The sequence below is a fragment of the Amycolatopsis thermophila genome (assembly GCF_030814215.1).
GTDB lineage: Bacteria > Actinomycetota > Actinomycetes > Mycobacteriales > Pseudonocardiaceae > Amycolatopsis_E > Amycolatopsis_E thermophila.
In genome coordinates, this window is sequence record NZ_JAUSUT010000001.1 from 1,754,926 (window position 1) to 1,810,013 (window position 55,088).

The window sequence follows — 55,088 nt, forward strand, 5'->3', positions numbered from 1 at the left end:
GCGCGTCGCGTTCGACCGCCCCGAGGTTCGTAACGCCTTCCGCCCGCACACCGTCGACGAGCTGTACCGCGCGCTCGACCACGCGCGGATGAGCTCCGACGTCGGCTGTGTCCTGCTGACGGGGAACGGTCCCTCGCCCAAGGACGGTGGGTGGGCGTTTTGCTCCGGTGGTGACCAGCGTATTCGCGGTCGGTCCGGGTATCAGTACGCGAGCGGCGAGACCTCCGACACGGTCGACCCCGCGCGGGCCGGCCGGCTGCACATCCTCGAGGTCCAGCGGCTGATCCGGTTCATGCCGAAGGTCGTGATCGCGGTGGTCCCCGGCTGGGCCGCCGGCGGCGGGCACTCGTTGCACGTGGTGTGCGACCTCACGCTCGCCTCGGCCGAGCACGCCCGGTTCAAGCAGACCGACGCCGACGTGGGGTCGTTCGACGGCGGGTTCGGGTCGGCCTACCTGGCGCGCGAGGTGGGGCAGAAGTTCGCGCGGGAGATCTTCTTCCTCGGGCGCGAGTACACCGCCGAGCAGATGCACCGGATGGGGGCGGTCAACGAGGTCGTCCCGCACGCCGAGCTGGAGGCCGAGGCGCTGCGGTGGGGCTGGGAGATCCTCGGCAAGTCGCCCACGGCGCAGCGGATGCTGAAGTACTCGTTCAACCTGATCGACGACGGGCTCGTCGGACAGCAGGTCTTCGCGGGCGAAACCACCCGGCTGGCCTACATGCAGGACGAGGCCGTCGAGGGACGGGACGCGTTCCTGCAGAAGCGCGACCCCGACTGGTCGGCCTTCCCCTACTACTACTGAGGTCGAACGTGCGCGAGGTCTGGCTACGGGGTCCGGGGTCGGTGGACGAGCTGGCCGGGGCGTTGGCCGCGGCGCTCGACGGGGGTGACGCGGTGCTCCCCCTGGACGGCGGTGATCCGAAGGCACCCGCGTTGCTCGCGGGGATGCGGCCGGACGAGCCGGTGGAGCCGGGGACGGCGGTGATCATCGCCACCTCCGGGTCGACCGGCGAACCCAAGGGCGTCCTGCTGTCCGCCGAGGCGCTCCGGGCGTCCGCGGAGGCCACCCACGCCCGGCTCGGCGGGCCGGGCCGGTGGCTGCTCGCGACCCCGGCGAACTACATCGGCGGCCTGCAGGTGCTGGTCCGCTCGATGCTCGCCGGGCAGCCGTTCGCCGCCCTGCCGCCCGGGCCGTTCCGGGCCGAGCGCTTCGCCGAGGCCGCCCGCCCCGTGCTCGCCGGCGACGGGCCGCGCTACACCGCGATGGTGCCGACCCAGCTCACCCGCCTGCTCGACGCCGGCGGCCCCGGCCTGGCCGCGGCCAAGGCGTTCGACGCGATCATCCTCGGCGCCGCGGCCACCACCCCCGCGCTGCGCGCCCGGGCCGCGGAGGCCGGTGTCCGTATCGTCCCGTCCTACGGGATGAGCGAGACGGCCAGCGGATGCGTCTACGACGGCGTGCCGCTCGACGGCGTCGACGTGCGCATCGCCGACGACGGCCGCGTCCTCATCGCCGGTCCCGTCCTCACCCACGGCTACCGGCTGCGGCCCGACCTCACCGCGGACGCCTTCGACGGCGGGTGGTTCCGCACCGGCGACCGGGGACAGCTCCACGGCGGGCGCCTCGAGGTCCTCGGCCGCATGGACGACGTGATCAACACCGGCGGCGTCAAGGTGTCCGCGGCGACGGTGGAACGCCTGATCACGGCCCTGCCCGGGGTGCGCGAGTCGTGCGTCGTCGGGCTGCCGGACGCCGAGTGGGGCCAGATCGTGGCGGCGGCGGTCATCCCCGACGGCCAGGCGCCGAGCGTGGAGCGGTTGCGCGCCGCGGTCCGCGCCGAAGCGGGCGCGGCGGCCGTGCCGAAGCGGGTCGAGTTCGTTACCACACTCCCCCTGCGCGGGCCCGGCAAAATTGACCGGACGGCGGTCGCGGAGCAGATTTTTCCCCCGGTTGGTTGACATCGGGCGCGGTCCGTTTTTCAGTAAGCCAATGAGATCACTGAAACGTTTCCTGGTCGCGGCCGTCGGAGCCGCCTTCGCCGTCCTCGCCGTGGCCGGCACCGCGGCGGCCGATCCACCGCAACCCGACTCCGGCACCTTGACCTGGTCCGTCCCGGTCGACGGGGAGTAGGCCCGCTCGACGAGAATGCAGTCATGGCGACTGTGACGGAATGGATCGAGGGTGCCCGGCCCCGGACGCTGCCCAACGCGGTGGCACCGGTGGTGGCGGGCGTGGGGGCGACGATCCAGCTGGGGGCCTTCTCCTGGTGGCAGTCCGTGCTGGCGCTCCTCGTCGCCCTCGCGCTGATCATCGGGGTCAACTTCGCGAACGACTACTCCGACGGCATCCGCGGCACGGACACCGACCGGGTCGGCCCGCTCCGACTGGTCGGGTCCGGTGCCGCGGCGCCGAAGCTCGTGCTGGCCGCGGCCCTGACCTGCTTCGGCACGGCCGGGGTGGTCGGGCTGGTGCTGGTGGCGGTCACCGGGCGGTGGTGGCTGCTCGCCATGGGCGCCGCGTGCATCCTCGGCGCGTGGTTCTACACCGGCGGCCGCAAGCCCTACGGGTACGCCGGGCTCGGCGAGGTCGCGGTGTTCATCTTCTTCGGGCTGGCCGCCGTACTGGGGACGGTGTACGTGCAGGCCGGTTCGGTCAGCTGGGAGGCCCTGGGCTCGGCGGTGGCCGTCGGGTGCTTCTCGATGGCGGTGCTGGTGGCGAACAACCTGCGGGACATCCCGACCGACCGGGTGGCGGGGAAGGTGACCCTCGCGGTCCGGCTGGGCGACGCCGGTACGCGGCGGTTCTACCTGGCGTTGATCGCGGTGCCGTACGTGGTGACGCTGCTGCTGGCGATCGGGCACCCGTGGCCGTTGATCGCACTGGTCACGGCGCCGCTGTTCGTGACGCCGGTGCGGGCGATCACGAGCGGCGGCACGGGGCCGCGGTTGATCCCGGTGCTGAAGGACACCGGGCTGGCGATGCTGGCCTGGTCGGTGCTGACCGCGGTGGGGCTCGCGGTCAGCTGATCCACTTGCCGCTGGCCAGGAACCGCTCCATCCGCGCGGTGTGGGGGGCCAGGTCGAAGCCCTGCTCGGCGATCCACTCGTCGTTGTAGTAGGTGTGCGCGTAGCGTTCGCCGCCGTCGCAGATGAGCGTCACCACACTGCCCACCTGGCCCGCCTCGAGCATGCCCGCGATGATCTCGAACGCCGCGTACAGCGCCGTGCCGGTCGAGCCGCCGGCCCAGTGCCCCGTGCGCTCCCGCAGCAACCTGATCGCCGCCAGGGACGCCGCGTCCGGAACCTGGATCATGTGGTCGATCACGGTCGGCACGAAGGACGGTTCCACGCGTGGCCGTCCGATGCCCTCGATGCGCGACGGCATCCCCGTCGTGTAGTCCATCGCGCCGGTCTCCCACGCCCCGAAGAACGACGAGTTCTCCGGGTCCGCCACCGCGATCTTCGTGGTGTGCCGCCGGTACCGCACGTACCGGCCGAAGGTCGCGCTCGTCCCGCCGGTGCCCGCGCCCACCACGATCCACGACGGCACCGGATGCCGCTCGGCGCGCATCTGGGCGAACACGGACTCCGCGATGTTGTTGTTGCCGCGCCAGTCGGTGGCCCGCTCGGCGTAGGTGAACTGGTCGAGGTAGTGCCCACCGCACTCGGCCGCGAGCCGTTCGGCCTCCGAGTACATCGCGGACGGGATGTCGACGAAGTGACACCGGCCGCCGTAGAACTCGATCAGCTCGATCTTCTCCCGGCTCGTCCTGCGCGGCACCACCGTCACGAAGTCCAGGCCGAGCATCCGGGCGAAGTACGCCTCGGACACCGCGGTCGACCCGCTGGACGCCTCGATCAACGTCGTGTCCGGGCCGATCTGTCCGTTGACCAGCGCGTACAGCAGCAGCGATCGCGCCAGCCGGTGCTTGAGCGAACCGGTGGGGTGCACCGACTCGTCCTTCAGGTACAGGTCGACGCCCCATTCCGGCGGCAGCGGGAAGCAGTGCAGGTGGGTGTCGGCGCTGCGGTTGGCGTCGGCTTCGATGAGGCGGATCGCCTCGCGCACCCACGCCCTATTCGCCGGCGGCATCCTCGCCCCGCAACCGGGCACGCAGCTTCGCCCGCTCCCGTGCCCGGTTCTCGTTGCGCGCCGCGAGACCGGCGGTGACCCGCGCGTTCAGCTTGCGGAACGCGAGCAGCCCGACCGGCAGGCCGACCACGACACCGACGGCCAAGGCGACCAGCAGCGGCACCTTGAACAGGACGAGCACGGCCGCCACGACGACGATGAGCCCGAACCGCGCGAGCAGGTACAGCGTCAGGTCGCGGCCCAGGTGGGTACGGGTCTCGCTCACGTCTGCCGAGCCTACGCGCCCGCCGGGGGCGGATCTTCGAGCACCGTGTTGTTCGGCCTGCCCTCGAACCGGGTGGACAGCACCACGGTGGTCCGCGTCCGGGCGACGCCGCCGATCCGCCGCAGCCGGCCGAGCGTGTGCTCCAGCTCGTCCACCGTCGGCACCCGGACCTTGACCACGAACGCCTCGTCCCCGGCCACCGCGTAACAGCTCTCGACCTCGGGCAACGCGCCCAGCTCCTCGGCCACGTCGTTGTCGTCGGCGGTGTCGGTGGGCTGGATGCCGACCAGCGCGGTGACGCCGAGCCCGACCGTGCTCGGGTTCACCGTCGCGTGGTAGCCGGTGATCACGCCGGCCGCCTCGAGCTTGCCGACGCGCTCGTGCACGGACGACGCGGACAGGCCGACCGTTCTGCCCAGCTCCGCGTAGGTGGCGCGGCCGTTGAGCCGCAGCGCGGCGATGATCTTGCGGTCCAGGGCATCCACGGGACCAGCCTAGGTGGCCGCTCCCCCGTCCCGGCATCCGCTGGCCGGGAGGATGCTTAGCGTACGCAAGCTGGGCGTTTTGTCCATTACTTACCCTTTACTCTTCGACAACCGTTCGAGTACCTGGCGGGTGAGATGACACGATTGCGGCGTTGAAAAACCGGGGCTTCGACCTCCGGTTTAGCAGTGTGGTCGTGAAGGAGGCGGAAAATGACCGCGAGCACGGGAGGGCGCCTGCTGACGCCCGGCGAAGTCGCCGCGTTGTTCCGGGTGGACCCGAAGACCGTGACCCGGTGGGCGACTGCGGGCCGCATCGGCTCGATCCGCACCCCGGGCGGACACCGGCGCTTCCGGGAGTCCGAGGTCAACGCCCTGCTGGCCGAGCTCACCACGGACGCGAGCGAGCCGTCCCGCGTCTGAGGCGAGCAGCATGACCCCGCGGACCGGCAAGGACGCCGGAACCCGCGGGGCTTCGGCGCGCTCAGGGAGAACTCACGCCCGAGGGGTTACCCTCGGTGCAGCAGTTCCGCGCCAACGCACTCGGAAGGGAGCGGGGATGATCTACCTGCTCGCAGCGATCGGAGCGCTCACCATCGCTGTCCTGTTGTGGCGAGCGTTCGGCCCCGAACGCGTGGGGGTGTCCTCGCGAGCGACGGTCCCGCCGGACGACGATCCCGAGTTCCTGCGCAAGATCGGCGAGCAGAAGCCCCCGAAGTCCGACGACGACTGACCGCACCGCTGTGCGGGCCGGCCCGGGATTTCGTTACCGCTTACCCGGGAACGCGTCCGCCATCGTGGCGGCGAGTTCCAGCAACGCCATCCGCGTCTCCGGTGTCAGACGCTCCAGCTCGATCTCCGCGCCCTCTTCCAGGTGCGGGTCGAACGGGATCCGGCACACCGCCCGGGTCCGTGCCGCGAAGTGCGCGGCCAGCTTGTCCAGGTCGACCGAACCCGCCTTGGGGCGCACCGAGTTGATCACGGTCACCGACCGTTTCACCAGGTCGCCGTAGCCGTGTGCGTCCAGCCAGTCGAGCGTCGCCGACGCGCTGCGCGACCCGTCCACCGAGCCCGAGGACACCACGACCAGCGCGTCGGCCGCGTCCAGCACGCCCTTCATCGCCGAGTGCATCAGGCCGGTGCCGCAGTCGGTGAGCACGATGTTGTAGAAGTGCTCCAGCAGGTTCACCGTGCGCAGGTAGTCGGCCTCGGAGAACGCCTCCGACACCGCCGGGTCCTGCTCACTGGCGAGGATCTCCAGCCGGCTCGACCCCTGTGACGTGTAGGCCCGCACGTCGCTGTAGCGCGTGATCTTGTCCGCGTCCCGCAGCAGGTGCCGCACCGTCGCGGTGGTCTCGATCGGGATCTTCTGCGACAGCGTGCCGCGGTCGGGGTTGGCGTCCACCGCGATCACGCGGTCACCCCGCAGCGCCCCGAACGTCGAGCCGAGCGTGGTGGTGATCGTCGTCTTGCCGACCCCGCCCTTGAGGCTCAGCATCGCGATCCGGAAGCACCCGCGCAGCGGCTGGTTGACGCGCGCGACCAGCTCGCGCTGGCGCTGCTCGGCGGGGCTCTCCCCCGGGTTGATCAGCTTGCCGGAGGCGAGGTAGACGGCCTTGCGCCAGCCGGACTGCGGCACGCGCTTAGGCGGCCGCACCGGGCTCTCGGCGGCGGTGTGGCGTGGCCGCGAGGGCTGCGGCAGGGGCGGGTACGGGTACTGCGGCTGCCCGTACTGCTGCTGCATCGGGGGCAGGTTCGGGTCGTAGCCGGGCTGCTGCGGCCACGGGCGGCGGGGTGGGACCGGGTGCGAGGTGGAGTCGGTGCGTTCGTCGGAGAAGTAGGACTCGGGCTCTCGCGGCTCGGTCATCAGCCGACCCCGGCGTAGGAATGCAGGCCCGTGGTGACCAGGTTGACGAAGAACAGGTTGAACACGGTGACCGCGAACCCGACGGTGTTGATGACCGCCGCGCGGGTGCCGCGCCAGCCCGCCGTCGCCCGCGAGTGCAGGTACGCCGCGTAGACGACCCACGCGATGAACGCGGTGGTCTCCTTGGGGTCCCAGCCCCAGAACCGGCCCCACGCGGCCTCGGCCCACACCGCGCCGCACAGGACGCCGAAGGTGAACAGCGGGAACGCGAAGACGGTGGTGCGGTAGGCGATGCGGTCGAGCACGTCGGCCGCGGGCAGCCGCGAGCCGAACCGGGCGAAGCGCTCCGGGTTGCGCTCGTGGGCCGTGCGGACCAGGTACAGGATGCTGGCCACGCCGGGCACCAGGAAGATGCCGGACGACGTCGCCGCCGCGGACACGTGGATGACCAGCCAGTACGACTGCAGCGCCGGCTGGACGGGGGCGGCCACGGTGTAGAGCATCGTGCCGCCGATGAACATCAGGATGACGACCGGCAGCAGCAGGAAACCGGACAGGTGCCGCGCCGGGAACTTGCGGATCACCACGAGCCACGTCACCACGGCGATGAACGTCACCGCCATGATGTATTCGTACATGTTGCCCCACGGCACGCGGTGCGTCGCCAGCCCGCGCAGCACCAGCGCGGCGAGGTGCAGCAGGACGCCCAGGACGGTCAGCGCGGCGCCCATCCGGCCGATGCGCTCGGCGCGGCCGCGGGTGGCGCGGGCCGCCGGAGTTTCAGCCGGAGGGGTGAGGCTCTCGACCGTGTCCGGACCACCGGCGCCCACCAGTTCGCGCGCCCGCTCCCGGGTGCGCTCGGCCGCACGGCGGCCCTTCGCGCCGAATGACTGTTCGATGAGGAAGAAGACCAGCGCCAGCACGTAGATGGCGGTTGCCGTCGTGTAGGACCAGTCGCTGTACTGGGACAACGTCTCGTTAACAGCAGCGCCCGGCATCTCCGCTTACCTCCGTTTGCCTGTGAGCAGCTCGTCCGCGATCCGGGTGAACTCCTCGCCGTAGCCCGCCTGGTCGGTGCGAGCGAGCCCGCCCACCTCGACCACGGTACCTGTCCCGGCCTCGCCGTCCGGGACGACCCGCACCCACAGCCTGCGGCGTTTGACGACCAACGACAACCCGAGCCCGAGCAGCATCGCGACGGCGAACCCGAGCACGTACGTCTGGGTGGGGTCGTGCGAGATCTGCAGCGACACGTAGCGCTGCACCCCGTCGAACCGCACCGCGGTGCCGTCGTCGAGGGTGATCGTCTGGCCGGCGGTCAGGTTCGACCGGGCGACCCGCGCCAGGCGCCCGTCGTCCACCATGGACTGGTCGATCGAGAAGATCGACTGGCTCTGACCGGAGTCGAGGCCGAGGTCGCCGCGCATCACGTCGACCGCGACCATCGGGTTGGTCATCTGCGGGCCGCCGCCGGTGAGCACGCCGCCGTGCAGCAGGCCGTCCGGCGCGAACAGGCCGGTGATCGCCAGCTGCTTGGTGCGCCGCTCGAACGGGTCGGTGATGCCCGGCGGGTCGAACTTGGTCGCACCCTCGTTCAGTGTCCCGGTGCCGTCGGTGGGCCGCCACTGGGTCGCCTGGGTGCGCTGGGTGCCGTCCGGCCAGGTGATGGTGAAGATCGGCGAGTAGCCGTTGCCCAGCAGGTAGACGCGGTCGCCCGCGGTGCGCAGCGGCGAGTTGACCTCGAGCAGGTAGTCGCGCCACGTGCCGGTCTCCAGGTCCGCGCCGGACTGGTACTGCACGTGCGACTTGTACTGGACGGGCTGGCCCGCCTCGGTGAACTCGGCGCTGAAGTCGTTGACCTTGACGCAGAACGGCTCCAGGTCGGTGCCGTCGACGCGCAGGCCCGGGGTGAACGAGTCGTAGGCGTAGATCCCGGAGTTGCAGAACTGGGACCCGTTGGCCTGGACGATCACCTGGCCCTCGTAGGTGTACATCTTGCCCAGCGCGAAGGCGATGATCAGGCCGAGCATCGCGAAGTGGAAGACCAGGTTGCCGGTCTCGCGCAGGTAGCCGCGCTCGGCGCTGATCGAGCGGGCCCCGTCGGCCTCCTCGCGCTCGACGGTGCGCCAGCCCTTGAGGCGGGTGCGCGCCGCGGCCAGGACCTCGTCGGCGTCGCGCGGCGTGGTCGCGCGGCTGAAGTGGGGCAGCCGGGACAGGTTGCGCGGGGTGAGCACCGGCTTGGCGCCCATCGCCTTGAAGTACTCGACGCTGCGCGGCAGCAGGCAGCCGACCAGCGAGATCATCAGCAGCAGGTAGATCGCCGAGAACCAGACGCTGGAGTAGACGTCGAAGAACTGCAGGCGGTCCAGCAGCGTGCCCCACCAGCCGTGGTCGGCGATGTACTGCGCGGTCTTCGGGGCGTTGAGCGTGCGCTGCGGCAGCAGGGCGCCGGGCAGCGCGGCGAGCGCGAGCAGGAACAGCAGGATCAGCGCGGTGCGCATCGCGGTGAGCCCGCGCCAGGTGTTGCGCAGGAGCGCCAGCACGCGCTGGGCCGGCGAGTTGCGGTACCGCTTGGGGTCCGGCGGGGCTTCGGTGGCGGTCACAGCGGCAGCACCGTGTCCGTGACGAAGGCGTTGCGGATCCAGCCGACCAGCTCGCCCCACAGGCCGGTGACCAGCAGCACGCCGACGACGAGCAGCAGCACGCCGCCGAAGATCTGGACGGCGCGGCCGTTGCGCCGCAGCCAGTCGGTGGCGCGCACGGCCCAGCGCGCGCCGAACGCGATCAGCAGGAACGGCACACCCAGGCCCAGGCAGTAGACCAGGACCAGCAGGAACCCGCGGGCGCCGCTGGAGCCGGTGCCCGCGGCCAGCGACAGCACACCGGACAGGGTCGGGCCGATGCACGGCGTCCAGCCGAGGGCGAACACGGCGCCCAGCAGCGGCGCGCCGAGCAGCCCGCCACGCGGGACCCGGTGCGAGCGGACGTCCCGCTGCAGCGCCGGGATCAGGCCGAGGAAGACCAGGGCCATCGCGATGGTGATCACGCCACCGACGCGCTGCAGCAGGTCCTGGTTGACCAGCAGGGCGTCGGCGAGCCAGACCAGGCTGCCCACGCCCGCGGCGAAGACGACGGTGAAGCCGAGCACGAAGAGGCCGGCCGCCGCGACGACGGCGTAGCGGCCCTTCTTGCGGCCCTCGTCCGCGGACACGGCGGGCGCGTCGGCACCGACGAGGGCGGCGAGGTAGGCGAGGTAACCCGGCACGAGCGGGACGACGCACGGCGAGGCGAACGAGATGGCGCCGGCGAGCAGGGCGACCCCGGCGGCGAGCAGCAGCGGCCCGGAGGTCGCCAGCTCGGTCACGGAGTTCACGGTTCGAGGGTAAGCAGTGAGTTCGGTGTGAGTTCACCGGGCTGGCCTCGGCCGATCGGCCGAGACGGCCGCGGCCCATCGTCCGAAGCGGACGCCGTGGGCGCCACCCTACCTTTCTCGGCATGACGATTCCGCTGCGTGTCCACGCGTTGCTGTCCGTGCTGGCCGGAGCGCCACCGGTGTGGGAGATCTCTCGTACCGAACTCGCCTGGCGGTCCCTGCCGTTCCTGCTCTGCTGCGCGCTCACGGCCGCCGCGCCGTGGGCCGCGCTGTACTCCAGGTGGTGGGCCGGAGTGCTGCCGGCCGCGGTGGGCGTGCTGGGCTCGGCGGCGCTCGCGCTCGCGATGGACCACCTGCCGGCCCGTCCCGAGGTGATGAACCTGCCGGTCGTGCAGGCGGCCGGGCTGCTCGCGGTGCTGGTGGTCGTGCTCCGCGACGCCGGCAGGTGGGGCGCCGCGCTCGGGGTGTCCGCGCTGACGCTGTCCGCCGCGGCCGCCGTCGCCGGGATCCAGCAGTGGGCGCGGCACACGCACGCCATCGACACGCCGCACCCGCCGACCGTCGCCGGCACCGCGTTCCTGCTGTTCGGCGGCGCGCTGGCGCTCGGCGTCTTCCTGCGCTCCGGCTACTCCGCGGCCAGCCGCTGGACCACCGGCAGCACGTCGGCGGCCAGGATGGACCTGAGGTAGACGGCGGCGACGCGTTGCTGCTTGTCCAGGATGATCGTCGACGGCACCGCGTTGCGCGGGTACCCGGACAGGCTCAGCAGGCTGCGGCCCGGCGGGTCGTAGATCGACGGGTAGGTCAGCTGCCGGTTGCGCACGAAGTCCTGCGGCGCCGACCGGTCGTCGTCGCGGACGTCGAGACCCAGCACCTGCACGCCCTGCGCCTGGGTCTGGGTGGCGAGCTTCTCCAGCTCCGGCGCCTCGGTGCGGCACGGCGCGCACCACTGGCCCCAGATGTTGATCACGACGACCTTGCCCGCGTAGTCGGCGACCGAGATCGTCTTGCCCTCGGTCATCAGGTCCTCGCCGGACAGCTTCGGGATCGGCTGCCGGTCGGCGCCCTCGTAGGTGATGTCGGTCTTGCCGCCGGGCGCGACGAACTGGAAGTTGCTGCCCTGCGACACCGCATCGCTGCCGGTGCTGCACCCGGCGAGCGCGAACGCACCCGCCAGCACCGCCGCCAGTAGTCGTTTCATGCCCCGGTCACCTTCGGGTCGGTGGCGCCGGCCGGCTCGCTGTAGACGATCTCGCGCAGCTCCTCGCCGTCGAACACCAGGCTCGTCAGCGACGCCAGCGAGCACTGGCGGCGGCGCGGGTCGTGCCACAGCGGCTTCGCTTCGAGGAACCGGCGCAGCGTCCAGATCGGCAGCTGGTGCGACACGCACAGCGCCTCGTGCCCCTCGGCCTTGCCCCGGGCCCGCTGCACCGCGGCGAACATCCGGTGCGCGATCTCCACGTACGGCTCGCCCCAGGACGGCAGGAACGGGTTGCGCAGCTTGCTCCAGTGCCGCGGCTGGCGCAGCGCGCCGTCGCCGACCGCGACGCGCTGGCCCTCGAACTGGTTGCCCGCCTCGATCAGCCGCTCGTCGGTCTGCACGTCGAGCCGGTGCGCCGCGGCGATCGGCGCCGCCGTCTCCTGCGCGCGCTGCAGCGGCGAGGCGACGACGTGCACGATGTCGTGCGCGGCGAGCGCCTCGGCGACGGTGAGGGCCTGGCGCTTCCCGCGCTCCGACAGGTGGAACCCGGGCAGGCGGCCGTAGAGGATCCCGTCCGGGTTGTGCACTTCGCCGTGCCGCAGCAGGTGCACGATCGTCGTCACTTCGCGGCCTCCGCGGCGGCCTTCGCGGCCGCGGGCAGCGCGGCCTCGATGGTCTCGAAGGCGGCGTCGTCCATCGCGGAGTTGACGAACCAGGCCTCGAACGGGCTCGGCGGCCCGTACACGCCGCGCTCCAGCAGCGCGTGGAAGAACGGCGGGAAACGCCAGGTGTCGGCGCTGGTGGCGTCGTGGTAGTTGCGCACCGGCTCCTCGCGGAAGAACACGCTGAGCAGGTTGCCGGCGTAGGCGACGTGGTGCGGGACGCTCGCCTTGGTCAGCGCCTCGGTGAACAGGGCGCCCAGGCGCTGGGAGTTGGCGTCGAGGCGGCGGTACACCTCGTCGTCGGCCGCGCGCAGGGTCGCCAGGCCGGTGGCGACGGCGACCGGGTTCCCGGACAGCGTGCCGGCCTGGTAGACCGGGCCGGTCGGCGCGAGGCGGGCCATCACGTCGGACCGGCCGCCGAACGCCGCGGCGGGCAGCCCGCCGGACATGACCTTGCCGAACGTGTAGAGGTCGCCGGGCACGCCCTCGACCCCGAACCAGCCGGAGCGGGACACCCGGAAGCCGGTCATGACCTCGTCCATGATCAGCAGCGCTCCGTGCTCGTGGGCGACGTCACGCAGCTGCGCGTTGAAGTCCGCCTCCGGCGCGACCGCGCCCATGTTGCCCGCGGCGGCCTCGGTGATGATCGCCGCGATCGAGTCCGGGTTGTCCGCGAAGGACCGCCGCACGGCGTCGATGTCGTTGTAGGGCAGCACGATCGTGTCCGCGGCCTGGGCACCGGTCACGCCGGGCGAGGTCGGCAGGCCGAGCGTGGCGACGCCGGAACCGGCCTGGGCGAGCAGCGCGTCGACGTGGCCGTGGTAGCAGCCGGCGAACTTGATGATCTTGGCGCGGCCGGTGAACCCGCGGGCGAGGCGGATCGCGCTCATCGTCGCCTCGGTCCCGGAGTTGACCAGCCGCACCTGGTGCACCGGGTCGACGCGGCCGATGATCTCCTCGGCCAGCTCGACCTCGCCGGTCGTCGGCGTGCCGAACGACAAACCGGAGCTCGCCGCCTCGCGCGCCGCCTCGACGACCGCGGGGTGGGCGTGCCCGAGGATCATCGGCCCCCACGAGGACACCAGGTCCACGTAGCGGTTGCCGTCCACGTCCCACAGGTGCGGACCCTCGGCCCGCACCATGAACCGCGGCGTGCCGCCCACCGAGTTGAACGCCCGCACCGGGGAGTTCACGCCGCCCGGTGTCGCAGCGGCGGCCCGGTCGAACCATGCCCTGGACTTGTCGACTCCTTGCGTCACAGACCCCAGTCTTGCAAAAGACCCGTCAGGCCTGGTTCAGGTGTCCGGCGAAGTAGCCGAAGTCGTCGGTGTCGCGGCTCTTGCGGCGGCGCTTGACGCGGGTCGCGAGCAGGACCTCGCGCACGGCGTCGACCAGCAGGATCCCGGCGACGAGACCCAGCCCGATCGCGCCGGACATCCAGCTGCCGACCCAGCGGGTGCTGGTCAGCACGGTGCCGTCGGTGAGCGTCACCACCACCGTCCGCACACCCTCGCCCCACAGCTGGAAGGCGCCCCACACGGCCACCACGGCCAGCACCACCTCGGCGAGCGCGACCAGCGCGCGCACGGGCTGGTTCAGCCGGGCCTGTTCAGTCACGTGAGCAGCCTCTCATGTCGCACGCGCCTCCTGCAGCGCGGTCCGCAGTGCGCCGACGTCCTTCGCCCAGGCCAGCACGACCGTGTCGTCGGTGAGGCGAAGGGGCAGCGCGTCGTACTTGTTCGGCACGGACCAGCCGCCGCCGAGGACGCGGGCACCGGTCGGGGCGCCGACGTCGGTGACCTCGGCGATCCGGTCCAGCGGCAGCTGCTCGCGGCCCTGGCACAGGGACGAGTCGGTGACCTCGACGGTCAGGAACCGCCGCCGCGCGTGGATCCACGGCGCGGTGATCGCCGCCAGTCCGAGGCCGACGAACACCCACGCGATCGCGTGGGTGGTGCCGGTGAACAGCTCGGCGAGGTAGCCGAGCACGGCGAACCCCGGCCCGTAGGCGAGGGCCCGCCAGCTCGCTCCGCGCTCGGTGTACCGGGTCACTGCTTGCGGCGACCGACCTTCGGGAAGAACGGCTGCACGGACGGGATGTACATCAGCGCCAGCGCGACGAGGCCGAGCAGCGTCGCGACCAGGGTGACGGTCGTGTAGAAACCCAGGACCAGCTGGAAGATCAGGGTGATCGCCATCAGGACCGTCAGGATGGTGCGGGCCGAGCGGGTGCCCTGGCGGGCCTTCCAGGCGAACAGCACGTACAGGGCCGCGAACGACACCGCACCGACCAGCAGGACCGCGAACAGCACGGTGAGCCCGTCGGCGATCCGCTCGGGGCTGATCTGCGGGTTGGTGTTCTCCCTGACCAGCCGGTCGATGGTGACCTGGCGGCCGAAGAACAACAGCGCGTACCCGATGACGAAGACCACGCCCGAGACGACCCACAGCCAGAACGACACCTGCACCGGCCGCGGCGGGGCGGGCCGGTCGACCTCGTCACCCGGCAGGCTCGGCGCCGGGGGCAGCCCCTGGGCGCGGCGCTCGTCGTCCGATTCGTTCGCTGCGGTCACCCATCAGAGACTACTGCGCCCCGAGCCGGCTTCGTCGACCCGCCGGGCGGCGGCGGCGCTCCCCAGCACGACACTCCCGGCGACTCCCCGCGGCAGCACGCCCGACTGGCCGCAGCGCGCGGGCAGTGCGCACCGGCGGCAGCTTCCAGCCCCCCGGCGAACGAACCCCGGTAGCGCGGCGGCGCCGGCTCCCCAGCACGGCACTCCCGCGAACGGCGGCCCGCCCTGAGCCACGGTCAGCCCCGACGCGGCGGCGACCCCGGCCACGGCAAGCCGCCGTGCGGCTCCCGGCGACGGCGAGCCTGACTGGCGGCAGCGCCCGGGCAGTGCGCACCCTCGGCAGCTCCCAGCTCCAGGCGAACGAGCCCGGAGCCCGGCGGAGCGCCGGGTCCCCCAACACGGCAATCCCGCGAACTGCAGCCCCTGAGCCGCGGTCAGCCCCGACGCAGTGGCGACCGCCGGCCACAGCAAGCCGGCCGTGCGGCGCCTCCCGGCGGCGGCAAGCCCGACCGCTAACGACGGCAAGCCGCCGTGCGGCGACTCCCCGCGGCGGCAAACCTCACTGGCCGCAGCGCCCCGGCAGTACACATCCGCAGCAGCTTCCAGCCCCATGCGAGCGAGCCCGAAGCCCGGCGGCGGCGATCGCCGGCCACGGCAAGCCGCCGTGCGGCGCCTCCCGGCGGCGGCGAGCCCGACCGCTAACCACCGCAAGCAGGTGTGTGCCGGCAGCGCGGGGGCAGTACGCACCCTCTGCAGCTTCCAGCCCCAGGCGAACGAGCCCGGGTAGCGCGGCAGCCAAGGCGGCTGCCGGCCGGGGCAGCCCGCGCGGGCTCCGGCCGCGGTCGGCTCCCGCCGCGGCGCGGGCTCAGTCCAGCCAGGCCGCCGCCTCGGTGGCCCAGTACGTGAGGATCATGTCGGCGCCCGCGCGGCGGATCGACGTCAGCACCTCGAGGATCGTCCGCTCGCGGTCCAGCCAGCCGTTCGCCGCGGCCGCTTCGACCATCGCGTACTCGCCGGAGATGTTGTACGCCGCCACCGGGATCGGCGACGCGTCCGCCGCCTGGCGGAGGATGTCCAGGTAGGACAGCGCGGGCTTGATCATGATCGCGTCGGCGCCCTCTTCGAGGTCCAGCTCGATCTCGCGCAGCGCCTCGCGCGCGTTGCCCGGGTCCTGCTGGTACGTCTTGCGGTCGCCCGTCAACTGCGAGTCCACCGCCTCCCGGAACGGGCCGTAGAACGCGCTCGCGTACTTCGCCGAGTAGGCCAGGATCCCGGTCTCCGCGTGCCCCGCCTCGTCCAGCGCCCGCCGGATCACGCCGACCTGGCCGTCCATCATGCCGCTCGGCCCGAGCATGTGCGCCCCGGCCTCGGCCTGGGCCACCGCCATGTCCGCGTACACCGACAGCGTCGCGTCGTTGTCGACCGCGCCACCCTCGTCCAGCACACCGCAGTGGCCGTGGTCGGTGAACTCGTCCAGACACGTGTCGGCCATCAGGACCGTCGAGTCGCCGAGCTCGGACCGCAGGTCGCGCAGGGCGACGTTCAGGATGCCGTTGTCGTCCACCGCACCCGAGCCCGTCGCGTCCCGCTCGGCGGGGATGCCGAACAGCATCAGGCCCCCGACCCCGGCCTGCACCGCCTCGACCGCCGCCTTGCGGAGCGTGTCCCGCGTGTGCTGCACGACGCCCGGCATGCTCGAGATGGGCCGCGGGGTCTCCGCCCCTTCGGCGACGAACATGGGCAGGATCAGCTGACGCGGCCGGAGCGTGGTCTCGCTGACCAGGCGACGCAGCGCCGCCGTGCTCCGCAACCGGCGGGGACGATGCTCGGGAAACACCCCACCGACGGTACTCCCGCCCCGGACAGCACTCAGGGCCGCCCGTGACATCTCACGGACGGCCCTGAGCAGCCGGGTCAGGAGGAGCGGCGGGTGCGCTTCGCCTTGCGCGGCGGCGGCAGGGCGCCCTCCGCGCGGAGCTTGGCGGCGTGCGCGGCCAGCGCGTCCACCAGGTGCGGCACATCGGCCACCTCGGGCTGGACGTCCACCCGCAGACCGAACTCCACCGCGGTCTCCGCGGTCTTCGGCCCGATGCACGCGACCAGCGTGCGGGTGTGCGGCTTGCCGGCGATGCCGACCAGGTTCCGCACGGTCGACGACGAGGTGAAGCAGACCGCGTCGAACCCACCGGTCTTGATCATCTCGCGGGTCTCGGCGGGCGGCGGCGCGGCCCGGACGGTCCGGTAGGCCGTGACGTCGTCGACCTCCCAGCCGCGCTCGACGAGCCCGGCCGACAGGGTCTCGGTGGCGATGTCGGCGCGCGGCAGCAGGACGCGGTTCACCGGGTCCAGCACGTCGTCGTAGGGCGGGAACTCGGCCAGCAGGCCCTCGCTGGACTGCTCGCCCTGCGGGACCATCTCCGGGTTGATGCCGAACGAGCGCACCCGCTGCGCGGTCGCCTCGCCGACGCAGGCGATCTTCACGCCGGAGAACGCGCGCGCGTCGAGCCCGAACTCCTCGAACTTCTCCCACACGGCCTTCACCGCGTTGGCCGAGGTGAACACGATCCACTGGTAGCGGCCGTCGACCAGGCCCTTGACCGCGCGCTCCATCTGGGCGGGGCTGCGCGGCGGCTCGACGGAGATCGTCGGCACCTCGTGCGAGGTGGCGCCGTGGCTGCGCAACCGGTCGGCCATCTCGCCGGCCTGCTCCTTGGTGCGCGGCACCAGGACCTTCCAGCCGTAGAGGGCCCGCGACTCCCACCAGGACAGCTTCGAGCGCTGCCCGGCCTGCTCGCCGATGGTCACCACGAGCGGGCCGACCAGCTCACCGGCGTCCTGCGACAGGCTCGCCAGAGTGGTGTCGACCGTGCGCTGGGTGTTGATGGTGCCGTTGGCGGTGACCGCGACCGGCGTGGTGCCGGCCAGGCCGTGCTCGGTCAGCGCGCCCGCGGCCTCGGCCAGCTGGGCCGACGTCGCGTGCAGCACGATCGGGCCCGGCGCCGCGGCGACCTTCACCCAGTCGACGTCACCGCGGACGTCGACGTCGGTGTAGCTGCCGCCGAGCGCGATGCCCGCGTAGGCGGGCACCGCCGACCCCGGGGTGACGCCCGGCACGACCTCGAAGACCGCGCTGGTCTTCGCGACGGCCTGCACCTCGGCCACGGCGGCGGCGCTGGTCAGCGGGTCGCCGCTGGACAGGCGCAGCACGAGGCGGCCGCCCTTGGCCTCGTTGGCGAGGTCCTTGGCGACCTCGGCCGGCTCGCCGACGGCGGGCCGGACCTCGGCGTCCGCGCTGGCGCCCGCGAGCACGCCGGCGGGCACGTCCGGGTCGGTCACCACGACCTCGGCCTTCGCCAGGAGCTCCTGGGCACGTACGGTCAGCAGTCCGGCGTCGCCGGGGCCGGAGCCCACGAAGGCGACGCGCCCAGCGGTTGTCCGCGCGGGGGTCATCGTGTCTTTCTCCTAGTAGTCGGCGCGAACGCGCCGTACCGTTCGAGGAACTTTCACCGTGATTCGCGGCCCGGGCCGGACAGCGCGCCGGCTCCGAGGTCGAGCAGCTCCGCGGCCAGGTCACGGCCGAGTTGCTCCGCTTCGCTCTTGCCGGCGACCGCCGAGGCGCGCAGCAGCTGCACGGACTCCTCGTCGAGTCCGGCGGCGGCGACCCCGCGCAGCGAGACGTTCTCGATGACCGAGCCGTCCGCGTCGAGGTCCTCCACCACCTCGGCGAGTGCGCCGACGGGCGCGCTGCAGCCGGCTTCGAGCGCGGCCAGCATGGCCCGCTCGGCCGTCACCGCGGCCCGTGTCGCTTCGTCGTCCACAATGGACCGAAGAAGGTGTTCGATGTCCACGTCGTCGACGCGGCACTCCACCGCCAGCGCGCCCTGTGCGGGCGCGGGCAGCATCTGGATCGGGTCCAGGGTCTCGGTGATCACGTCGGCCTGCCCGGTGCGGACCAGGCCCGCGCGGGCGAGCACGATGCCGTCCAGCTCGCCGTCGAAGACCTTGTTCAGCCGGGTGCCGATGTTGCCGCGGATCGGCACGACCTCCAGGCCGAGGCCGAGCGCGCGCAGCTGCGCCATCCGGCGCGGCGAGCCGGTGCCGACCCGCGATCCGGACGGCAGCTCACCCAGCGTCAGGCCGTCGCGGGCGATGAGGGCGTCCCGCGGGTCCTCCCGCGGTGGCACCGCGGCCAGGACGATGCCGTGCTGGGGAGCGGTGGGCAGGTCCTTGTACGAGTGCACGGCGACGTCGACCCGCTTGTCCAGCAGGGCCTCGCGCAGCGCGGAGGTGAACACGCCGACACCGATCTCCGTGATCGGCGCGCTGGAACGGTCGCCGGGCGTGGAGACGTGCACGACCTCCACCCGCTCGCCGGCCTTGCGCAGCGCGTCGGCGATGGTCTCGGTCTGCGCCAGGGCGAGCGCGCTGCTCCTCGTCCCGATCCGGATGGTCTTCGTCACTGGGTTTCACCGTCTGTCTGGAGGCGCTCGGTGGTCGGGCTGGACACCACGGCGGGCGAGGCCGGGTCGAGCCCGAACAGCTCGCGGAGCGCGCTGGCGTAGTCCGTGCCCTGGGTTTCCGCGGCGAGCTGCTTCACGCGCACCGTCGGCGCGTGCAGCAGCTTGTCCACGACCCGGCGCACGGTGCGGTTGACTTCGTCGCGGACCTCGGCGTCGAGATCGGGCAGCCGGTTGGACAGCCGCAGCAGTTCGGCGTCGACGACCTCGGCGGCCCGCTTGCGCAGCGCGGTGACGGTCGGGGTGACCGCGGCGCTGCGCTGCGCGGCGAGGTACTCGCGCACCTCGTCGAGCACGATGCCGTTGGCGCGGGCGATCTGCTTGGCGCTGCCCGCCGAGCCGAGCGAGTCCATCCGCTTCCGGACGGTCTCCAGGTCGACCAGGCGCACGCCGGGCAGGGTGTCCACGTCGGGGTGGACGTCACGCGGCAGGCCGAGGTCGCACACGACCACCGGCCGCCCGCCGCGGGCGAGCAGGTGCTCGGGGGTGACCACGACGTCCTGGGCACCGGTGCAGGCGACCACGACGTCGGCGTCGGCGAGGACGGCGGTCAGCTCGCCCATGCCGGCGGCCACCGCGGGCACGCCCTGCTCGGTGACGTTGGCCGCGAGCCGCTCGGCGTTGGCCAGGGTCCGGTTGACGACCGTGATCCGGCCGATGCCGCCCTTGCGCAGCTGGCTCGCCGACAACGCGCCCATCGAGCCGGCCCCGACGATCACCGCGTGCTGGCCGGCCAGGTCGGGCGCCTCGCCGAGGGCCTCGGACACCACGGACGCGCCGAGGTGGTCCAGCCCGGTCTCGGTGTGCACCCGCTTGCCGACGCGCAGGGTCGTCTGGATCAGCTCGTGCAGCGTGCGGCCGACCGTGCCGGCCTCGCGCGCGGCCGCGTAGTAGTTGCGGATCTGGCCGAGGATCTGGGTCTCGCCCACGACCATCGAGTCCAGGCCGGAGGCGACGGAGAAGATGTGCTCGACCGCGGCACCGGCGTAGTGCACGTACAGGTTGTCGTAGAGGTCGGCGGCGGCGCAGCCGGCCTGCCGGGCCAGGACCTCGGACACGTCGGCGAGGCCGCCGTGGAAGGCCTCGACCACGGCGTAGACCTCGATGCGGTTGCAGGTCGAGACGACCATGACCTCGTTCACGTGCGCCGACTGCTGCAGCTCGTGCAGCACCTTGTCGAGCTCGGTCGCCGGAATCGCGACCTTCTCCAGCGTCCGCAGGTCAGCGGTGCGATACGACAGCCCGACGGCCAGGACACTCACTTACCGCACCACCATTCCGTTACCCACGTTCTCCGCTCGCCGTGCGACGTGGAACGACAGGATCTGCAGTTCCACCGCCAGGTCGACCTTGCGCACCTCGACATGGTCGGGCACCTGGAGGACCACCGGCGCGAAGTTCAGGATGCACTGCACCCCGCCCTGGACCAGCCGGTCGGCGACCGTCTGGGCGGCGGGCGGCGGCGTCGCGATGACGCCGATCGAAATCCCTCGCTCCGAGCACACCTCGGGGATGTCGTTGAGGTGTGACACCGGAATCCCGCCGACCGGCACGCCGATCAGGTCGGGGTCGATGTCGAACAGCGCCTCGACCGGGAAACCCCGGCCGGGGAAGCCTCCGTAGTTGGCCAACGCATGTCCGAGGTTACCGATTCCGACGACGGCCACCTTGTGCTGTCGCGTGAGTCCCAGCACTCGCTCGAGCTGGCCGACCAGCACCGCGACCTCGTAGCCGACCCCGCGGGTGCCGTAGGAGCCGAGGTAGGACAGGTCCTTGCGCAGCTTGGCGGAGTTCACGCCGGCGCTGGTGGCGAGCTCCTCGCTGGCCACGGTGGTCGCGCCCTGCTCGGCCATCGCGGAGAGCACGCGCAGGTAGACCGCGAGGCGGGCGACGGCGGCTTCCGGGATCGCGCGGACCCGGGCGACCTCTTCGGTGCCGTTCTCGGTGACCGCGGGCATTTCCGCGGTGGGGGCGTTGTCGGCGTCGGGGGTGGACAGCTTCCGGGCGACGGCCGCACCGTTTCGCCGGCCACGCTGTGACACCACGCCGGCCTCCTCGTTCCACGCCCTCGACAAGCTTTCGGATTACCCCTTGACCCGGGCCGCGAAGTCGGGTTCGATGCACGGCCACCGCGGAGGGTACCGGCAATACGGTAGCCACTTGTGAACGCACGCACAAAGTGGCTGGTCAGCGGCATGACCGAAAGCACACCTAGCGCGCCGCGAAGGTGATCGTGTGCCAGCCGGTGGCGCCGTCGGGCACCACGTCCGCGATCCGCTCGGTCTGGGTGTAGCCGCTGCGGTCCGTCGCGCGCACGCGCACGAGGTGGTTGCCCGGTGCCGCCGGGACCTCCGCCCACCACATGCGCCACGCGTCGACGGTGACTTCGGTGGACAGCTCCGCGGGCACCCACGGCCCCTGGTCCACGCTCACCTCGACCCGGTCGATCCCGGTGTGCTGCGCCCACGCGATGCCCGCGACGCGCACCTGACCGGCGGCCACCGTGCCGTGCGGGGCGTCGATCCGGGATTCCGTCTTGATCGGCGCCTGCTCGGCCCAGCCGCGTTCGAGCCAGTACGGCGTGCGCGCGTCCCACGTGGTGACCTCGAGTTCGCGCACCCACTTCGTCGCCGAGACGTACCCGTAGAGACCGGGCACGACCAGCCGCGCCGGGAACCCGTGCTCGATCGGCAGCGGCTCGCCGTTCATGCCGATCGCGAGCATCGCGCCGACGCCGCGATCGGTCATCGCGGACAGCGGGGTGCCCGCGGTCCAGCCGTCCTCGCTGGTGGAGAAGACCTGCTCGGCGCCGGGCTGCACGCCGGCCTCGTCGAGCAGGTCGGCCAGGTCGACGCCGATGAACCGCGCGGTCGAGATGTAGGGCCCGCCGACCGGGTTGGACACGCAGCACAGCGTGACGATCCGCTCGACCAGCGGCCGGTCCCGGATGTCGGACCAGGACCAGGTGATCTCGCGGTCGACCATGCCGTGGATCCGCAGCGACCAGTCCTCGGTGCGGACCTGCGGCACCACCAGCGCGGTGTCGATCCGGTAGAAGTCGGCGTTGGGCGTGAGGAACGGCGGGGTGCCGAACTTCGCGAAGTCCGCACCCGCGGGCACCGGCGGCGCGGTCCGCGCGGGGACGAGCGGGCCGACCGCCCGGCGCGAGCCCTCGGCGTCCTTGCTGGTGCCGATCAGCTGGCCGGCGACCCCGGCCACCCCGGCCCCGGCCACCGCGATCAGGAAGTTCCGGCGCGCCGGCGACTCGTGCCACCCGTCCAGCGCGCTGCGGTGCAGCCAGGCGAACACCGCGAGACCGGCGACCAGGCTGGCCACCGGCGCCAGCAATGCGACCTGCCCCAGGTCCGGCCGCGTGGCCACGGCGACGCCGCCGAGCACGCCGACCACGAAGACGAACACCAGGCCGGGCGCGGGACGGCGGCGCGAGGCCAGCCCGGCGCCGACCGCCAGCGCGAGCGCCACCACGGCCATGCCGGTCAGCAGCACGGCCTTGTCGGCGGTGCCGAACGCGTCGACCGCGAAGTCCTTGAGCCACTCCGGGGTCACGTCGATCGCCGCGTTGCCGACCGCGAAGAACGGGGAGGCGTTCGGGCCGACGAACGCGGCCACCAGGTGCCCCGCGCCGAGCGCCGCGACCAGGGCGATCACGCCGATCAGCCCGGCGACGGGCGCGGACAGCCGAGGGGGCTGGGCCGGGTTCGTGCTCACCCCACCAGTCTGGCCCGGTTCAGGTGAGCGCGGCGCGAAGCCGGTCCTCCTCCACCTTCCAGTAGCCGTGCTCGGCGCCGTCGACGAGGATCACCGGCACCCGGTCGCCGTACTCGGCCCGCCACTCGGGGTCGGTGTCGACGTCCTCGGCGCGCCACGGCACACCCAGCTCGGCGCAGATCCGCTCGACGTCCCGCTCCGCCGCGACGCACGCGGAGCAGCCCTGCCGGGTCATCACGGTCACTTCGTGGGCCATGGGGGAATCATCCCCGCAGCCGGACGCGGCGCAGCTTCCCGGTCGGCGAATGCGGCAGCCGCTCGGCGAACTCGACGGTGTGCGGCACCTTGTAGCCGGCCAGGTTCGCCGCGCAGTGCTCGACCACCTGCTGCTCGGACAGCGACGCCCCGGCGACCGGCACCACGACGGCCTTGACCGCCTCCCCGCTGCGCTCGTCGAGCACGCCGACCACGGCGGCCTCCGCCACCTCCGGCAGCTGCGCGATGACCTCCTCGACCTCGTGCGGGAACACGTTGAAGCCGTTGACGATGATCAGGTCGTTGGCGCGGTCGACCAGGTGCAGGTCGCCGTCGTTGTCCAGGAAACCCACGTCACCGGTGCGGAACCAGCCCTCGGCGTCCGGGCCGTGCGCGCCGTCCGGCCAGTAGCCGGAGAAGAGGTTCGCGCCGCGGACCGCGACCAGGCCGGTGCCGTCGCCGTCGTCGTCGAACACGTCGTCCGGGTCGTCCGGGTCCAGCGGCACCGGCTCGCCGTCGCCGTCCGGCCCGACCAGCCGGATCTCCACCCCGGGCAGCGGACGCCCGGTCGAGCCCGGCTTGGGGTAGCCGGTGACCAGCGTCGACGTCACCACCGGCGCGGTCTCGGTGAGCCCGTAGCCCTCGTACACGCCCAGCCCGGTCTTCTCCCGGATCGCGGCCAGGACCTTCGGGTGCAGCGGCGCCGCGCCCGACGTGAGCAGCCGGACCGTGGCCAGGCCCCGGCCCAGCTCGTCCCGGTCGAGCGCCGCCAGCTCGGCGTACATCGCGGGGACGCCGCCGATGACCGTGACCCGGTGGTCCGCGCACGCCCGCAGCGCCTGACGCGCGTCGAACCGCTCGGCCAGCACCGCCGTCGCGCCGACCGCGGTGGACAGCAGCAGGCCGGGGCCCAGTCCGTAGACGTGGAACAGCGGGATCGCGATCAGCACCCGGTCCGGGTGCCCGACCGGCTTCGGGTCCAGGCTCCCCAGCTGGTCGAGGTTGGCCAGCAGCGCGCGGTGCGACAGCATCACGCCGCGCGGCGGTCCGGTGGTGCCCGACGTGTAGGACAGCACGGCGATGTCCTCACCACCGCCGGTGGCGGGGAAAACCTCACCGGGGCCGATTTCCGGCCGCAGCACGGGCACGTCCGGCGTCCCGTCCTCGGGATCGCGGCTGATCACCAGGCACGCGCCGCTGTGCGTGAGGACGGTGTCCAGCTCCGGGCGCGGTGACAGCGGCGAGACCGGCACCGCGATCGCACCCGCCCGCGCGACACCGAACAGGGTGACCGCGAAGTCCGCCGAGGTGGGCAACCGCAGCAGGACGCGGTCGCCGGGCCCCACGCCCTGGCCGGTGAGCCGCCGCGCCAGGCCGGCCGCGGCGGCGTCCAGCTGCGACCAGGTCAGGCTGAGACCGGCCGCCGTGTCGATCACCGAGACCGCGTCCGGCCACTGCTCCGCGGCGCCGGAGAGCAGGTCGGCGATGTTGCCCGTGTGCATGAAATCAGTGTGGCATTCGCTCACCCGTCATGGGGAAGCTCGCCGATCGTCGCTCTTCCGAGACCACCACCACTACCTACTTCCGGGTAACTACCCGTATGCTGCTTCTCGCGTCTTCAGTGGTGGTGATCACTCGGGGTCGGACAGAGGAGTCGCCGTGACGAACTGGCTTGCCGCCCGCCCAGCGGGTCTGCACGTCGGCACGGTCGCCCGCGTGGACGAGGTGCCGGACGAGCAGGCGGGGCCGTGGGCCCTGGTGCGCGCCGCCCAGCAGGGCGACAACGCCGCCTTCGGCGTGCTCTACGACCAGTACGTGGACGTCGTGTACCGCTACGTGTACTTCCGCCTGAGCGACCGCGAGCTCGCCGAGGACATCACCAGCGAAACGTTCCTGCGCGCACTGCGCCGGATCTCGTCGGTCAGCTACCAGGGCCGCGACGTCGGCGCCTGGTTCATCACCATCGCCCGCAACATCGTGCTCGACCACCTCAAGTCCAGCCGGTACAAGCTCGAGGTCGTCACCGACGAGGTCGCCGACTCGGGCACCGCGGCCTTCACCGGCCAGACCGTCGCCGAGGCGGGGCCCGAACAGCAGGCCGTCACCAGCGCGACGCGGGACGCCCTGCTCACCGCGATCGCCGACCTGGGCGAGGACCAGCGGGAATGCATCGTGCTGCGGTTCATCCAGGGCCTGTCGCTGGCCGAGACCGCGCGGATCATGAAGCGCAACGAAGGGGCGATCAAGGCGCTCCAGCACCGCGCCGTGCGCAAGCTCGCACAGCTCCTGCCGGACGCGTGGCGCTGACCGCGTAACAACCGGACGGTTTGCGTCGTTGCAGGACATGTGGGCGAACCCGGGTGGACGGCGCGTGAGCTGGAGGTAATCTCCGGTCTGCGCGGGCTGGGGCGCACCGTCGAACCGGACGAGGACACCAAGGCGCGCATCCACCGGGACATCGAGCGGAAGCTGGAGAAGGAGCCGAGCCGGCGCCGCCGCGCGCTGGCGACGGTCCTCGCCGCCGCGGCCGCGCTGATCGTCTTCGCCGGCGGGGTCGGGCTGCTGCTCTCCCGCGGCTCCCTGCCCGGCGACCCGCTCTACGGCGTGAAGCGGGCGAGCGAGTCGGCCGAACTGCAGTTGACCTTCGACGAAGCGGCGCGCGGATCCAAGCACCTGCAGTTCGCGTCGAACCGCCTCGACGAGCTGGCCGCGATGGGGACACCCGGCGCCGACGCGTTCCTGACATCGTTGTCGGCGTTCGCCGCGGAGGCGAAGGCCGGAACGGCGCAGCTCACCGTGCTCGGCGTGCAGGGCGACACCGCCCGCCTCGGCCAGTTGCGGAGCTGGGTGCACGAGCAGAGCGGGAAGCTGAACGGCCTGCACGTGCCCGCCGGGGCGCAAGCCGGGTTCGCCGAGGCCGGCGCCCTGCTCGGGCGCATCGACGTGCGCGCGGTGAGCCTGCTGGACCGGCTCTCCTGTTACCGCATCACCAGCGGCGAGGCGGACGACCTCGGTGCCGTGCCGGCGGGTGGCGAGTGCGCCGAACCGCCGGACGCCGTCCTCGGCGCCCCGTCCGCGGAGCCGCGGCCGCCGGTGACCGGCCTGTCCCCCGCGCCCGTCGAGGTCGCCACGCCCCCCACGACGACCGGCAGCGCCACGCCCGTCGTGCCGCTGCCGACCAATCCCGTGCCGTCGTCGGGCACCGCCGGGACGCCGACGGCCCAGTGGCCGCCGATCAGCGCGCCGACCAGCCCGCGTCCCCCGGACACCTCGACCACCTCCCCGCCGCCGCTGATCTCGATCCCGCCGCTGATCCCCGGACTGCCCGGGATCGGCCTCGGCTGAGGTCAGTGCAGGAACTTGAGGCCGGCCACCCCGCCGACGACGAGTCCCAGGCACACCAGGCGGGCCGCGGTGGCGGGCTCGCCGAGGGCCACCATGCCGTAGACGGCGGTCCCGATCGCGCCGATGCCCACCCACACCGCGTACCCGGTGCCGATCGGGATCGTCCGCATGGCGTACGAGAGCCCGGCCATGCTGGCCGCCAGCGCGACGACGAACAGCACGCTCGGCAGCGGGCGGGTGAACCCCCGCGCGGCGTTGAGGGCCACCGCCCACGCGGTCTCGAGGAATCCGGACACGATCAGCACGACCCACGCCACGACACGCACCTCCGACGACGAAAACAGCCTGTTCCCCGTCGTCTTGTCCGGCCGGGTACGACGGCTCGTCCGGGGTGGCGCACCACCGGGGCCGAGGTTACCCCGCGCGGGGCCGACGTCCTGGTCAGCGGCGCCGGTAGGCCATCCCGGCGGCGACCGCGCCCGCCACGGCCCCGGCCCCCAGTACGGAGGGCACCCCGATCTTCGCCGCCTTCCGGCCGGTCCGGAAGTCGCGGATCTCCCAGCCGCGGGCGCGCGCGACCTCGCGCAGGCCGGCGTCCGGGTTGACCGCCACCGCCGTGCCGCACACCGACAGCATCGGGATGTCGTTCGACGAGTCCGAGTACGCGGTGCACCGGCGCAGGTTCAGGCCCTCCCGTGCGGCCAGCGCGCGCACCGCGTGCGCCTTGGCCCGCCCGTGCAGCAGGTCGCCGACCAGCCGTCCGGTGTAGACGCCGTCCACGTGCTCCGCGACCGTCCCCAGCGCCCCCGTCAGCCCGAGCCGTCGCGAGATGATCGCCGCCAGCTCGACCGGCGTCGCCGTCACCAGCCACACCCGCTGGCCCGCGTTGAGGTGCATCTCGGCCAGCGCGCGCGTGCCCGACCAGATCTTGTCGGCCATCAGCTCGTCGTAGATCTCCTCGCCGACCTGGTTCATCTCGGCGACCGTCTTGCCCGCGACGAACGACAGCGCCTGCTCGCGGCTGGACTGCACCCCGCTGTGCGACTCGCGCCCGCCGACCCGGAACTTGATCTGCTGCCACGCGAACCCGGCCAGATCGGAGGTCGTGAAGTACTTGCGCGCCGCCAGGCCGCGCGCGAAGTGGAAGATCGACGCGCCCATCATCATCGTGTTGTCGACGTCGAAGAACGCGGCGGCGGTCAGGTCGGGTGGGGCCGGGGGCAGGTCGAGCTGCGACTCCATGGCCACGGCGGCCTCCGCGGACGCCTCACCGGCCATCTCGGCGAGCCGTTCGCGCTCCGGGCCGTCACCCCTGCTACGCCACACGCACACCGCCTCCTGCACTTGTTCCTGGGGTCAGCGTAGCGAGCACGTGAGGGATCCGGATCAGGCGATCCCCACGAAGCGGGCGGGGTGTGGTTCCATCTCACGACTCGTCGCGATCCGGGGGAAACGCCATGTCAACCGTGCTCTTGGGCCTGGTCAGCCTGCCCGCCTACCTGCTCATGCTGTGGCCGCTCGTCGTCGCCGCGCGCCGGGTGCTGGGGGTGCGCATCGGGACGATCCGGGCGCTGCTCGGCGCGCTGGCGGGCTGGATCGTGGCCGGTTTCCTGGCCCAGCAGATCGTGCCCGTCACGCGCCATTCCGTCGCGATCTACCTCGGGTTCCTCGTGCCGCTCGCCGGGTGCGCGTTCCTGGCGACGCTGGTCTTCCTGTTCCTCGCCGAGATGGCCGTCCCCAGCGGCGGCGGGCTCGGCCTGATCGGGCGTGCCCAGTCGGTGCGACGCCGGGTCACCCGCGCCCGGCGGTACTCGCAGATCACGCGGATCGCGGTCAGGCACGGCATCGGGCCGTACCTGACCGGGCGGCGTGTCACCGACCAGGGGCGGCACGCCACGCTCGCCCGCTCGCTGCGGCGCGCACTCGAAGACGGCGGGGCGACGTTCGTCAAGCTCGGCCAGGTGCTGTCCACCCGGCCGGACGTGCTGCCGCAGGCGTTCGTCGACGAGCTGAGCCTGCTGCAGGACCGTGTCGCGCCGGTGCCGTTCGCCGAGGTCGAGCGCGAGCTGGAGGCCGAGCTGGGCCGCCCGCGGCGCGAGGTGTTCGCCGAGTTCGACCCGGAACCGCTCGGCGCGGCGTCGATCGCGCAGGTGTACCGCGCGCGGCTGCACAGCGGCGAGGACGTCGTGGTGAAGGTGCGCCGGCCCGGTATCGACCGGGTCGTGGAGCGCGACCTCGACATCGTGTTCCGGGTCGCGAACTCGCTGCAGGTGCGCGCGGAGTGGGCCCGGTCCCTGGGTGTGCTCGACCTCGCCGAGGGGTTCCGCGCCGCGCTGACCGAGGAGCTGGACTTCCGCGTCGAGGCCCGGAACCTGGCCGCGGTGGCCGCCGCCGAGACCGGTTCGGCCGTGACGCTGCCCGCCGTGCACGCGGACCTGTCCGGCGAGCGCGTCCTGGTGATGCGCCGCCTGGACGGCGTGCCGGTGCGCGAGGGCATCGGGGCGGTGCCCGCCGAGAAGCGCGCGACGCTCGCCCGCGGGCTCCTGGACTCGCTGCTCCGGCAGGTCCTGCTGCACGGCGTCTTCCACGCCGACCCGCACCCGGGCAACGTGCTGCTGCTCGGCGACGGCACGCTCGGCCTGCTCGACTTCGGCTCGGTCGGGCGTCTCGACTCGTCGCTGCGGGCCGGGCTGGCGGACCTGTTCGCCGCCGTCGACCGCGGTGATGCCGAAGGGCTGCGCGACGGGCTGCTGGAGATCGTGGACCGGCCGGACGAGATCGACGAGCAGCGCCTGGAGCGCGCGCTGGGTGCGTTGATGGCGAAGCACCTGTCGGACGGCCGGTCGCCGGACGCGAACATGTTCACCGATCTGTTCCGGGTGATCGCCGAGTTCCGGTTGTCGATCCCACCGGCGATCGCGGCGGTGTTCCGCGCGCTGGCCACGATGGAGGGGACCCTCGGCCTGCTGTCGCCGGGGTTCGACATCCTCGCCGCGTCGCGTTCGTTCGCCGGTTCGCTGGTCGGGGAACGCCTGCAGCCCGGTTCACTGCGCGGCGCGGCGACCGAGGAGCTGCTCACACTGCTGCCGGTGCTGCGCCGCCTGCCCCGCCGCGTGGACCGGCTCACCGCGGCGCTCGAGCACGGCCGGCTGAGCGTGAACGTCCGCACGTTCGCCGACGAGCGCGACCGGGCGGTGGTGTTCGGGATGCTGCACGAGGTGCTGCTGGCCCTCACCGGCGCGGCGACGGGCCTGATGGCCGTGCTGCTGCTGGCGAGCACCGGCGGCCCGCGCGTGCTGCCCGAGCTGACGCTGAACCAGGTGTTCGGCTACAACCTGCTGGTGATCAGCGCCCTGCTGGGCCTGCGCCTGCTGTTCGTGGTGTTCCGGGCCCAGCGCGGGAGACCGCGCTGACGCGGCGCCGGGCCGTGCCCTACCGGCGCCGCTGGTCGCGGGCGTTCCCGTGGCGGCTCTGTGTCCACCCGCCGGCGGGGATGCCGGTGATCGCGTTGACCAGTCGCAGCGTTCCGCCCACCACGCGGCCCACCGCGTACCCCATCCGCCTGATCAAGTCCATGCCACCATCGTGGCATGCGGGCGTCAGTCCTTGAACGGGCTACGCCGGTGCGCGAGCCGCCGGTACAGCGCCGTCTGGATGGACTCGCGCACCTGGTCGGTCAGCGAGAACACCAGCATCGGGTCGTCGAGGTCCTCCTCCGAGTAGGAGTCGGTGCGGATGGGCTCCCCGAACTCGATGTGCCACTTCGTCGGCAGCGGGATCGCGCCGAGCGGCCCGAGCAGCGGGAAGAAGGGTGTCACCGGGAGGTACGGCAACCCCAGCAGCCGGGCCAGCGGCTTCAGGTCGCCGATCTTCGGGTAGATCTCCTCCGCGCCGACGATCGAGCACGGGATGATCGGCACCCGCGTCCGCAGCGCCGCCGACACGAACCCACCGCGGCCGAACCGCTGCAGCCGGTACCGCGCCGAGAACGGCTTGCCGATGCCCTTGAAGCCCTCCGGCCACACGCCCACCAGCTCGCCCGAGCACAGCAGCCGCTCGGCGTCGGCCGCGCAGGCCAGCGTCTGGCCGGTCTTGCGCGCCAGCGCCCCCAGCAGCGGCGTCTGGAACACCAGGTCCGCGCCGAGCATCCGCAGGTGCCGGTGGTCCGGCGTCTCGTCGTGCACCGCGATCGCGGTCATCACCGCGTCCAGCGGCAACGTGCCGGAGTGGTTGCACACGATCAGCCCGCCACCCTCGGACGGCAGGTTCTGCACGCCGTGCGTGCTCACCCGGAAGTACTTCTCGTACAGCAGCCGCAACGGCGGCAGGACGAGGGTGTCGGTCAGCTCGCGGTCGAACCCGAACTCGTCGACCGCGTAGTGGCCGGTCAGCCGGTTGCGCAGGAACCCGAGCAGCCGCGCCACCGGGTCCGGGTCCGCCTGCGGGGCGGGCGTCTCCTCGGGCGGCGCGCTCTTCGCCGGGAACGCCACGACGGGAGCGTCGGCGGGAGTTTGCCCGGCCGTGGGCGGAACGTCCACCGGCTTCTCGCGGCCGGGTGCGTGGAGGGGGATGACCTGAGCTTCCACGCCGCTGGTCGTCACTGGTCTTGCCCCGCTTTCCTCTCTCTGGTCATCGGATTGCCGCCAGCAGCTTGCCGGCCGCACCGGCCAGCTGGTCACCGTCGAGCACGGGACGCAACCCGCGCCCGGTGACGTAGTCGTCGAAGGCCGCCTCGCTGGACCACCGCGGCCGGTAGCCGAACACCTCGGTCAGCCGGGTCGTGTCGACGACGCGCCCGTAGTTGAGCAGGCGCACCTGGTCCGGCGAGAAGTCCACCCTCGCGCCACGCAGCATCTTGGCCACCGTTCCCACCATGGCCCGCGGGACCGGCAGCTCGACCCGGCCCGCGCGCCGGATCGCTTGCGACAGTGTGAGTACCCCGTCGCCGCCGGCGTTGAACACGCCCGGCTTGTCCTCCAGGGTCGCCCGCTCCAGGATCGCCAGCGCGTCCGAGGAGTGGAGCAGCTGCAGCCGCGCGTCGTACCCGAGCACGGTCGGCACCACGGGGAGCGCGAAGTAGCGGGCCAGGACGGTGTCCACGTCCGGCCCGATGACGTTGGTGAAGCGGGTGGTGGTGATGGTGAGGTCCGGCCGGCGGCGGGCCAGGCCGCGCACGTAACCCTCCATCTCGACGGCGTCCTTGGCGTAGCCGCTGGAGGAGGCCGGGATGAGCTCGGAGTCCTCGGTGAAGACGGCCGGCGAGCGGGGCCCCGCGCCGTACACCGCGGCGGTGGACTTCACGACGAGCTTGCGCACCTTCGGCGCGCGCTGGCAGGCCGCGAGCAGGCGCATGGTGCCGATGACGTTGACTTCCTTGATCGCCGGGCGGCGGGCGGGGCCCGCCGGGTGCACGGTGGTCGAGCAGTGCACGACGGTGTCGACCCCGGCGGTGTCGATGACCTTCGCGATCAGCGGGTTGCGGATGTCGGCCCGGACGAACTCGGCGTGCCCGAGGCGCTGGAGGATCTTCCGGGGCGGCGGCGCGGTGTCGACGCCGATGACCCGCTCGAGGTCCGGGTTGTTGCCCAGCCGTACCAGCAGCCTGCCTCCGAGTTCGCCGCCGACCCCGGTGACCAGCACGACGTTGGACGCCATGAAACCCCCTGACAAGGGTGTGGGATGTGGTGTTCGCGGCAGTCGCCGATGCTACCCCGGAACCTGGCCCGAGTCAGGAGCCCTCACACGCTGTTAACCCAGGTCAGGGACTTTCGTACGGATCGCCCGAATGCGCGCGGCCCGCCCGGTGATCCGGACGGGCCGCGTGGGCAGTGGTGCACCGAGGGCTTACTTGCCCTGCTTGCGACGCTGCATCCGCGTCCGGCGCAGCAGCTTGCGGTGCTTCTTCTTGGACATGCGCTTGCGGCGCTTTTTGATCACCGAGCCCACGGGTGCTCCTTCACGGTTCGTCTTCTTCACACGCTGCCCAGCGCAACGTCCAAAGAGTTGAAGCGCTACAGGCACGAGCGGTCTTCAAGGTTACCGGGCGGGCCCGCGCGTGAGCGCGGGCCCCCGGCCTAGTGCGTTCTTCCGACGCCGCGGAGCGTCAACCCACGTCGAAGTAGGCGCTCTCCAGGTATTCGTGGACTGCCTTCTCGGGCACCCGGAACGACTTGCCGACGCGTACGGCCGGTAGCTCGCCCGAGTGCACGAGCCGGTAGACGGTCATCTTGGAGACCCGCATCAGCGTGGCCACCTCGGCGACCGTCAGGAACTGGACCTGCCCGACTGCGGGCACGTCCTTGTTGTTCGACGGCATACGTCACCGTGCCCTTCGACACGTGTCGTGCCGCTCGGCTTCCCCACCGGGCGGTACCGACACGCACGTGCTTCACCCTTGAGGGTAGCGGGACACCTGGGACCAATGCGACGGCCGGCCGGTACTTTCCCGCGAAAGTGCCCGGACGGTGGCGTCCGTTCGGCCTAGTCAGGGGCGGTGCGCAGGCCTTATTCGTGCGCCTTGCCGAGTTCCACGGAACGGTCCCGCGCGGCCTCGATGGCGGCCAGCAGCGCGGCCCGGACGCCGTGCTTCTCCAGTTCCCGGATGGCGTTGATCGTGGTGCCGGCGGGCGAGGTGACGGCCTCGCGGAGGATGACCGGGTGCTCGGAGGTCTCGGCGAGCATCTTCGCCGCACCCACGGCGGACTGGATGATCAGCTTCTCGGCCACCGCGCGCGGCAGGCCGAGCAGGATGCCGGCGTCGATCATGGCCTCGACCAGGAAGAAGAAGTACGCCGGACCGGACCCGGACAGCGCGGTGACCGCGTCCTGCTGCGACTCGGGCACCTCGACGACCTCCCCGACGGTCGCCAGCATCTCCTTCACCAGCGCGACGTGCTCGGGGGTCGCGTACCTGCCGGGCGACACGGCGCTCATGGCCTCGCCGACGACCATCGGCGTGTTCGGCATCACCCGCACGACCGGTACGCCGTCGGGCAGCCGCCGCTCGTACAGGCTGGTGGGCAGCCCCGCGCACAGCGACACGACCAGGGAGCCCGGCCCCACCAGGGGCGCCAGCTCGGCCAGCACGGGCTCGATGTCCTGCGGCTTGACCGCGACGACCAGCACGTCGGCCCGTTTGGCCGCCTCACCGACCTCGACCCCGGCGATGCCGTACCGCTCGGTCAGCTCCGCGGCGCGCTCCGGGTGCCGCTCGGTGAACAGCAGCTCCTCCGGGCCGCGACCGCCCTGCAGCAGGCCCGCCAGCAGCGCCTCACCGATCTTTCCCGCACCCAGAACCGCAGTCACCGTCATGCCACCAGCGTGCCAAAGCGCTCCGGGCCCCACTTCGGGAGGGGCGTCAGGGCGCGGGCGCCAGTGCCAGCTGCCTGGCCTGGCAGACGAGCCGTCCGGCCGAGTCGATCACCGTGGCGTCCGAGTCGAACCACGACTCCTGCACGGTGCGGCAGTCGACCTGCACCCGCAGCCAGCCCGGCGCCGGGCGGGCCCGCACGAGGGCCGTCATCTGGGTCGTCGGCGCCCAGCCGAGCCGTCCCAGGTTGAACACCACGGGCGGGTTGATGTCGGCCGCGAGCAGGGCGAAGTAGGGGTCCGGCAGGGAGTGGCGCGGCTTGACCCACAACCGGAGCCGGGGCGGGTCGCCGTGGCGGCCGGCCAGGTAGCCCGCCGTCGCCGGATCGATCCGCACCTCGCAGCCCTTGGACAGGTTGAACGCGCCCTCCGAAGTTTCGCCGGTCAGGTGGATCGCCCGCGGCGGTGGCTCGGCCGGCATCTGGGGCAGGTCGGTCCACTCGGCGCGGCGGGCGGGCAGCCGCCCGGCGGTGACCATCGCCTCGACGCAGCTGCGCCCGCGCTGCTCCAGGCGCACCGACACGACCGTCGCGCGGCGGCCCACCTTGCGGATGTCCGTGCGCAGCAGGGCCGGGCCGACCGCGGGTGGGCGCAGGAACTCGGCGCTCACCGCGAGCGGGTCGGTCGAGGGTTCACCGCGCTCGGTCAGGATCGCCAGCGCGGCGCGGGCGATCAACGCCATCAGGAACCCCCCGTGCGGGTGGCCACCGATGGACCACTCGTGCCGCAGGTCCGCGGTCAGCGTGCCGTCTCCCAGCGACCGGACCGCGCAGGCCACCTCGAAGGCCCTGGGGTCCGGTACCTCCACCGCGCTCACGAACGGCTGACCAGCGCGCGGAGGAAGAAGGCCAGGTTCGCGGGCCGTTCGGCCAGCCGCCGCATCAGGTAGGCGTACCAGTGCTCCCCGAAGGGCACGTAAACCCGCACTGTCTCCCCCTCGGCGGCCAGGCGCCGCTGCTCGTCGGGCCGCACGCCGTACAGCATCTGGTACTCGTAACTGCCCTGCTTGCGGCCGTACCAGCGGGCGCGTTCGGCGAGGATCGCGATCAACCGCGGGTCGTGGGTGGCGAACATCGGGTAACCGTCACCGGCCAGCAGCAGGTTCGCGCAGCGGACATACCCGAGGTCGACCTCGTGGGCGCGCGAGAACGCCACGTCGTCCGGCTCGGCGTAGGCGCCCTTGCACAACCGGATGCGCGAGTCCGCCACCGCGAGCGCCCGCACGTCGTCCTCGGTGCGCCGCAGGTAGGCCTGGACCACCCCGCCCACCCACGGCCAGGTGCGGCGCAGCTCGGTGAGGGCGCGCAGGGTCGCATCGGTGGTGGTGTGGTCCTCCATGTCGAGCGTGACGGTGGTGCCGCACTGCTCGGCCGCCGCGCACACCCGGTAGGCGTTGTCCAGGGCGAGCCGCTCGTCGAGCCGCAGGCCGAGCGCGGACAGCTTGACGCTCACCTCGACCCGTGCGGACAGGCCCTCGTCGTAGAGCCGGTCCAGCAGCGCCAGGTAGGTCTGCACGGTCCCCTCGGCGTGGCCCGGCTCGGTCACGTCCTCGCCGAGGTGGTCGAGCGTCACCCAGAGCCCGTCGTCCACCAGCCGCCCCACGCAGGTGACCGCGTCGGCCACCGTGCGCCCGGCGACGAATCGCTCGACGACCCCGGAGGTTCCCGGCGTGGTCGCCACGAGGTTTCGGACCACCTCGCTTCCGGCGGCGGCGAGGATCAGCGAGCGCAGCGGGTTCACGACAGAAACTTTACGTGTTCATCTATCGGAAGCCCATGATCCGCCGCGGCGCGGGACGAACAAAGTTGATCTTGTAACGACCGTCACTGGCCCAGGTGGAAGCGGGCGAACAGCAGGGCTTCGGCCAGATCGCGGGCGCGGTCCGCCGCGCTCACCGCCCGGCGCGTGTTGACCTCGAGAACCACCTGTCCGGTGAACGAGGCCGCGACCAGCTTCTCCAGGAGCTCGGCGCACGGCTGTGTGCCGCGGCCCGGGACGAGGTGCTCGTCCTTCGGGACACCCGTCCCGTCGGCCAGGTGCACGTGGGTGAGCCCGGGTCCCATCCGGTCGGCGAGGTCCATCGCGTCCATGCCCGCCGCCGCGCTGTGCGACAGGTCGAGCGTGTAGTGGCGGTACCCGACCTCCGTGGGGTCGATCGACGGCCGGAACGCCGACACGCGCGCGTCGCGGCGGCCACCCGGCGGCCGGACCTTGAACATGTTCTCGACCGCGATCTCGACGCCGGTCTCGTCCTCCAGCTCGGCCACCAGGTCGGCGAACATGTCGCCGTAGCGGCGCTGCCACCGGAACGGCGGGTGCACGACGACCGTGCGCGCGTCCAGCTCGATGGCCGCCTCGACGCTGCGCCGGAGCCGGACCACGGGGTCGGGCGACCACACCCGCTGCGTGATCAGCAGCGACGGCGAGTGCACGGACAGCACCCGCACGCCGGTTTCCCGGGACAACCGCCGCAGCGCGCCGACGTCCTGGCTGAGCGGGTCGACCCAGACCATCACCTCGACGCCGTCGTAGCCCAGCCGGTGGGCCAGCTCGAACCCGGCGCCGGCCCGCAACGGCCAGACCGACGCGGTGGACAGACCGATCGGTACAGGCACGCTCGCACTACCTCGACAACAACAGCAACGCCGCGGGCGAGACGGTCACCACGAGACCGACCAGCACCGCGAGCACGGTGGTCTGGATGTCGTCCGCGCGGCGGATGCGCCGCACGATCCACACCAGCCCGACGATCACGACCAGCGCGGCGATCAGCGCCGCGGCCGGGATCTGGCCCCACAGCCAGTTGAAGCCGAGCCACACCGCGGCACCACCGACGACACCGGCGGCGAGCTGGCCCGCCATCGACAGCCACTGCTTCGCCGGCGACGGCTCGGTGTCCCGGCCGGCCTTCGTCCCGGCGGGCTCGGCGTCGGCGTCCTCGGGCTCGTCCTCGTAGTCGAACGACTCCCCGGCGGCCTCCTCGGCGGGGCCGAAGTCGCCGAACTCGTCGACGTCGTTGTCCTCGTCGGCGAACGGGTCGTGGAACCCGGTGGCCTCGAGGTCGGGCTCGTCCTGCTGCGGCGGGCGGCCCGGCGCGAACGGCGGCGGGGACGCGAACCCGGACGGGTGCTCGCCCGCGGCCGGCACCGGCGGCATGATGCCGACCTCGGTGTCCTCGTTCTGGACCTCGTCGCGGCGGCGGCGCCACCGCTGCAGCCCCGCGGGCGGGGCGGCCAGGCCGGCGGGCGGACCGTCGGGAAGCGGGTCCGCCGGCGGCGTGACCTCGCCGACCGGCTCGAACTGTTCCGTGCTGGGGTCCGGCGGCGGGGTGACCCGCGCCGGGGCGCGCCGGGGACGGCGCGGCGGCGGGAAGGTCCCGGTGGCGCGGCCGCCGGTGGGCGGCACGTCCGGGTCGACCGGCGCGTCGAGGCCGTCCAGACGGGCGGACAGCCCGGTCGCGGTCTCCTCGGCCGGCCGGCGGCGCAACGGCGGTGGGGCCGCGTCCGCGGGCGGCGGCACCGGCAGCGCACCCGACTCCTGCGGCGGCAGCGGCAGTGCGCCCGACTCCTGGGGCGGGCGGCGCAGGAAGCCCGAGTCCTGCGGGTGCGGGCGCCGCAGCGGCATCGACTCTTGCGGCGGGGGCGGCAGGGCGCCGGTGTTCGGGCGCGCGAACCCGCCCGAGTCCTGCTGGCCGCGGCGCGGCAGCACGCCGTTGTCGGGCCGGGGCATCGCGGGCGGGCCCTGCTGACCCGGCGCCTCGGGCGGCACCGGCCGCGGGAGGGCCGCCGAGCTCTGCTGGCCCGGGTTCTCCGGCGGCGGGACCGGCCGCGGCATGGCCGCGGAGCTCTGCTGACCAGGGGGAACGGCCGGGGGTACGGGCGGACCGGGGGGCACCGGCGGCGGGCCGGGCTCCGGGCGGCGGAACCCGCCCGAGTCCTGGCGACCCGGCGAGTCGGGCATCGCACGACGTCCGCCGTTGCGGCCGGCCGGCGGCGCACCGTTCGCGGGCGGCGGCGCACCGTTGGCGCGCACCCGGTCGATGATCGCCTGCGGACCGGTCTCCGTGACGTCACGGGCCCGGCGCGGGCCGTCGTTCTCCTCCGGCGCCACGTCCTCGTCGTCGGCCGCGCGCCGGCGACGCCGCCGGCCCTCGATGTTCCCGCCGTGCAGGGCGAGCAGCTCGGCGACGGTCTTCTGCGAGCGGTCTTCCCGGCTCTCTCGGCTCATCGTGTCATCCCAACCAGCGCGTAGGGCCACAAGACGCGGGCTCGTGTACCGCACACGCCCACCACCGCCTTACGCATCCTTCCGCCTTTCACCGTGCCTGATCGAGCTCACCGAGGTCCAGCCGGTTGCTGTCACCGGTGGTTTTGCCGCGGCGAACAGTCGCCTCGTCACCGTTGGAGTGATCGAGTCGCCGCAGGATGACGCCCTCTCGCAGCGCCCAGGGACAGATCTCCAGTTCTTCCAGCGACAACGCCCGCATCGCAGCCTGGGCCACCAGGGCGCCCCCGGCCAGCTGGTGCGCCCGGCTCGCGCTGACCCCCTCCAGTTCGGCGAGGTCGGCCGCCTCCATCCGGGAGATGAACGCGATGAGCTGCCGCAGTGCGGTTTGGGACAGGGTACGGCGTACCCGGGGACCGGCTGCGGAGGGAGCCGCCCCGGTCAGCCTGGCCAGCGAGCGGAAGGTCTTCGAGGTCGCCACCACACGGTCCGGCGTGCCCAGCTTGGCGACCCGTTTCGCCAGCGGGGCCAGCTGGTCCTCCAGCCACGCCGAGGTCGCCACCAGCTCGGACCGGGTCGGCGGGTCGTGGGCGAACCGGGTGCGCGTGATGCGGCCGGCGCCGAGCGGCAGTGACTCGGCGAGCTCCGGCTCCTCGTCGATGCCCATCGCGACTTCCAGCGAACCGCCCCCGATGTCGAGCACGAGCAACCGGCCCGCCGACCAGCCGAACCAGCGGCGGACCGCGAGGAAAGTCAACCGCGCCTCGTCAACCCCGGACAGCACGGTCAGGTCGACACCGGTCTCGTCGGCGACCTTCCGCAGCACGTCGTTGCCGTTGTCGGCGTCGCGCACCGCCGAGGTGGCGAACGCCATCAGCTCCTCGCAGCCGAGCTTCGCGGCGGCGGCCTTCGCGCTCTCGACGGCCTCGAGCAGCGCCTGGGCACCCTGCTTGGAGAGGTGGTTGTTCCTGGTGATCTGCTCGGCCAGCCGCAGCACGGTCTTCTCGGAGTGCATCGGCGTCGGGTGCGCACCACGGTGCGCGTCCACCACCAGCAGGTGGACGGTGTTCGAACCGACGTCGAGGACCCCTAGGCGCACAAAGCCCTACGGTACCGGGCCACCTCGTGTGCGGCCGCAAAGTGCCGGATTGGCCACCTCTGCTTGTCAGGACTCGAACTTGTACCCCAGACCGCGCACGGTGACCAGGTGGCGCGGCGAGCCGGGGTCGGGCTCGATCTTCGAGCGCAGCCGCTTGACGTGGACGTCGAGCGTCTTGGTGTCGCCGACGTAGTCCGCGCCCCACACCCGGTCGATCAGCTGGCCGCGGGTGAGCACCCGGCCCACGTTGCGCAGCAGGTACTCGAGCAGGTCGAACTCCTTGAGCGGCAACGACACCTCGTCGCCGTCGACCGTGACCACGTGCCGCTCGACGTCCATCCGCACCGGGCCGGCCGCCAGCACCAGCGGCGCCAGCTCGCCGTCGCCGCCGGTCTCCCCGCCGCGGCGCAGGACCGCGCGGATGCGCGCGATCAGCTCACGCGCCGAGTACGGCTTGGTGACGTAGTCGTCGGCGCCCAGCTCGAGCCCCACGACCTTGTCGATCTCGCTGTCCCGCGCGGTCACCATGATCACCGGCACGGCCGAGCGCTGCCGCAGCTGCTTGCAGACGTCGGTGCCGCTCATGCCCGGGAGCATGAGGTCGAGCAGGACGATGTCGGCGCCGTTGCGGTCGAACTCGTCCAGGGCCTGCTGGCCGGTGGTGGCGACCGCGGCCGTGAAACCCTCCTTGCGGAGCAGGAAGGCCAACGGGTCGGCGAACGACTCCTCGTCCTCGACGATGAGCACTCTCGTCACTACTTTCCTCCCTGGGTCCGGCCGTCCTTGGCGGCGGTCACGAGCCGCGACAGCTGCGTGGGGGTGTGTTTGTCGCGGGCTTCGGGGGTTCCGTCCCCGTTGCGCCCGGACTGGTGCATCGGGATCCGCAGTGTGAACGTCGATCCCGTGCCCGGCCTGCTCCACAGCTTCACCTCGCCACCGTGGTTGGCGGCGACGTGCTTGACGATGGCCAGGCCGAGTCCCGTTCCGCCGGTGGCGCGCGAGCGCGCCTTGTCCGCGCGGTAGAAGCGTTCGAAGACGCGCTGCTGGTCCTCCTCGGCGATGCCGATGCCGCGGTCGGTCACGGCGATCTCGACCAGGCCGCCGGACAGCCGGCGGCTGATCGACACCGGGCTGCCCGGCGAGGAGTAGTTGACGGCGTTGTCGAGCAGGTTCGACAACGCCGTCACCAGGAGCGTCCGGTCGCCCTCGACGAGCAGGCCGCTCGGCTCGTCGGTGGTGATCTCGATTTCGCGCGATTCGGCGGAGAGCCGGGTGCGGCCCAGCGCCTCGCGCACCACCGCATCGACCTCGACCACGTTCAGGTCGGGCAGCCGCTCGGCGCCCTGCAGGCGCGACAGCGCGATGAGCTCGCTGACCAGCGTGCCCAGTCGGGTCGACTCGTGCAGGATCTTGCCGCCGAAGCGGCGCACCTCCTCGACGTCCTCGGCCGCGTCCAGCACCGCCTCGGCGAGCAGCGCGATCGCGCCGACCGGCGTCTTCAGCTCGTGGCTGACGTTGGCGACGAAATCGCGCCGGACGGCCTCCAGCCGGGCCGCCTCCGAGTGGTCGACCGCCTCGACGACCGTGAACCCCTCGCCCAGCGGCCGGATCTCGGCGACCACGGCCTCCGGCTGGCGGCCGCGGGCCTCCAGCGGCGACAGGTCGATCTCGATCGCGTCGCCGGTCTCCTCGACCTGCTCGGCCGCGACCCGCGCGCGCGGGTCGGCACGATTGGCCTGCACCAGTCCGAGCGCCTCGGCGCGACGGTTGAACAGCACCAGGTCGCCGAAGCGGTTGAGCACCAGGATGCCGTTGTTCGACGAGCGCACCAGCCGGAGCAGCAGTTCGGCGACGGTGGGACCGGACGGCCGCCGCTGAGCCCGCCGTTTCCGCACCTGCGGAACGAGGAAACCGGCGACCAGGCCGACCAGCAGACAGCCGACGGCCAGCAGGACCGCACCGGGCGCACTCACGGGTGAATCGTAAGCATGGAGGTGACCGTTTGGCCTAGTCCTGGCTGCCTTCTCGTGATTGCCGTGACACCTTCACGCCCCGTGTTCGCACCCGGTTCAACCTGCGTTTACTCACCCAGCGCCGGCCCGTGACCGTTCACCCCGTCGAGACGCGCGAGCTCCTCTTCGGACAGCCGCAGCGATCCGGCGGCGATGTTCTCCTCGAGGTGGCCGACGCTGCCCGTGCCCGGGATGGCGAGCACGTTCGGACCCTGGTGGAGGGTCCACGCGAGCCGCACCTGCGCCGGGCTGACGCCGTGGTCCCGCGCGATCGCCGCCACCGTCTCGTCCTCGGCGCCGCTGGCGATGGCGAAGAACGGCACGAACGCGACCTTCTGCTCGGCGCAGAGGCGGACGAAGTCGTCGTCCTCGCGGCGCGCGGTGAGGCCGTACTGGTTCTGCACGCACACCACCGGGGCGATGTCCTGCGCCTCGGCCAGGTGCTCCGGGGTGACGTTGGAGATGCCCAGGTGCCGGATCAGGCCCTTCTGCCGCAGCTCGGCGAGCGCGCCGAACCGGTCGGCGAGCGACCCGGAGCCGCGGTCCAGCGTCGCGCCGATGCGCAGGTTGACGACGTCCAGGTGGTCGCGGCCGAGCTGGCGGATGTTCTCCTCGACCTGCAGGCGCAGCTGCTCGGGCCGGGCCTCCGGCAGGACCTCGCCGTCGGGCCCGCGCACGGGACCGACCTTCGTGGTGATCACCAGGTCGTCGGGGTAGGGGTTGAGCGCGGTGCTGATCAGCTCGTTGACCGAGCGCAGCGGCGAGAAGTAGAAGGCGGCGGTGTCGATGTGGTTGACGCCCAGCTCGACGGCGCGGCGCAGGACGGCGATGGCCTGGTCGCGGTCGATCCGGCCGCCACCGGAGATGGCCAGCCGCATCGCGCCGTAGCCCATGCGGTTCACGGTGAGGTCGCCCAGCTGCCAGGTGCCGGCCGCGCCGGCGTTGATCGTTTCGGTCATGACTCCAGGTTGGTCCGGTCCGCTCGGCTCGTCCGCGATTGGCAACTTGCTGCCACACTGGTCGTCATGGAGTCTGCGGGCGTCCTGATCAGGGGCGAAACCGAGTTGTTCGCGCGGACGGCCCACCTGTTCGCGTCGGCGCGGGAGGTCTTCTGCGCGGCCAACGACCTGCACACGTGGGCGGCCGCGCACCAGGTGCCCACGGGCCGGCAGGACATGACCGGCCGGACCGTGCGGAAGCTGTACCGGCCCGCGTCGCTGCTGCAGGCCGGCGGCGTGGCGCACCTGCGCGAGCGGGAACGGCTGGGCGCCCGGATCCGGATCACGCGGGACGAGATCAACGAGACGATCGTGCTCGACCAGAAGGTCGCGATCCTCGCCGCCGACGTCGTGGGCGTGGACCGCGGCTACTCGGTGATCACCAGCCCCGAGGTGATCAGCAGCGTCACGTCGCTGTTCAACGCGGCCTGGCGCGCGGGCACCGACCTGGCTGTGTACGACGCCGGGTTCGCCGAGCTGCGCGCGCTGGCCCCGCGGATCCTCGACGAGCTGGCGACCGGTTCGAAGGACGAGACGGCGGCGCGAGCGCTGGGGCTGAGCGTGCGCACCTACCGGCGGCGGGTCGCCGAACTGATGTCCGCACTCGGCGCGACGTCCCGCTTCCAGGCCGGGGTTCGGGCGCGGGAACTAGGACTGGTCTAGCGCCTCGAGGTGGTTGCGGAGCACGGCCAGCGTCGCGTCGGCGGGCCACAGGTCCGGATGCAGCACCCCGCCCAGGCTCAGGCCGTCCAGCAACGCCGTCAACCGCACGACCTCGGCGTCGAGATCGGGCAGGTCGAGCGCGGTCAGGGCGCGGCGGACCAGTGCGCGGGTGCCGAGCGCCGACTCGCGGGCGAGGTCCGCCAGGCCCGGGTCGGTGCGCGCCGCGCCGGCGAACTCGAGGAACACCGTCACCTCCGCGCGCCGGACGTCGTCGAGCGGCAGCAGCTCGGCGAGCAGCTCGACCCGCTTCGCGCGGCGCTCGGCGGCGGACAACGCGCCGACGTCGCCGAGAGATTCGACCTTGGCGGTCAGGCGTGCGGACACCCGGTCGATCACGGACCGCATCGCGAAGCGCATCAGGTCGGCCTGGTTGTCGAAGTAGTGCCGCACCGAGCCGACGTTCAACCCGGCCTCCACCGCGACGGTCCGCAGCGACACCCGATGCAGCCCCTCGCGCACGGCCAGCCGGAACAGGGCGTCGGCGACCTCGGCGCGACGGCTGTCCGCATCCACCACCTTCGGCACCTGGTCTTTGTATCACAGTTGTGCTAACTTCGATTTATCACAAGTGGGATATAAAGGAGGGGGCAGGTCATGGAAACGGTGCTCACCGTGCTGTTGGTGCGGTTCGCCCTGATCGCGGCCGTGGTGGTGGCGATCGCCCTGGTTGCGTTCGCGGTCGTGCTCGTGCTGCACCGGCGGGGCCGGGGTGATCAGGCGCGGCGGGTGGCGCGGACCGCGGCGGAGCTCGCCACGCGGCAGATCGCGAACCGGCGTCGCCGATGAGCGCCGGGGTGGTGCACCACCTGCTCGCCGACCTGGTGATCAAGGGGGCGATCGCGCTCGGCGCGGTCGTGGTGTTCGTAGCCGGCGCGGTGGTGCTGTGGCGGCGGATCGGCCGTTGAGTGCGCGGAAGCCCGGCTCCCCGGGGGGAGCCGGGCTTCCGGGGTTACGTCAGCGGCCCTGGTTGGCGACCGCGGCGGCGGCCTCCTCGGCGGCCTTCGGGTCGAGGTAGGTACCGCCGGGGGTCACCGGCTCGAGGTTGTCGTCGAGGTCGTAGCGCAGGGGGATCCCGGTCGGGATGTTGAGGCCGGCGATGTCCTCGTCGGAGATGCCGTCGAGGTGCTTGACCAGGGCGCGCAGCGAGTTGCCGTGCGCGGCGACGAGCACGGTCTTGCCCGCGCGCAGGTCGGGGACGATCGCCGAGTCCCAGTACGGCAGGAGCCGGGCGACGACGTCCTTGAGGCACTCGGTGAGCGGCGCGTCGGGCCCGTAGCGGGGGTCGGTGTCCTGGCTGAACTCGCTGCCACGCTCGATCGGGGGCGGCGGCACGTCGTACGAGCGGCGCCAGAGCATGAACTGCTCCTCGCCGAACTCGTCGCGCACCTGCTTCTTGTTCTTGCCCTGGAGCGCGCCGTAGTGCCGCTCGTTGAGCCGCCAGTCGCGGCGCACGTCGATCCAGTGCCGGTCGGCGACGTCGAGCGCGATGTTGGCGGTGGAGATCGCGCGGCGCAGCAGCGACGTGTGGACGACGTCCGGCAGCAGCCCCGCCTCCGCGAGCAGCTCACCACCCTTGCGGGCCTCCTGCTGCCCGAGCTCGGACAGGGGCACGTCGACCCAGCCGGTGAACAGGTTCTCGGCGTTCCAGGTGCTCTGCCCGTGGCGGAGCAGCACCAGCGTCCCAAGTTCGGCCATGGTTGACAGCCTGCCACGTCACCGCGCGCGACCGGGCAACGCCCCAGGTCGCAGCCCCTCTACACACAGTGTGTTACCACCCGGTAGGTGACGCAGCGCCGACTCTTTCGCTGATTGAACACCGCTGAGGAAAGTGACACTTGCTGCATACGGTTAACACAGACAGTGAGAATCACTCGAACGGAGTAACCAGTAGTCTTGTGATTACTGGTGGACATCTGACAAGTTGGCTTACGTCCCGCTCGGCTGGAATTCCACGCACTCCCCAGCCGGACGCGGGGTACGACCGCAGCCTGTCTCCCCCTGCCGGGCTGCGGCCCCGCCGGCCCCGTTGGCACTCCCCCTCGCCACCGGGTCCAGAAGCGGCGGGAGCGTTCGCGGGGCGGCTTGAGTTCGCGACTCCCCCTCCCTCAAGCCGCTCCGCCCGCTCTTCCGGCGCGCTCGCTGCGCTCGCCGCCGGGCGGGCGTTCGCCGATTGTCTTTGGGGGGCGACCCCCCAAACCCCCACGGTGCGAGCTTCTCGCCTTGGCGGGCGCTGGGCGCGACGGTTTTGAACCAGCGCCGGTGCTTGTCAGTCGTCCGTCAAACTGCCGGGTTCGTGGGTCTGCTCCGGCTCGATGAGGTGCTTGAACGCCTGCAGGTTCGCCAGGCTCTCGCCCCGGCTCACGCGCCAGTCCCATTCCCGCTTGATGGACGTCGCGAAGCCCAGCTCGAGAATGGTGTTGAAGTCGCCGTCCGCGGCTTCCAGGACCTGCCCGAGGATCTTGTCCAGCTCCTCCTCGGTCACCGTGTCCAGCCCGAAGCGCCCGACCAGGTAGATGTCCCCGAGCGCGTCCACCGTGTAGTGCACGCCGTAGAGCTTCGCGTTGCGGCGCAGCAGGAAGCGGTACACCTGCTCGTGGTTCTCGTCCGGCCGGCGGCACACGAACGCCTCCACCGCGAAGGCGTGCTCCCGCTCGATCAGCCAGCAGTTGGTCTGCAGCTTCTTCGTGCCGGGCAAGGTGACGAAGTACTTGCCCTCGTCCTTGCGGTCGTAGGACAACCCGGCCTGGTCCAGCGCAGACCGGACGACCTTGTCGATCGTCATACCGCGACCTCCTCGTGCAGCGCGGCCAGCGTGCGGGAGGCCGCCGCGTACGTGTCCAGCAGGGCGTCCGTGGTGCGCGCCCACGAGAACCGCCGCGCGTGGACCAGCGCGTTCTCCGCCAGCTCCGCCCGCCGCTCCGGCCGCAGCGCCACACTGGCCAGCGCGCCGGCCCAGTCCCGCGCCCCGTGCGAGGGCACCAGCAGCCCGGACACGCCGTGTGCGACCGCCACCGGCAGACCCCCGACCTCGGCCGCCACCACCGGCGTCCCGCAGGCCTGGGCCTCCAGCGCGACCAGCCCGAACGACTCGTTGTAGCTCGGCACCGCCACCACGTCCGCGGCGCGGTACACCTCCGCCAGCCGCTCGCCGGGCTGTGGCGGCAGGAACCGCACCACGTCCTGGATACCCAGCGACACCGCGAGTTCACGCAGAGCCTGCGGCTGCTCCAGACCCGTCCCGGACGGACCACCGACGACCAGCACGACGAGCCGCCTCCGCAGCTCCGGCTGCCGCTCCAGCAGGTACGCCGCCGCGTGCAGCAGCACGTCCGGCGCCTTCAACGGCTGGATCCGGCCGGCGAACGCCAGCACCACCGCATCCCGTGGCAACCCCAGCCGACGGCGGGCACCGGCCTGTGAACCGGGCACGAACCGGTCCAGGTCCACGCCCGGCGCGACCGTGTGCACCCGCTCCGGGTCCGCGCGGTACAGGTCCACCAGCTGCCGCGCCTCGACCGGGGTGTTCGCGACCAGCCGGTCGGACTCCGCGACCACCTGCTCCTCGCCGATGACGCGCGTCCGCGGCTCCGGCTTGTCGCCCTCGGCGAGCGCGGCGTTCTTGACCTTCGCCAGCGTGTGCGCGGTGTGCACCAGCGGCACGCCCCACCGGTCCCGCGCGAGCCACCCCACCTGGCCGGACAGCCAGTAGTGCGAGTGGATCAGGTCGTAGTAGCCCGGCTCGTGGAAGGCCTCGGCCCGCAGCACGCCGGAGGTGAACGCGCACAGCTGGGCCGGCAGCTCGTCGCGGCCGAGCGGCTCGAACGGGCCCGCCGGGATGTGCCGCACCAGCACGCCGGGCGCCAGCTCGGCGACGGGCGGCTGCTCGGACGAGGTCGCGCGCGTGAACACCTCGACGGCGATCCCGCGCCGCGCCATCTCGACCGCGGTGTGCGTGATGTAGACGTTCATCCCGCCGGCGTCACCGGTGCCGGGTTGTTCCAGGGGCGACGTGTGCACCGACAGCACCGCGACCCTGCGCGGCCAGATCGTCTGCGTCCGTCGTGATCCGCGCAGCGAGATCGTCACCTGGTCCACTCCCGTGTCAGTCTCTGTCCGCTTCAGGGCGGAGCCCGTGAACGACAACGCTCACGGGCCCCCGACATCTTCCCAGCGGTGCGAGACCGTCACAGCGCGGACTTGGCCTGCCAGGCGCTCCAGCTGACGAGCCAGTCCATGACGTCGGAGTTGACGACCGGCCCGAGCTTCGACCCGGTGATCTCCACGGGGTCGCCGATGAGGGCCGAGTCGAAGTAGTCCTTCGCGTCGGCTTCCAGCAGGTTGACGCAGCCGTGCGAGCTGTTGACCCGGCCGATGTTGGCCGCGTTGTCCTGGTTTTCGTGGATGAACTCGCCGTGGTTGGAGATCCGGCACGCCCACTTCTTGTTGACGTTGGTGTAGCCGTAGCGCGCGTTGTCGAAGATCGCGCTCGGCTCCTTCGTCATGATGATGTAGGTGCCGTTGGGTGTGTTCAGGTTCACGTCCGAGTCCTTGCCGTTGCTGCACGGGTAGCTCTTGGCGAGGGTCCCGCCCCGGTACACGTTCATCCTGTGGTCCGGGGTGTGGATCTTGACGACCTGGTTGCGGCCGATCTTGAACTCGGTGGTGACGTCGGCCCGCGGGTAGGCGCCGCCGCCGAGGTCCGTCCCGTACAGCTTCGCCTCGACCTTGACGGTGGTGTTGGCCGGCCAGTACTCCTTCGGCCGCCAGTCGACCTGCTGGTCGGACAGCCATCCCCAGGAGCCCTCGACCTCGGTCGACGTCTCGATCTTGAGCGCCTTCTCGACCGCGGCCTTGTTCTTCACGGCGCTGGTGAACTTGACGCTGACCGGCATCGCGACGCCGACCGTCGCGTCGTCGGCCGGGTTGAGGGTGACCCGGACGGTCGAGGCCGGCTTCAGGGTGGTGAAGCTGCCGGTCAGGGTGACCGGCTTGCCGTCGGTGCCCGTCGCCGACGCGTTGTAGGTGTAGGTCTTGTCGTAGCCGAGGGTCTCGCTGCTGGTCCAGCTGGTCTTGTCGTCGCTGAGCTTGCCCTCGACCGCCTTGCCGTCGGGGTTGGTGAGCTTGACGTCGGTGAGCGTGCCCTGGGCGACCCGCACGGTGACCGGCTGCAGCACGGACACGTTCTTCGCGTCCACCGCGGGCTCGGCGGTGATGACCGCCACCGGCCGCGCCGGCGACGTCGCTCCACCACCGCCGGTGCCCGCCGAGCCGTCGTCCCCGCCGCCCGTGCACGCCGCGGCCATCGTCGCGGCTCCGGCGGCGAGCGCGGCCTTGAACACCGTGCGCCTCTCGATCACCCTGCTACCTCCGCACTCCGTATTCCCCCCGGACGTCCACCGGCGCCCGGCCCTGCCGTGTTACGGGCGTGTCCCCCGCTGGGAGTATGTGCGGTATGACGACCAAGCGAACCGCAGTGATCACCGGCGCCAGCGCGGGCATCGGCGAGGCCACCGCCCGGGCCCTGGCCGGTGCCGGATTCCACGTGGTGCTCGGGGCCCGCCGTCTCGACCGCCTGGAGAAGCTGGCCGCCGAGTTGTCCGGAACCGCACACGTACTGGACGTCGCCGACCCCGGTTCGGTTGCCGCTTTTGTCCAGCAGGTTCCAGACTGCCACGTTCTGGTGAACAACGCGGGCGGTGCCCGCGGCCTGGAGCGCGTCGAGGACGCCGACGAGGACCACTGGCGCTGGATGTGGGAGGTCAACGTCCTGGGGACGCTGCGCATGACGAAGGCGCTGCTGCCGAAGCTGATCGCCTCCGGCGACGGGCACGTGGTGACCGTCACGTCGATCGCCGGGCACGAGGTGTACGACGGCGGTTCCGGCTACACCTCGGCCAAGCACGCCCAGTCGGCCCTGCACCGCACGCTGCGGTCGGAGCACCTGGGCGACCCGGTGCGCATCACCGAGATCGTGCCGGGCATGGTCGAGACGGACTTCTCCGCCAACCGCTTCGACGGCGACACCGAGCGCGCCGCGAAGGTCTACCAGGGCCTGACGCCGCTGACCGCGCAGGACGTGGCCGACGTCATCGCGTTCGCCGTGACCCGGCCGTCGCACGTGAACCTGGACACCATCGTCATGAAGCCGCGGGCGCAGCTCGACGGCACCCGCTCGCACCGTGTCTGACCGGGTGACTACAACGCGCAGTTGATGAGCAGGGGTTCGGGACGGAGCGTGACGCCGAAGCGGGCGCGCACGCCGTCCCGGACCTCGCGAGCCAGCGCCAGCAGGTCGGCGGTGCTGGCGCCCCCGCGGTTGGTCAGGGCCAGGGTGTGCTTGGTGGACAGGGAAACCCGCCCGCCCGGGCCGGCGTGGCCCTTGCCGAACCCGGCCCGCTCGATCAGCCAGGCCGCGGACAGCTTCACGCCGCCGTCGGCCGGGTACCGCGGCATCTCCACGTCGGCCAGAGCGGGCGGGATCTCCGCGACGATCGGGTTGGTGAAGAACGAACCCGCGCTCCACGTGTCGTGGTCGGACGCGTCGAGCACCATGCCCTTGCCCTGGCGCAGTTTCAGCACGGCCTCGCGCGCCTGCGCCGCCGGAACGCGCGCGCCCTGCTCGACGCCCAGGGTGCGGGCCAGTTCGGCGTAGCGGATCGGCGCCGACAGCCCGTCCCCGCGCAGGGCGAAGCGGACACTGAGGACGATCCCCCAGTCCGCGCCCTTGAGGATGCTCGTGCGGTAGCCGAAGCCGAGTTCGGCGGCGGTCATCGTGCGGACCTCGCCGGTGCGCCGGTCGTAGCACTCGACGGACGTGAGCAGGTCCGCGACCTCGCAGCCGTAGGCGCCGACGTTCTGGATCGGCGTCGCGCCGACCGAGCCGGGGATGCCGGACAGGCACTCCAGCCCGCCGAAGCCGGCCTCGATCGTCGCCGCGACGAACTCGTCCCAGTTCTGCCCGGCCGCGACCTCGACCTCGTCGCCGTCGATGCGCCAGCCCCGGGTCGCGATCTTGACCACCGTGCCGGGGAAGCCGTCGTCGCCGACGACGAGGTTCGACCCGCCGCCGAGCAGCAGCGTCGGGCCGTCGGCCGAACGCACCGCGGCCAGCAGGTCGTCGGTGGTCCCGGCCACCACGAACGCGCGGGCGGGCCCGCCCAGCCGCAGCGTGGTGTGTTCGGCCAGGGTCGTCTGGGTCGGTGTTTCGAGACGGCTCACGAGGACAAACGGTACTGTCTGGCCTCATGGCATCCCGTATCGAGCACCGTGCGGAGTACGCGTACGGCGTCTCCGAGGTGTTCCACGCCGAGACCGGGGAAGAGGCGCTGAACGCCCGCCTCGCCGAGATCGGCGGCAAGAACAGCGCCCTGCTCAGCCATTCCGCCGACGACAACGGCGCGCGGTACAAGCTGCGCCAGGGCATCGAGGCGGAGAAGCTGCCGCAGATCGTGCGCAAGCTCCAGCCCGGCGACCTCTACGTCGACCGGGAGCACACGTTCACACGCAGCGGCGACGGTTACACGGGCACGGCGCGGGCGACGGTGAGCGGGATGCCTGGCGAGATCACCGCGCGCACCGAGATCCGCCCCACCGGTGACGGCACCGTGGTGGAGACCCACGGCGAGGTCAAGGTCAAGATCCCGCTGGTCGGCGGCAAGCTGGAGAGCTTCGTCGCCGGTGAGCTGACCAAGTTGCTCGCGCGTGAAGCGCAGTTCAGCCGCGAATGGCTCGCGCGCGCTTAGTTGGCGCGCCGACCCGAGGAACCACGAACCCCAACCGCCTGCGCCGCGTCGACCGCTGGCTGGCCGGCACCCCCGAGGTGTCGGCCGCGCTGCGCCGCGCGCCGGACCCGCTCGTCGTGGACCTCGGGTACGGCGCGTCCCCGGTCACCACGGTCGAGCTGGCCGCCCGGCTGCGCCGGGTGCACCCGCGAGTGCGCGTGCTCGGCCTGGAGATCGATCCGGAACGGGTCGCCGGCGCCCGGCCGGCCGCGCGACCGCCGGTCCTCGACTTCCGGCAGGGCGGCTTCGAGCTGGCCGGCACCCGGCCGCACCTGGTGCGGGCGTTCAACGTGCTCCGCCAGTACCCCGAGGACGAGGTCGCCGGCGCCTGGAAGCTGATCCTCGACCGGCTCGCACCCGGCGGGCTGCTCGTCGAAGGAACCTGCGACGAGATCGGCCGGCTGTCCACCTGGGTCACGCTCGACGCGGACGGGCCGCGCACGCTGACCCTTTCCTGCCACCTCGAGTCGCTGGACCGTCCGTCCACTTTGGCCGAGCGGTTGCCGAAGGCGCTGATCCACCGCAACATCGACGGTGAACGGATCCACGAGCTGATGTCCACCTTGGACACCTGCTGGGCGACGGCCGCGCCGCACCAGGCGTTCGGCGCCCGCTCCCGCTGGCTGGAGACCGTGCGCCTGCTCGCCCTGCGCGGCTGGCCGGTGCTGACCCGGCCCCGGCGGATCCGGCTCGGCGAGTTGACCGTGCCGTGGGAACGGGTCGCGCCGCGGTAGGGCTACCCCTACTCCCACCGGAGGGACAACACGTACGGGCGTTCCCCGGGTTGTCCCTGATCTTGCCGGAAGTCCCTGGCTCAGGCGGCCGTCGCGGCGACACGATCGGCCGCATGACCACAACGCTGGCGAGCAAGCAGTACGAGGCCGTCATCACGACGGACCCGCGGATCGTTCGGGCGTGCCAGGAACTGCGGCACAGTGTCTTCACCACCGAGTTCGGGGCCGCCCCGCACACCGGCGGGCTCGACGTCGACGAGTTCGACGACGTGTGCGAGCACCTCGCCGTGTCGTGCGACGGCGAGGTCGTCGGCACCTACCGGCTGCTGCCGCCCGGCCGCTCGGCGCGGCTGTACTCACAGTCGGAGTTCGACCTGGACGGTCTGACGCCGCTGCGGCCGTTCCTGGTCGAGACCGGCCGCTCGTGCGTGCGCCCGGACCACCGCTCCGGCGGCGTGATCAACCTGATGTGGGCGGCGATGGCCCGCTACGTGGTGCGCCACGGCTACCGCTACCTCGCCGGGTGCGCGTCGGTGTCGCTGGCCGACGGCGGCGCCGCGGCGGCCGCGACGTGGGCGCTGGCGCAGGCCAACCACCAGCCGGCGGGTGAACTGCGCGTCGAACCGCACCGGCCGTGGATCCCGCTCCCCCGCGGCGAACGGCCCCCGGGCTACGCCCAGGTGCCGCCGCTGCTGCGGGGTTACCTGCGCCTCGGCGCGTGGGTGTGCGGCCCGCCGGCGCACGACCCGGACTTCGCCGTCGCCGACTTCTTCACCGTCCTGGCGGTGGACCAGATCAACGAGCGCTACCGGCGCTACTTCCTCGGGGACGATTCATGAGCGCGTGGGACGTTTCTTCACCTTGTACCCCTCGCTGCGTCACCCACCGGCTGCCTGCGGTCGGCACACTGCTGACCGTGCAACGGTGGCTGGCGCTGGGCTCGGCCCTCGCCGGCGTGCGGCGGGGAAACCTGCGGCCGCACGCCCGCGGGGTCCTCGGCGCACTCGGCGTCACCCTGGACGCGAACACCGACCTGCTGCGGGTCCCGGGCGGCACCGGGACGCTGATCGTGGCCAACCACGTGTCGTGGCTGGACATCGTCGCGATCCTCGCCGTCGACCCGGTGGGATTCCTCGCCAAGCGCGAGGTGCGCTCGTGGCCGGTCATCGGGCGGCTCGCGCAGGACTGCGGCACCCGGTTCGTCGCGCGCCGCGAACTGCGTGAGCTGCCGGCGGTGGTCGCCGGGCTCGCGGACGCGCTGCGCGCCGGCGAACCCGTCGTGGTGTTCCCGGAGGGCACGACCTGGTGCGGTGGCGAGGGCGGGACGTTCCGGCGGGCCGCGTTCCAGGCCGCGATCGACGCCGGGGCGCCGGTGCGGCCGGTGACCTTCGGGTATTCGCAGGGCGGGCAGCCGAGCACGGTGGCGGCGTTCGTCGGCGACGACGCTCTCCTGCCGTCGCTGAACCGGGTCGCGCGGGCCCGCGACCTGAGGATCCGGCTCACCGCGCACCCGCCGCTCGAGCCGTTCGGCAACCGGCGCGAACTGGCCGCGCGCGCCCAGGACGCGGTGCGGTGCACCCGGGTCCCGGCCCATGCTTGACGCCCTGAACCACCTCGGTGAGCTGCTCCAGGGCACGCTCGGGTCGCCCTGGCTGTGGCTGATCGTGTTCGCCGTGGCGGGGCTGGACGCGTTGCTGCCGTTCATGCCGAGCGAGACGACGGTGATCGCGGTCGCCGTCCTGCTCGGCACCGACGTGCCCCGGCTGGCGCTGCTGGCGCTGATCGCGGGTGCCGGCGCACTCGCCGGGGACTGCCTGTCGCACGCGGTGGGACGCGGGGCGGCACCGGCGCTGACCCGGTGGCTGCGAGCCGGCGATCAGGACCGGTACGAGTGGGCGCGCGGCCAGGTCGAGCGCAACACCGGCCTGCTGATCGTCGCCGGCCGGTACCTCCCCGGCGGCCGGGTCGCGAGCGGGCTCGCGACGGGCAGCATGGGCGTGCCCTGGGCGCGGTTCGTCGCGCTCGACGCCCTGGGGGCCGGGATCTGGGCGGTCTACAGCGTGGTCATCGGCGCCATCGGCGGCGCCGGCTTCGAGGGCAAGCCCGCCAAGGGCCTGCTGCTGTCGTTCGGCATCGGCCTGCTCGTGGTCGGTGTCATCGAGGTCGTGCGGCGGATACGCTCACGGCATGGAGCACGCCTCGTATCTCGCGATCATCGAGCACCAGAGCCGGGAGCTGTGGGCGGCGGCGGTCAAGGCGGGGCCGGAGGCACCCGTGCCGACGTGTCCGAAGTGGACTGTCCAGCGCCTCGTCGCCCACCTGGCGAAGGTCCACTCCTGGGTCCGCTCGGCGATCGCCGACCCGACCGGGGAGAACGTGCGGCGCGGGCAGCCGCCCGAAAACTGGACTGAACTGCTGGACTTCTCGGCCGAGCAGATGACCGGGATGGTGGCCGAGCTCGCCGACCCGGCCACGCCCGCGTGGCTGCCGTTCACCCGCTACGCGCAGACCGTCGGGTCCTGGGCCCGGCGGCAGGCGCACGAGGCGGCGATCCACCGGCTCGACGCCGAGCACGCCCTGGCCGGCAGCGGCGACCCGTCGGCGATCCCGTCGCTGGTGTTCGACCCGGAGTTCGCCGCCGACGGCATCGACGAGCTGATCGCCTGGATGCTGCCCACGCGGGTGAAGTGGGACCAGTTCGCGGTCTCCGGCTCGGTGCTGGTGCACGCCGCCGACGCCGGGCGCATGTGGCGGGTCGTGCTGCACCCCGGTCAGCCGGCGACGATCGACCCGGTGACGGCCGCGTTCGACGCCGGTGTGACCGTCGCGGGCACCGCCGACGCGGTGTACCGGCGGGTGTGGGGGCGGCCCAGCCACGCGTCGGTCAGTGGTGACCTGCGTCTCCTGGAGCCCCTGGCCGCACCCTGAGCCGGTGCGGCGGGGAAGATGGGGCCGTGTCCGAACGACGTTATGTGATCACCTTCGGCTGCCCCGACCGCACCGGCATCGTCGCGCGTGTCGCGTCCTTCCTCGCCGACGCCGGCGGGTGGATCGTCGAGGCCGCCTACCACACCGATCCGGACACCGGCTGGTTCTTCACCCGCCAGGAAGTCCGGGCGGACTCGCTGCCCTTCGGTGTGGACGAACTGCGCGCGCGCTTCGCCGAGATCGCGTCCTCGCTGTCGGCCGAGTCGAACTGGCGCGTCGAGGACACCGCCGAGCGGCGCCGCGTGGTGATCCTGGTGTCGAAGGAGGGGCACTGCCTCTACGACCTGCTGGGCCGGGTCGCCGCGGGCGAACTGGACGTCGACGTGCGCGCGGTGATCGGCAACCACGACAACCTGGCGGACATCACGCGCGCGCACGGCATCCCGTTCCACCACGTGCCGTTCCCCGCCGGGGACAAGGCCGAGGCGTTCGCGCAAGTGCGCAAGCTGGTCGACGAGCACGACCCGCACGCCGTCGTCCTGGCGCGGTTCATGCAGATCCTGCCGCCCGAGCTGTGCCGGGCGTGGGCCGGGCGGGCCATCAACATCCACCACAGCTTCCTGCCGTCGTTCATCGGCGCCCGGCCGTACCACCAGGCGCACCGGCGCGGGGTGAAGCTGGTCGGCGCGACGTGCCACTACGTGACCGCCGACCTGGACGCCGGGCCGATCATCGAGCAGGACGTGATCCGCGTCGACCACGGCGACACCGTGCCGGACCTGGTGCGCAAGGGCCGCGACATCGAGAAGGTGACGCTGGCGCGGGGCCTGCGGTGGCACCTGGAGAGCCGGGTCCTGGT

63 protein-coding genes, 1 pseudogene and 1 riboswitch (2 of these 65 only partly in view) are annotated in these 55,088 nt (G+C 72.4%); of the genes and pseudogenes, 21 read left to right on the forward strand and 43 right to left on the reverse strand.

Annotation, left to right across the window (positions count from 1 at the left end):
• The 4 genes in view from FB470_RS08525 to FB470_RS08540 are tightly spaced (at most 31 nt apart) and all read left to right on the forward strand, a layout consistent with a single transcriptional unit that may run on beyond the window.
• Positions 1-802, forward strand: partial view of a 1,4-dihydroxy-2-naphthoyl-CoA synthase gene (locus FB470_RS08525; RefSeq protein ID WP_306990230.1) — the 3' portion only. Its footprint begins 122 nt before the window's first position; 802 of the gene's 924 nt are visible here — the last part of the coding sequence; its start codon lies beyond the left edge, outside the window; it ends in the stop codon at positions 800-802.
• 8 nt (positions 803-810) lie between these two features.
• A complete protein-coding gene (gene menE / locus FB470_RS08530) occupies positions 811-1,959 on the forward strand; it encodes an o-succinylbenzoate--CoA ligase (RefSeq protein ID WP_306990231.1) in 1,149 nt (382 codons plus the stop codon).
• 31 nt (positions 1,960-1,990) lie between these two features.
• On the forward strand, positions 1,991-2,131 hold the full coding sequence (locus FB470_RS08535) for a hypothetical protein (protein ID WP_306990233.1): 141 nt from the start codon (positions 1,991-1,993) through the stop codon (positions 2,129-2,131).
• 23 nt (positions 2,132-2,154) lie between these two features.
• A complete protein-coding gene (locus tag FB470_RS08540) occupies positions 2,155-3,027 on the forward strand; it encodes a 1,4-dihydroxy-2-naphthoate polyprenyltransferase (RefSeq protein ID WP_306990234.1) in 873 nt (290 codons plus the stop codon).
• Here the strand turns inward: FB470_RS08540 and cds1 are convergent.
• Genes cds1 through FB470_RS08555 form a run of 3 tightly spaced genes read right to left on the reverse strand, consistent with a single transcriptional unit; the run spans position 3,020 to position 4,843 of the window.
• Positions 3,020-4,093, reverse strand: coding sequence for an L-cysteine desulfhydrase Cds1 (cds1, locus tag FB470_RS08545; RefSeq protein ID WP_306990235.1), 1,074 nt, complete (start codon positions 4,091-4,093; stop codon positions 3,020-3,022). The two genes, FB470_RS08540 and cds1, sit on opposite strands and share 8 nt — an antisense overlap.
• Positions 4,077-4,358 carry a DUF4229 domain-containing protein gene (locus FB470_RS08550; protein WP_306990237.1) on the reverse strand — a complete coding sequence of 94 codons (282 nt, stop codon included), beginning with the start codon at positions 4,356-4,358 and terminating at the stop codon, positions 4,077-4,079. The genes cds1 and FB470_RS08550 overlap by 17 nt, the downstream gene beginning before the upstream one ends.
• Before the next feature lie 11 nt (positions 4,359-4,369).
• Entirely contained in the window at positions 4,370-4,843 is a 474-nt protein-coding gene (locus FB470_RS08555; RefSeq protein ID WP_306990239.1) for an Lrp/AsnC family transcriptional regulator, read from the reverse strand.
• Between the two features lie 210 nt (positions 4,844-5,053).
• On the opposite strand from FB470_RS08555, the gene FB470_RS08560 reads away from it, so the two are divergent.
• Positions 5,054-5,263: a BldC family transcriptional regulator gene (locus FB470_RS08560; protein WP_191245443.1), complete on the forward strand. Its 210-nt coding sequence runs from the start codon at positions 5,054-5,056 to the stop codon at positions 5,261-5,263.
• 136 nt (positions 5,264-5,399) lie between these two features.
• Positions 5,400-5,573, forward strand: coding sequence for a hypothetical protein (locus FB470_RS08565; RefSeq protein WP_306990240.1), 174 nt, complete (start codon positions 5,400-5,402; stop codon positions 5,571-5,573).
• A 33-nt stretch (positions 5,574-5,606) separates the two neighbouring features.
• On the opposite strand, the gene FB470_RS08570 is transcribed toward FB470_RS08565, so the two are convergent.
• The 4 genes from FB470_RS08570 to FB470_RS08585 are packed head-to-tail and all read right to left on the reverse strand — an operon-like array spanning position 5,607 to position 10,080.
• Entirely contained in the window at positions 5,607-6,707 is a 1,101-nt protein-coding gene (locus tag FB470_RS08570) for a MinD/ParA family ATP-binding protein (RefSeq protein WP_306990242.1), read from the reverse strand.
• Positions 6,707-7,705 carry a c-type cytochrome biogenesis protein CcsB gene (ccsB, locus tag FB470_RS08575; RefSeq protein WP_306990244.1) on the reverse strand — a complete coding sequence of 333 codons (999 nt, stop codon included), beginning with the start codon at positions 7,703-7,705 and terminating at the stop codon, positions 6,707-6,709. The genes FB470_RS08570 and ccsB overlap by 1 nt, the downstream gene beginning before the upstream one ends.
• A gap of 6 nt (positions 7,706-7,711) precedes the next feature.
• Positions 7,712-9,310: a cytochrome c biogenesis protein ResB gene (gene resB, locus FB470_RS08580; protein ID WP_306990245.1), complete on the reverse strand. Its 1,599-nt coding sequence runs from the start codon at positions 9,308-9,310 to the stop codon at positions 7,712-7,714.
• A complete protein-coding gene (locus FB470_RS08585; RefSeq protein WP_306990246.1) occupies positions 9,307-10,080 on the reverse strand; it encodes a cytochrome c biogenesis CcdA family protein in 774 nt (257 codons plus the stop codon). Before FB470_RS08585 ends, resB begins: the two co-directional genes overlap by 4 nt.
• A gap of 122 nt (positions 10,081-10,202) precedes the next feature.
• Between FB470_RS08585 and FB470_RS08590 the strand changes: the two genes are divergently transcribed.
• Positions 10,203-10,769: a hypothetical protein gene (locus tag FB470_RS08590; RefSeq protein WP_306990248.1), complete on the forward strand. Its 567-nt coding sequence runs from the start codon at positions 10,203-10,205 to the stop codon at positions 10,767-10,769.
• Here FB470_RS08590 and FB470_RS08595 read toward each other — a convergent pair.
• The 14 genes from FB470_RS08595 to FB470_RS08660 all read right to left on the reverse strand — a co-directional run bounded on the left by FB470_RS08595 (position 10,706) and on the right by FB470_RS08660 (position 24,519).
• Positions 10,706-11,281, reverse strand: a complete 576-nt coding sequence (locus FB470_RS08595) for a TlpA family protein disulfide reductase (RefSeq protein ID WP_306990249.1) — start codon at positions 11,279-11,281, stop codon at positions 10,706-10,708. The two genes, FB470_RS08590 and FB470_RS08595, sit on opposite strands and share 64 nt — an antisense overlap.
• Complete coding sequence (locus FB470_RS08600) at positions 11,278-11,904, reverse strand: histidine phosphatase family protein (protein ID WP_306990250.1); 627 nt, start codon at positions 11,902-11,904, stop codon at positions 11,278-11,280. The genes FB470_RS08595 and FB470_RS08600 overlap by 4 nt, the downstream gene beginning before the upstream one ends.
• Entirely contained in the window at positions 11,901-13,202 is a 1,302-nt protein-coding gene (gene hemL, locus FB470_RS08605) for a glutamate-1-semialdehyde 2,1-aminomutase (RefSeq protein WP_306990251.1), read from the reverse strand. Before hemL ends, FB470_RS08600 begins: the two co-directional genes overlap by 4 nt.
• Positions 13,203-13,227: 25 nt before the next feature.
• Positions 13,228-13,560 (reverse strand): hypothetical protein, encoded by a 333-nt coding sequence (locus tag FB470_RS08610; RefSeq protein WP_306990252.1) that lies wholly within the window; start codon positions 13,558-13,560, stop codon positions 13,228-13,230.
• 12 nt (positions 13,561-13,572) lie between these two features.
• On the reverse strand, positions 13,573-13,995 hold the full coding sequence (locus FB470_RS08615) for a hypothetical protein (protein ID WP_306990255.1): 423 nt from the start codon (positions 13,993-13,995) through the stop codon (positions 13,573-13,575).
• On the reverse strand, positions 13,992-14,516 hold the full coding sequence (locus FB470_RS08620; RefSeq protein ID WP_306990257.1) for a hypothetical protein: 525 nt from the start codon (positions 14,514-14,516) through the stop codon (positions 13,992-13,994). The genes FB470_RS08615 and FB470_RS08620 overlap by 4 nt, the downstream gene beginning before the upstream one ends.
• Before the next feature lie 865 nt (positions 14,517-15,381).
• Entirely contained in the window at positions 15,382-16,353 is a 972-nt protein-coding gene (gene hemB, locus FB470_RS08625; RefSeq protein WP_306990259.1) for a porphobilinogen synthase, read from the reverse strand.
• A 77-nt stretch (positions 16,354-16,430) separates the two neighbouring features.
• On the reverse strand, positions 16,431-17,966 hold the full coding sequence (locus tag FB470_RS08630) for a bifunctional uroporphyrinogen-III C-methyltransferase/uroporphyrinogen-III synthase (protein WP_306990260.1): 1,536 nt from the start codon (positions 17,964-17,966) through the stop codon (positions 16,431-16,433).
• Positions 17,967-18,019: 53 nt separating this feature from the next.
• Positions 18,020-18,976: a hydroxymethylbilane synthase gene (gene hemC, locus FB470_RS08635; RefSeq protein WP_306990261.1), complete on the reverse strand. Its 957-nt coding sequence runs from the start codon at positions 18,974-18,976 to the stop codon at positions 18,020-18,022.
• On the reverse strand, positions 18,973-20,295 hold the full coding sequence (locus tag FB470_RS08640) for a glutamyl-tRNA reductase (protein ID WP_306990262.1): 1,323 nt from the start codon (positions 20,293-20,295) through the stop codon (positions 18,973-18,975). Before FB470_RS08640 ends, hemC begins: the two co-directional genes overlap by 4 nt.
• Entirely contained in the window at positions 20,296-21,078 is a 783-nt protein-coding gene (locus FB470_RS08645; RefSeq protein ID WP_306990264.1) for a redox-sensing transcriptional repressor Rex, read from the reverse strand.
• Positions 21,079-21,244: 166 nt separating this feature from the next.
• Positions 21,245-22,762: a molybdopterin-dependent oxidoreductase gene (locus FB470_RS08650; protein WP_306990265.1), complete on the reverse strand. Its 1,518-nt coding sequence runs from the start codon at positions 22,760-22,762 to the stop codon at positions 21,245-21,247.
• A 19-nt stretch (positions 22,763-22,781) separates the two neighbouring features.
• On the reverse strand, positions 22,782-23,018 hold the full coding sequence (locus FB470_RS08655) for a glutaredoxin family protein (protein ID WP_306990266.1): 237 nt from the start codon (positions 23,016-23,018) through the stop codon (positions 22,782-22,784).
• Between the two features lie 7 nt (positions 23,019-23,025).
• On the reverse strand, positions 23,026-24,519 hold the full coding sequence (locus FB470_RS08660; protein ID WP_306990267.1) for an AMP-binding protein: 1,494 nt from the start codon (positions 24,517-24,519) through the stop codon (positions 23,026-23,028).
• A gap of 214 nt (positions 24,520-24,733) precedes the next feature.
• Here FB470_RS08660 and FB470_RS08665 point away from each other — a divergent pair, with 214 nt between their 5' ends.
• The gene (locus FB470_RS08665; RefSeq protein WP_306999137.1) at positions 24,734-25,324 is read left to right on the forward strand and encodes a sigma-70 family RNA polymerase sigma factor; all 591 of its coding nucleotides are present in this window, start codon (positions 24,734-24,736) and stop codon (positions 25,322-25,324) included.
• A gap of 39 nt (positions 25,325-25,363) precedes the next feature.
• Complete coding sequence (locus FB470_RS08670) at positions 25,364-26,362, forward strand: DUF5667 domain-containing protein (protein WP_306990269.1); 999 nt, start codon at positions 25,364-25,366, stop codon at positions 26,360-26,362.
• Positions 26,363-26,364: 2 nt separating this feature from the next.
• Here the strand turns inward: FB470_RS08670 and FB470_RS08675 are convergent, their stop codons facing one another.
• Together FB470_RS08675 and FB470_RS08680 are read right to left on the reverse strand one after the other, a co-directional pair.
• Positions 26,365-26,679: a DMT family transporter gene (locus FB470_RS08675; protein WP_306990271.1), complete on the reverse strand. Its 315-nt coding sequence runs from the start codon at positions 26,677-26,679 to the stop codon at positions 26,365-26,367.
• A gap of 32 nt (positions 26,680-26,711) precedes the next feature.
• Positions 26,712-26,771, reverse strand: a riboswitch (guanidine-III (ykkC-III) riboswitch).
• A gap of 32 nt (positions 26,772-26,803) precedes the next feature.
• A complete protein-coding gene (locus tag FB470_RS08680) occupies positions 26,804-27,640 on the reverse strand; it encodes an HAD family hydrolase (RefSeq protein ID WP_306999139.1) in 837 nt (278 codons plus the stop codon).
• A 179-nt stretch (positions 27,641-27,819) separates the two neighbouring features.
• On the opposite strand from FB470_RS08680, the gene FB470_RS08685 reads away from it, so the two are divergent.
• Positions 27,820-29,775, forward strand: coding sequence for an ABC1 kinase family protein (locus tag FB470_RS08685; protein ID WP_306990273.1), 1,956 nt, complete (start codon positions 27,820-27,822; stop codon positions 29,773-29,775).
• Positions 29,776-29,794: 19 nt separating this feature from the next.
• Here FB470_RS08685 and FB470_RS08690 read toward each other — a convergent pair whose 3' ends face one another.
• From FB470_RS08690 to FB470_RS08755, 14 genes are all read right to left on the reverse strand, one after another.
• The gene (locus tag FB470_RS08690) at positions 29,795-29,938 is read right to left on the reverse strand and encodes a hypothetical protein (protein ID WP_306990275.1); all 144 of its coding nucleotides are present in this window, start codon (positions 29,936-29,938) and stop codon (positions 29,795-29,797) included.
• Positions 29,939-29,961: 23 nt separating this feature from the next.
• Complete coding sequence (locus FB470_RS08695; RefSeq protein WP_306990276.1) at positions 29,962-30,963, reverse strand: lysophospholipid acyltransferase family protein; 1,002 nt, start codon at positions 30,961-30,963, stop codon at positions 29,962-29,964.
• A 28-nt stretch (positions 30,964-30,991) separates the two neighbouring features.
• A complete protein-coding gene (locus tag FB470_RS08700) occupies positions 30,992-32,017 on the reverse strand; it encodes an NAD-dependent epimerase/dehydratase family protein (protein WP_306990277.1) in 1,026 nt (341 codons plus the stop codon).
• Between the two features lie 189 nt (positions 32,018-32,206).
• Positions 32,207-32,308, reverse strand: a complete 102-nt coding sequence (locus FB470_RS08705) for a 30S ribosomal protein bS22 (protein ID WP_017986394.1) — start codon at positions 32,306-32,308, stop codon at positions 32,207-32,209.
• Between the two features lie 157 nt (positions 32,309-32,465).
• A complete protein-coding gene (locus tag FB470_RS08710) occupies positions 32,466-32,678 on the reverse strand; it encodes a helix-turn-helix domain-containing protein (protein ID WP_179772322.1) in 213 nt (70 codons plus the stop codon).
• 188 nt (positions 32,679-32,866) lie between these two features.
• Positions 32,867-33,673, reverse strand: a complete 807-nt coding sequence (gene proC / locus FB470_RS08715; protein ID WP_306990281.1) for a pyrroline-5-carboxylate reductase — start codon at positions 33,671-33,673, stop codon at positions 32,867-32,869.
• Positions 33,674-33,719: 46 nt separating this feature from the next.
• Positions 33,720-34,547, reverse strand: coding sequence for a thioesterase family protein (locus FB470_RS08720; RefSeq protein ID WP_306990283.1), 828 nt, complete (start codon positions 34,545-34,547; stop codon positions 33,720-33,722).
• The gene (locus FB470_RS08725) at positions 34,544-35,470 is read right to left on the reverse strand and encodes a proline dehydrogenase family protein (RefSeq protein ID WP_306990284.1); all 927 of its coding nucleotides are present in this window, start codon (positions 35,468-35,470) and stop codon (positions 34,544-34,546) included. Before FB470_RS08725 ends, FB470_RS08720 begins: the two co-directional genes overlap by 4 nt.
• An 83-nt stretch (positions 35,471-35,553) precedes the next feature.
• A complete protein-coding gene (locus FB470_RS08730) occupies positions 35,554-36,345 on the reverse strand; it encodes a sugar phosphate isomerase/epimerase family protein (protein ID WP_370876454.1) in 792 nt (263 codons plus the stop codon).
• Positions 36,346-36,352: 7 nt separating this feature from the next.
• Positions 36,353-37,957, reverse strand: a complete 1,605-nt coding sequence (locus tag FB470_RS08735; protein ID WP_306990286.1) for a hypothetical protein — start codon at positions 37,955-37,957, stop codon at positions 36,353-36,355.
• An 88-nt stretch (positions 37,958-38,045) separates the two neighbouring features.
• The gene (locus FB470_RS08740; RefSeq protein WP_306990287.1) at positions 38,046-39,053 is read right to left on the reverse strand and encodes a Ppx/GppA family phosphatase; all 1,008 of its coding nucleotides are present in this window, start codon (positions 39,051-39,053) and stop codon (positions 38,046-38,048) included.
• A gap of 66 nt (positions 39,054-39,119) precedes the next feature.
• A complete protein-coding gene (locus FB470_RS08745; RefSeq protein ID WP_306990288.1) occupies positions 39,120-39,809 on the reverse strand; it encodes a response regulator transcription factor in 690 nt (229 codons plus the stop codon).
• The gene (locus FB470_RS08750) at positions 39,809-41,026 is read right to left on the reverse strand and encodes a sensor histidine kinase (RefSeq protein WP_306990290.1); all 1,218 of its coding nucleotides are present in this window, start codon (positions 41,024-41,026) and stop codon (positions 39,809-39,811) included. Before FB470_RS08750 ends, FB470_RS08745 begins: the two co-directional genes overlap by 1 nt.
• A gap of 107 nt (positions 41,027-41,133) precedes the next feature.
• Complete coding sequence (locus tag FB470_RS08755; RefSeq protein ID WP_306990291.1) at positions 41,134-42,024, reverse strand: oxidoreductase; 891 nt, start codon at positions 42,022-42,024, stop codon at positions 41,134-41,136.
• Positions 42,025-42,090: 66 nt separating this feature from the next.
• Between FB470_RS08755 and FB470_RS08760 the strand changes: the two genes are divergently transcribed.
• On the forward strand, positions 42,091-42,726 hold the full coding sequence (locus FB470_RS08760) for a helix-turn-helix transcriptional regulator (protein ID WP_306990292.1): 636 nt from the start codon (positions 42,091-42,093) through the stop codon (positions 42,724-42,726).
• Here FB470_RS08760 and FB470_RS08765 read toward each other — a convergent pair.
• Positions 42,712-43,311 (reverse strand): TetR/AcrR family transcriptional regulator, encoded by a 600-nt coding sequence (locus tag FB470_RS08765; RefSeq protein WP_306990293.1) that lies wholly within the window; start codon positions 43,309-43,311, stop codon positions 42,712-42,714. The genes FB470_RS08760 and FB470_RS08765 overlap by 15 nt on opposite strands.
• A gap of 69 nt (positions 43,312-43,380) precedes the next feature.
• On the opposite strand from FB470_RS08765, the gene FB470_RS08770 reads away from it, so the two are divergent.
• Both FB470_RS08770 and FB470_RS08775 read left to right on the forward strand, forming a co-directional pair.
• Positions 43,381-43,572, forward strand: a complete 192-nt coding sequence (locus FB470_RS08770) for a hypothetical protein (protein ID WP_306990294.1) — start codon at positions 43,381-43,383, stop codon at positions 43,570-43,572.
• Positions 43,569-43,691, forward strand: a complete 123-nt coding sequence (locus FB470_RS08775; RefSeq protein ID WP_306990295.1) for a hypothetical protein — start codon at positions 43,569-43,571, stop codon at positions 43,689-43,691. The genes FB470_RS08770 and FB470_RS08775 overlap by 4 nt, the downstream gene beginning before the upstream one ends.
• 49 nt (positions 43,692-43,740) lie before the next feature.
• Here the strand turns inward: FB470_RS08775 and FB470_RS08780 are convergent, their stop codons facing one another.
• The 4 genes from FB470_RS08780 to FB470_RS08795 all read right to left on the reverse strand — a co-directional run bounded on the left by FB470_RS08780 (position 43,741) and on the right by FB470_RS08795 (position 48,143).
• On the reverse strand, positions 43,741-44,481 hold the full coding sequence (locus FB470_RS08780) for a phosphoglyceromutase (protein WP_306990297.1): 741 nt from the start codon (positions 44,479-44,481) through the stop codon (positions 43,741-43,743).
• Positions 44,482-45,052: 571 nt separating this feature from the next.
• Complete coding sequence (locus FB470_RS08785; protein ID WP_306990298.1) at positions 45,053-45,568, reverse strand: type III secretion system chaperone family protein; 516 nt, start codon at positions 45,566-45,568, stop codon at positions 45,053-45,055.
• Positions 45,565-46,872 carry a D-inositol-3-phosphate glycosyltransferase gene (mshA, locus tag FB470_RS08790; RefSeq protein ID WP_306990299.1) on the reverse strand — a complete coding sequence of 436 codons (1,308 nt, stop codon included), beginning with the start codon at positions 46,870-46,872 and terminating at the stop codon, positions 45,565-45,567. Before mshA ends, FB470_RS08785 begins: the two co-directional genes overlap by 4 nt.
• Positions 46,873-46,970: 98 nt before the next feature.
• Positions 46,971-48,143: a L,D-transpeptidase gene (locus FB470_RS08795; protein ID WP_306990300.1), complete on the reverse strand. Its 1,173-nt coding sequence runs from the start codon at positions 48,141-48,143 to the stop codon at positions 46,971-46,973.
• Between the two features lie 95 nt (positions 48,144-48,238).
• On the opposite strand from FB470_RS08795, the gene FB470_RS08800 reads away from it, so the two are divergent.
• Positions 48,239-48,973 carry an SDR family oxidoreductase gene (locus FB470_RS08800; RefSeq protein ID WP_306990301.1) on the forward strand — a complete coding sequence of 245 codons (735 nt, stop codon included), beginning with the start codon at positions 48,239-48,241 and terminating at the stop codon, positions 48,971-48,973.
• Positions 48,974-48,981: 8 nt separating this feature from the next.
• Here FB470_RS08800 and FB470_RS08805 read toward each other — a convergent pair whose 3' ends face one another.
• The gene (locus tag FB470_RS08805; RefSeq protein WP_306990302.1) at positions 48,982-50,004 is read right to left on the reverse strand and encodes a UDP-N-acetylmuramate dehydrogenase; all 1,023 of its coding nucleotides are present in this window, start codon (positions 50,002-50,004) and stop codon (positions 48,982-48,984) included.
• 26 nt (positions 50,005-50,030) lie between these two features.
• Between FB470_RS08805 and FB470_RS08810 the strand changes: the two genes are divergently transcribed.
• From FB470_RS08810 to purU, 7 genes and pseudogenes are all read left to right on the forward strand, one after another.
• Positions 50,031-50,528, forward strand: coding sequence for a DUF2505 domain-containing protein (locus FB470_RS08810; RefSeq protein ID WP_306990303.1), 498 nt, complete (start codon positions 50,031-50,033; stop codon positions 50,526-50,528).
• Positions 50,510-51,301, forward strand: a complete 792-nt coding sequence (locus FB470_RS08815) for a class I SAM-dependent methyltransferase (protein ID WP_306990304.1) — start codon at positions 50,510-50,512, stop codon at positions 51,299-51,301. The genes FB470_RS08810 and FB470_RS08815 overlap by 19 nt, the downstream gene beginning before the upstream one ends.
• 113 nt (positions 51,302-51,414) lie before the next feature.
• Positions 51,415-52,140 (forward strand): GNAT family N-acetyltransferase, encoded by a 726-nt coding sequence (locus FB470_RS08820; protein WP_306990306.1) that lies wholly within the window; start codon positions 51,415-51,417, stop codon positions 52,138-52,140.
• 77 nt (positions 52,141-52,217) lie between these two features.
• Positions 52,218-52,901, forward strand: a complete 684-nt coding sequence (locus FB470_RS08825) for a lysophospholipid acyltransferase family protein (RefSeq protein ID WP_306990307.1) — start codon at positions 52,218-52,220, stop codon at positions 52,899-52,901.
• A gap of 103 nt (positions 52,902-53,004) precedes the next feature.
• Positions 53,005-53,316, forward strand: a pseudogene (locus FB470_RS08830) (VTT domain-containing protein); the annotation flags it as partial.
• A gap of 172 nt (positions 53,317-53,488) precedes the next feature.
• Positions 53,489-54,229 carry a maleylpyruvate isomerase family mycothiol-dependent enzyme gene (locus FB470_RS08835; RefSeq protein WP_306990308.1) on the forward strand — a complete coding sequence of 247 codons (741 nt, stop codon included), beginning with the start codon at positions 53,489-53,491 and terminating at the stop codon, positions 54,227-54,229.
• A 26-nt stretch (positions 54,230-54,255) separates the two neighbouring features.
• On the forward strand, positions 54,256-55,088 hold the 5' portion of the coding sequence (gene purU / locus FB470_RS08840) for a formyltetrahydrofolate deformylase (protein WP_306990310.1). 28 nt of this gene lie beyond the right edge of the window; the window shows 833 of its 861 coding nt (coding positions 1-833); its start codon is at positions 54,256-54,258; its stop codon lies beyond the right edge, outside the window.

What these genes read in the sequence shown, in the direction of transcription:
- FB470_RS08630 (WP_306990260.1), bottom strand. Translation starts at nt 17,966, where the DNA reads ATGACCCCCGCGCGGACAACCGCTGGGCGCGTCGCCTTCGTGGGCTCC.
- FB470_RS08590 (WP_306990248.1), top strand. Translation starts at nt 10,203, where the DNA reads ATGACGATTCCGCTGCGTGTCCACGCGTTGCTGTCCGTGCTGGCCGGA.
- FB470_RS08775 (WP_306990295.1), top strand. Translation starts at nt 43,569, where the DNA reads ATGAGCGCCGGGGTGGTGCACCACCTGCTCGCCGACCTGGTGATCAAG.
- FB470_RS08565 (WP_306990240.1), top strand. Translation starts at nt 5,400, where the DNA reads ATGATCTACCTGCTCGCAGCGATCGGAGCGCTCACCATCGCTGTCCTG.
- FB470_RS08760 (WP_306990292.1), top strand. Translation starts at nt 42,091, where the DNA reads ATGGAGTCTGCGGGCGTCCTGATCAGGGGCGAAACCGAGTTGTTCGCG.
- cds1 (WP_306990235.1), bottom strand. Translation starts at nt 4,093, where the DNA reads ATGCCGCCGGCGAATAGGGCGTGGGTGCGCGAGGCGATCCGCCTCATC.
- FB470_RS08785 (WP_306990298.1), bottom strand. Translation starts at nt 45,568, where the DNA reads ATGACGATCGACAAGGTCGTCCGGTCTGCGCTGGACCAGGCCGGGTTG.
- FB470_RS08820 (WP_306990306.1), top strand. Translation starts at nt 51,415, where the DNA reads ATGACCACAACGCTGGCGAGCAAGCAGTACGAGGCCGTCATCACGACG.
- FB470_RS08800 (WP_306990301.1), top strand. Translation starts at nt 48,239, where the DNA reads ATGACGACCAAGCGAACCGCAGTGATCACCGGCGCCAGCGCGGGCATC.
- FB470_RS08685 (WP_306990273.1), top strand. Translation starts at nt 27,820, where the DNA reads ATGTCAACCGTGCTCTTGGGCCTGGTCAGCCTGCCCGCCTACCTGCTC.
- FB470_RS08540 (WP_306990234.1), top strand. Translation starts at nt 2,155, where the DNA reads ATGGCGACTGTGACGGAATGGATCGAGGGTGCCCGGCCCCGGACGCTG.
- FB470_RS08680 (WP_306999139.1), bottom strand. Translation starts at nt 27,640, where the DNA reads ATGGCCGGTGAGGCGTCCGCGGAGGCCGCCGTGGCCATGGAGTCGCAG.
- FB470_RS08755 (WP_306990291.1), bottom strand. Translation starts at nt 42,024, where the DNA reads ATGACCGAAACGATCAACGCCGGCGCGGCCGGCACCTGGCAGCTGGGC.
- FB470_RS08690 (WP_306990275.1), bottom strand. Translation starts at nt 29,938, where the DNA reads ATGGACTTGATCAGGCGGATGGGGTACGCGGTGGGCCGCGTGGTGGGC.
- ccsB (WP_306990244.1), bottom strand. Translation starts at nt 7,705, where the DNA reads ATGCCGGGCGCTGCTGTTAACGAGACGTTGTCCCAGTACAGCGACTGG.
- FB470_RS08810 (WP_306990303.1), top strand. Translation starts at nt 50,031, where the DNA reads ATGGCATCCCGTATCGAGCACCGTGCGGAGTACGCGTACGGCGTCTCC.
- FB470_RS08560 (WP_191245443.1), top strand. Translation starts at nt 5,054, where the DNA reads ATGACCGCGAGCACGGGAGGGCGCCTGCTGACGCCCGGCGAAGTCGCC.
- FB470_RS08815 (WP_306990304.1), top strand. Translation starts at nt 50,510, where the DNA reads ATGGCTCGCGCGCGCTTAGTTGGCGCGCCGACCCGAGGAACCACGAAC.
- FB470_RS08700 (WP_306990277.1), bottom strand. Translation starts at nt 32,017, where the DNA reads ATGGCGTCCAACGTCGTGCTGGTCACCGGGGTCGGCGGCGAACTCGGA.
- FB470_RS08570 (WP_306990242.1), bottom strand. Translation starts at nt 6,707, where the DNA reads ATGACCGAGCCGCGAGAGCCCGAGTCCTACTTCTCCGACGAACGCACC.
- FB470_RS08660 (WP_306990267.1), bottom strand. Translation starts at nt 24,519, where the DNA reads ATGCACACGGGCAACATCGCCGACCTGCTCTCCGGCGCCGCGGAGCAG.
- FB470_RS08780 (WP_306990297.1), bottom strand. Translation starts at nt 44,481, where the DNA reads ATGGCCGAACTTGGGACGCTGGTGCTGCTCCGCCACGGGCAGAGCACC.
- FB470_RS08710 (WP_179772322.1), bottom strand. Translation starts at nt 32,678, where the DNA reads ATGCCGTCGAACAACAAGGACGTGCCCGCAGTCGGGCAGGTCCAGTTC.
- FB470_RS08535 (WP_306990233.1), top strand. Translation starts at nt 1,991, where the DNA reads ATGAGATCACTGAAACGTTTCCTGGTCGCGGCCGTCGGAGCCGCCTTC.
- FB470_RS08655 (WP_306990266.1), bottom strand. Translation starts at nt 23,018, where the DNA reads ATGGCCCACGAAGTGACCGTGATGACCCGGCAGGGCTGCTCCGCGTGC.
- FB470_RS08735 (WP_306990286.1), bottom strand. Translation starts at nt 37,957, where the DNA reads ATGAGCCGAGAGAGCCGGGAAGACCGCTCGCAGAAGACCGTCGCCGAG.
- FB470_RS08595 (WP_306990249.1), bottom strand. Translation starts at nt 11,281, where the DNA reads ATGAAACGACTACTGGCGGCGGTGCTGGCGGGTGCGTTCGCGCTCGCC.
- FB470_RS08835 (WP_306990308.1), top strand. Translation starts at nt 53,489, where the DNA reads ATGGAGCACGCCTCGTATCTCGCGATCATCGAGCACCAGAGCCGGGAG.
- FB470_RS08770 (WP_306990294.1), top strand. Translation starts at nt 43,381, where the DNA reads ATGGAAACGGTGCTCACCGTGCTGTTGGTGCGGTTCGCCCTGATCGCG.
- proC (WP_306990281.1), bottom strand. Translation starts at nt 33,673, where the DNA reads ATGACGGTGACTGCGGTTCTGGGTGCGGGAAAGATCGGTGAGGCGCTG.